The 57,172-nt window shown below is 61.8% G+C and carries 52 protein-coding genes and 1 pseudogene (1 of these 53 cut by a window edge); 20 read left to right on the plus strand and 33 right to left on the minus strand.

Annotation, left to right across the window (positions count from 1 at the left end; translation table 11 throughout):
* The 3 genes from P3T22_RS26310 to P3T22_RS26320 all read right to left on the minus strand — a co-directional run.
* Window positions 1-369 (minus strand): efflux RND transporter permease subunit (locus tag P3T22_RS26310; RefSeq protein ID WP_429326554.1); only part of this gene is annotated, 369 nt, incomplete at its 3' end.
* 45 nt (window positions 370-414) lie between these two features.
* Window positions 415-1,590 carry an efflux RND transporter periplasmic adaptor subunit gene (locus P3T22_RS26315; RefSeq protein ID WP_429326555.1) on the minus strand — a complete coding sequence of 392 codons (1,176 nt, stop codon included), beginning with the start codon at window positions 1,588-1,590 and terminating at the stop codon, window positions 415-417.
* Between the two features lie 35 nt (window positions 1,591-1,625).
* Window positions 1,626-2,441, minus strand: coding sequence for an alpha/beta hydrolase (locus P3T22_RS26320; protein WP_063499309.1), 816 nt, complete (start codon window positions 2,439-2,441; stop codon window positions 1,626-1,628).
* A 200-nt stretch (window positions 2,442-2,641) separates the two neighbouring features.
* Between P3T22_RS26320 and P3T22_RS26325 the strand changes: the two genes are divergently transcribed.
* Window positions 2,642-3,694, plus strand: coding sequence for a LysR family transcriptional regulator (locus P3T22_RS26325; protein ID WP_236721104.1), 1,053 nt, complete (start codon window positions 2,642-2,644; stop codon window positions 3,692-3,694).
* A 129-nt stretch (window positions 3,695-3,823) separates the two neighbouring features.
* Window positions 3,824-4,040 (plus strand): annotated as a pseudogene (locus P3T22_RS26330) (porin); the annotation flags it as partial.
* A 5-nt stretch (window positions 4,041-4,045) separates the two neighbouring features.
* On the opposite strand, the gene P3T22_RS26335 reads toward P3T22_RS26330, so the two are convergent.
* From P3T22_RS26335 to P3T22_RS26370, 8 genes are all read right to left on the minus strand, one after another.
* The gene (locus tag P3T22_RS26335; protein ID WP_429326556.1) at window positions 4,046-4,948 is read right to left on the minus strand and encodes an SDR family NAD(P)-dependent oxidoreductase; all 903 of its coding nucleotides are present in this window, start codon (window positions 4,946-4,948) and stop codon (window positions 4,046-4,048) included.
* 56 nt (window positions 4,949-5,004) lie between these two features.
* Complete coding sequence (locus P3T22_RS26340) at window positions 5,005-6,681, minus strand: long-chain fatty acid--CoA ligase (RefSeq protein ID WP_063499310.1); 1,677 nt, start codon at window positions 6,679-6,681, stop codon at window positions 5,005-5,007.
* Between the two features lie 486 nt (window positions 6,682-7,167).
* Window positions 7,168-8,184 (minus strand): XdhC family protein, encoded by a 1,017-nt coding sequence (locus P3T22_RS26345; RefSeq protein ID WP_429326557.1) that lies wholly within the window; start codon window positions 8,182-8,184, stop codon window positions 7,168-7,170.
* Between the two features lie 74 nt (window positions 8,185-8,258).
* The gene (locus P3T22_RS26350; protein ID WP_429326593.1) at window positions 8,259-8,864 is read right to left on the minus strand and encodes a DUF302 domain-containing protein; all 606 of its coding nucleotides are present in this window, start codon (window positions 8,862-8,864) and stop codon (window positions 8,259-8,261) included.
* Window positions 8,865-8,876: 12 nt separating this feature from the next.
* The gene (locus tag P3T22_RS26355) at window positions 8,877-9,734 is read right to left on the minus strand and encodes an FAD binding domain-containing protein (protein ID WP_429326558.1); all 858 of its coding nucleotides are present in this window, start codon (window positions 9,732-9,734) and stop codon (window positions 8,877-8,879) included.
* Window positions 9,731-12,103 carry a xanthine dehydrogenase family protein molybdopterin-binding subunit gene (locus P3T22_RS26360; protein WP_429326559.1) on the minus strand — a complete coding sequence of 791 codons (2,373 nt, stop codon included), beginning with the start codon at window positions 12,101-12,103 and terminating at the stop codon, window positions 9,731-9,733. Before P3T22_RS26360 ends, P3T22_RS26355 begins: the two co-directional genes overlap by 4 nt.
* Window positions 12,096-12,602 (minus strand): (2Fe-2S)-binding protein, encoded by a 507-nt coding sequence (locus P3T22_RS26365; protein ID WP_429326594.1) that lies wholly within the window; start codon window positions 12,600-12,602, stop codon window positions 12,096-12,098. The genes P3T22_RS26360 and P3T22_RS26365 overlap by 8 nt, the downstream gene beginning before the upstream one ends.
* 86 nt (window positions 12,603-12,688) lie before the next feature.
* Window positions 12,689-13,150 carry an SRPBCC family protein gene (locus P3T22_RS26370; protein ID WP_429326560.1) on the minus strand — a complete coding sequence of 154 codons (462 nt, stop codon included), beginning with the start codon at window positions 13,148-13,150 and terminating at the stop codon, window positions 12,689-12,691.
* Between the two features lie 213 nt (window positions 13,151-13,363).
* On the opposite strand from P3T22_RS26370, the gene P3T22_RS26375 reads away from it, so the two are divergent.
* A complete protein-coding gene (locus tag P3T22_RS26375; protein ID WP_429326561.1) occupies window positions 13,364-13,918 on the plus strand; it encodes a TetR/AcrR family transcriptional regulator in 555 nt (184 codons plus the stop codon).
* Between the two features lie 154 nt (window positions 13,919-14,072).
* On the opposite strand, the gene P3T22_RS26380 is transcribed toward P3T22_RS26375, so the two are convergent.
* The 4 genes from P3T22_RS26380 to P3T22_RS26395 all read right to left on the minus strand — a co-directional run bounded on the left by P3T22_RS26380 (window position 14,073) and on the right by P3T22_RS26395 (window position 18,855).
* On the minus strand, window positions 14,073-15,437 hold the full coding sequence (locus P3T22_RS26380) for an MFS transporter (protein ID WP_063499317.1): 1,365 nt from the start codon (window positions 15,435-15,437) through the stop codon (window positions 14,073-14,075).
* A 91-nt stretch (window positions 15,438-15,528) separates the two neighbouring features.
* The gene (gene fahA, locus P3T22_RS26385; RefSeq protein WP_063499318.1) at window positions 15,529-16,863 is read right to left on the minus strand and encodes a fumarylacetoacetase; all 1,335 of its coding nucleotides are present in this window, start codon (window positions 16,861-16,863) and stop codon (window positions 15,529-15,531) included.
* Window positions 16,853-18,088 carry a CaiB/BaiF CoA transferase family protein gene (locus P3T22_RS26390; RefSeq protein ID WP_063499319.1) on the minus strand — a complete coding sequence of 412 codons (1,236 nt, stop codon included), beginning with the start codon at window positions 18,086-18,088 and terminating at the stop codon, window positions 16,853-16,855. Before P3T22_RS26390 ends, fahA begins: the two co-directional genes overlap by 11 nt.
* Before the next feature lie 2 nt (window positions 18,089-18,090).
* Window positions 18,091-18,855, minus strand: coding sequence for an enoyl-CoA hydratase/isomerase family protein (locus tag P3T22_RS26395; RefSeq protein WP_063499320.1), 765 nt, complete (start codon window positions 18,853-18,855; stop codon window positions 18,091-18,093).
* Window positions 18,856-19,104: 249 nt separating this feature from the next.
* Here P3T22_RS26395 and P3T22_RS26400 point away from each other — a divergent pair, with 249 nt between their 5' ends.
* Entirely contained in the window at window positions 19,105-19,872 is a 768-nt protein-coding gene (locus P3T22_RS26400; RefSeq protein WP_429326562.1) for a TetR/AcrR family transcriptional regulator, read from the plus strand.
* A gap of 102 nt (window positions 19,873-19,974) precedes the next feature.
* On the opposite strand, the gene P3T22_RS26405 is transcribed toward P3T22_RS26400, so the two are convergent.
* Together P3T22_RS26405 and gltA are read right to left on the minus strand one after the other, a co-directional pair.
* On the minus strand, window positions 19,975-22,254 hold the full coding sequence (locus P3T22_RS26405; protein WP_063499322.1) for an amylo-alpha-1,6-glucosidase: 2,280 nt from the start codon (window positions 22,252-22,254) through the stop codon (window positions 19,975-19,977).
* Between the two features lie 294 nt (window positions 22,255-22,548).
* Window positions 22,549-23,847 (minus strand): citrate synthase, encoded by a 1,299-nt coding sequence (gene gltA / locus P3T22_RS26410; protein ID WP_063499323.1) that lies wholly within the window; start codon window positions 23,845-23,847, stop codon window positions 22,549-22,551.
* A gap of 424 nt (window positions 23,848-24,271) precedes the next feature.
* Here gltA and P3T22_RS26415 point away from each other — a divergent pair, with 424 nt between their 5' ends.
* The gene (locus P3T22_RS26415) at window positions 24,272-24,673 is read left to right on the plus strand and encodes a hypothetical protein (RefSeq protein ID WP_063499324.1); all 402 of its coding nucleotides are present in this window, start codon (window positions 24,272-24,274) and stop codon (window positions 24,671-24,673) included.
* A 169-nt stretch (window positions 24,674-24,842) separates the two neighbouring features.
* On the opposite strand, the gene P3T22_RS26420 is transcribed toward P3T22_RS26415, so the two are convergent.
* A complete protein-coding gene (locus P3T22_RS26420; protein WP_429326563.1) occupies window positions 24,843-25,895 on the minus strand; it encodes a rod shape-determining protein in 1,053 nt (350 codons plus the stop codon).
* 191 nt (window positions 25,896-26,086) lie between these two features.
* Complete coding sequence (locus tag P3T22_RS26425; RefSeq protein ID WP_063499326.1) at window positions 26,087-26,746, minus strand: alpha/beta hydrolase; 660 nt, start codon at window positions 26,744-26,746, stop codon at window positions 26,087-26,089.
* Window positions 26,747-27,109: 363 nt separating this feature from the next.
* Between P3T22_RS26425 and P3T22_RS26430 the strand changes: the two genes are divergently transcribed.
* Together P3T22_RS26430 and P3T22_RS26435 are read left to right on the plus strand one after the other, a co-directional pair.
* Window positions 27,110-28,687 (plus strand): DHA2 family efflux MFS transporter permease subunit, encoded by a 1,578-nt coding sequence (locus P3T22_RS26430; RefSeq protein ID WP_063499327.1) that lies wholly within the window; start codon window positions 27,110-27,112, stop codon window positions 28,685-28,687.
* A 113-nt stretch (window positions 28,688-28,800) separates the two neighbouring features.
* Window positions 28,801-29,715: a glutaminase gene (locus tag P3T22_RS26435; protein ID WP_063499328.1), complete on the plus strand. Its 915-nt coding sequence runs from the start codon at window positions 28,801-28,803 to the stop codon at window positions 29,713-29,715.
* 161 nt (window positions 29,716-29,876) lie between these two features.
* On the opposite strand, the gene P3T22_RS26440 is transcribed toward P3T22_RS26435, so the two are convergent.
* Both P3T22_RS26440 and P3T22_RS26445 read right to left on the minus strand, forming a co-directional pair.
* On the minus strand, window positions 29,877-30,860 hold the full coding sequence (locus P3T22_RS26440) for an aldo/keto reductase (RefSeq protein WP_429326564.1): 984 nt from the start codon (window positions 30,858-30,860) through the stop codon (window positions 29,877-29,879).
* An 11-nt stretch (window positions 30,861-30,871) separates the two neighbouring features.
* Window positions 30,872-31,285: a (R)-mandelonitrile lyase gene (locus P3T22_RS26445; RefSeq protein WP_429326565.1), complete on the minus strand. Its 414-nt coding sequence runs from the start codon at window positions 31,283-31,285 to the stop codon at window positions 30,872-30,874.
* A 100-nt stretch (window positions 31,286-31,385) separates the two neighbouring features.
* Here P3T22_RS26445 and P3T22_RS26450 point away from each other — a divergent pair, with 100 nt between their 5' ends.
* Window positions 31,386-32,279 (plus strand): LysR family transcriptional regulator, encoded by an 894-nt coding sequence (locus tag P3T22_RS26450; RefSeq protein ID WP_429326566.1) that lies wholly within the window; start codon window positions 31,386-31,388, stop codon window positions 32,277-32,279.
* 358 nt (window positions 32,280-32,637) lie between these two features.
* Complete coding sequence (locus P3T22_RS26455) at window positions 32,638-33,969, plus strand: hypothetical protein (RefSeq protein WP_429326567.1); 1,332 nt, start codon at window positions 32,638-32,640, stop codon at window positions 33,967-33,969.
* Between the two features lie 82 nt (window positions 33,970-34,051).
* Here P3T22_RS26455 and P3T22_RS26460 read toward each other — a convergent pair whose 3' ends face one another.
* A complete protein-coding gene (locus P3T22_RS26460; protein ID WP_429326599.1) occupies window positions 34,052-34,177 on the minus strand; it encodes a hypothetical protein in 126 nt (41 codons plus the stop codon).
* Window positions 34,174-34,464 carry a XapX domain-containing protein gene (locus P3T22_RS26465; RefSeq protein WP_063499340.1) on the minus strand — a complete coding sequence of 97 codons (291 nt, stop codon included), beginning with the start codon at window positions 34,462-34,464 and terminating at the stop codon, window positions 34,174-34,176. The genes P3T22_RS26460 and P3T22_RS26465 overlap by 4 nt, the downstream gene beginning before the upstream one ends.
* Window positions 34,465-34,765: 301 nt before the next feature.
* Here P3T22_RS26465 and P3T22_RS26470 point away from each other — a divergent pair, with 301 nt between their 5' ends.
* From P3T22_RS26470 to P3T22_RS26485, 4 genes are all read left to right on the plus strand, one after another.
* Window positions 34,766-35,548, plus strand: coding sequence for a DeoR/GlpR family DNA-binding transcription regulator (locus P3T22_RS26470; RefSeq protein ID WP_429326568.1), 783 nt, complete (start codon window positions 34,766-34,768; stop codon window positions 35,546-35,548).
* Between the two features lie 33 nt (window positions 35,549-35,581).
* Entirely contained in the window at window positions 35,582-36,718 is a 1,137-nt protein-coding gene (locus P3T22_RS26475) for an MFS transporter (protein ID WP_429326569.1), read from the plus strand.
* Between the two features lie 353 nt (window positions 36,719-37,071).
* Window positions 37,072-37,803 carry a PadR family transcriptional regulator gene (locus P3T22_RS26480; RefSeq protein WP_429326570.1) on the plus strand — a complete coding sequence of 244 codons (732 nt, stop codon included), beginning with the start codon at window positions 37,072-37,074 and terminating at the stop codon, window positions 37,801-37,803.
* 82 nt (window positions 37,804-37,885) lie between these two features.
* Window positions 37,886-38,713: a siderophore-interacting protein gene (locus P3T22_RS26485; RefSeq protein WP_429326571.1), complete on the plus strand. Its 828-nt coding sequence runs from the start codon at window positions 37,886-37,888 to the stop codon at window positions 38,711-38,713.
* 92 nt (window positions 38,714-38,805) lie between these two features.
* Here P3T22_RS26485 and mmsB read toward each other — a convergent pair whose 3' ends face one another.
* From mmsB to P3T22_RS26505, 4 genes are all read right to left on the minus strand, one after another.
* On the minus strand, window positions 38,806-39,738 hold the full coding sequence (gene mmsB, locus P3T22_RS26490; RefSeq protein WP_429326572.1) for a 3-hydroxyisobutyrate dehydrogenase: 933 nt from the start codon (window positions 39,736-39,738) through the stop codon (window positions 38,806-38,808).
* 42 nt (window positions 39,739-39,780) lie between these two features.
* Window positions 39,781-41,298 (minus strand): CoA-acylating methylmalonate-semialdehyde dehydrogenase, encoded by a 1,518-nt coding sequence (locus P3T22_RS26495; protein ID WP_429326573.1) that lies wholly within the window; start codon window positions 41,296-41,298, stop codon window positions 39,781-39,783.
* 59 nt (window positions 41,299-41,357) lie between these two features.
* Window positions 41,358-43,049 (minus strand): AMP-binding protein, encoded by a 1,692-nt coding sequence (locus P3T22_RS26500; RefSeq protein ID WP_429326574.1) that lies wholly within the window; start codon window positions 43,047-43,049, stop codon window positions 41,358-41,360.
* 131 nt (window positions 43,050-43,180) lie between these two features.
* Window positions 43,181-44,314, minus strand: a complete 1,134-nt coding sequence (locus P3T22_RS26505; protein WP_429326575.1) for an acyl-CoA dehydrogenase — start codon at window positions 44,312-44,314, stop codon at window positions 43,181-43,183.
* 297 nt (window positions 44,315-44,611) lie between these two features.
* Between P3T22_RS26505 and P3T22_RS26510 the strand changes: the two genes are divergently transcribed.
* From P3T22_RS26510 to P3T22_RS26530, 5 genes are all read left to right on the plus strand, one after another.
* The gene (locus P3T22_RS26510; RefSeq protein ID WP_063500748.1) at window positions 44,612-45,667 is read left to right on the plus strand and encodes an AraC family transcriptional regulator; all 1,056 of its coding nucleotides are present in this window, start codon (window positions 44,612-44,614) and stop codon (window positions 45,665-45,667) included.
* Between the two features lie 82 nt (window positions 45,668-45,749).
* On the plus strand, window positions 45,750-47,402 hold the full coding sequence (locus P3T22_RS26515) for an NfeD family protein (protein WP_429326576.1): 1,653 nt from the start codon (window positions 45,750-45,752) through the stop codon (window positions 47,400-47,402).
* Window positions 47,399-48,172 carry a slipin family protein gene (locus P3T22_RS26520; protein ID WP_063499348.1) on the plus strand — a complete coding sequence of 258 codons (774 nt, stop codon included), beginning with the start codon at window positions 47,399-47,401 and terminating at the stop codon, window positions 48,170-48,172. The genes P3T22_RS26515 and P3T22_RS26520 overlap by 4 nt, the downstream gene beginning before the upstream one ends.
* Before the next feature lie 142 nt (window positions 48,173-48,314).
* Window positions 48,315-48,572: a DUF4148 domain-containing protein gene (locus tag P3T22_RS26525; protein ID WP_063499349.1), complete on the plus strand. Its 258-nt coding sequence runs from the start codon at window positions 48,315-48,317 to the stop codon at window positions 48,570-48,572.
* A gap of 238 nt (window positions 48,573-48,810) precedes the next feature.
* A complete protein-coding gene (locus P3T22_RS26530; protein WP_063499350.1) occupies window positions 48,811-50,112 on the plus strand; it encodes an NCS2 family permease in 1,302 nt (433 codons plus the stop codon).
* A gap of 20 nt (window positions 50,113-50,132) precedes the next feature.
* Here P3T22_RS26530 and P3T22_RS26535 read toward each other — a convergent pair whose 3' ends face one another.
* Window positions 50,133-50,423 carry a DUF1488 domain-containing protein gene (locus P3T22_RS26535; protein ID WP_028194698.1) on the minus strand — a complete coding sequence of 97 codons (291 nt, stop codon included), beginning with the start codon at window positions 50,421-50,423 and terminating at the stop codon, window positions 50,133-50,135.
* A 428-nt stretch (window positions 50,424-50,851) separates the two neighbouring features.
* Here P3T22_RS26535 and P3T22_RS26540 point away from each other — a divergent pair, with 428 nt between their 5' ends.
* Window positions 50,852-52,855 carry a sigma-54-dependent Fis family transcriptional regulator gene (locus tag P3T22_RS26540; RefSeq protein ID WP_429326577.1) on the plus strand — a complete coding sequence of 668 codons (2,004 nt, stop codon included), beginning with the start codon at window positions 50,852-50,854 and terminating at the stop codon, window positions 52,853-52,855.
* Between the two features lie 149 nt (window positions 52,856-53,004).
* Window positions 53,005-53,337, plus strand: a complete 333-nt coding sequence (locus tag P3T22_RS26545) for a 2Fe-2S iron-sulfur cluster-binding protein (protein ID WP_063499352.1) — start codon at window positions 53,005-53,007, stop codon at window positions 53,335-53,337.
* On the opposite strand, the gene P3T22_RS26550 is transcribed toward P3T22_RS26545, so the two are convergent.
* The 5 genes from P3T22_RS26550 to P3T22_RS26570 form a co-directional block, all read right to left on the minus strand.
* Window positions 53,334-53,528 carry a YqaE/Pmp3 family membrane protein gene (locus P3T22_RS26550; protein WP_063499353.1) on the minus strand — a complete coding sequence of 65 codons (195 nt, stop codon included), beginning with the start codon at window positions 53,526-53,528 and terminating at the stop codon, window positions 53,334-53,336. The genes P3T22_RS26545 and P3T22_RS26550 overlap by 4 nt on opposite strands.
* An 80-nt stretch (window positions 53,529-53,608) precedes the next feature.
* Window positions 53,609-53,803 carry a DUF1653 domain-containing protein gene (locus P3T22_RS26555; RefSeq protein ID WP_063499354.1) on the minus strand — a complete coding sequence of 65 codons (195 nt, stop codon included), beginning with the start codon at window positions 53,801-53,803 and terminating at the stop codon, window positions 53,609-53,611.
* A 191-nt stretch (window positions 53,804-53,994) separates the two neighbouring features.
* Window positions 53,995-55,341: a glutamine synthetase family protein gene (locus P3T22_RS26560; protein WP_429326595.1), complete on the minus strand. Its 1,347-nt coding sequence runs from the start codon at window positions 55,339-55,341 to the stop codon at window positions 53,995-53,997.
* A 175-nt stretch (window positions 55,342-55,516) separates the two neighbouring features.
* Window positions 55,517-56,074 carry a helix-turn-helix domain-containing protein gene (locus P3T22_RS26565; RefSeq protein WP_063499355.1) on the minus strand — a complete coding sequence of 186 codons (558 nt, stop codon included), beginning with the start codon at window positions 56,072-56,074 and terminating at the stop codon, window positions 55,517-55,519.
* A 15-nt stretch (window positions 56,075-56,089) separates the two neighbouring features.
* On the minus strand, window positions 56,090-57,172 hold the 3' portion of the coding sequence (locus P3T22_RS26570) for an NAD(P)/FAD-dependent oxidoreductase (RefSeq protein WP_429326578.1). Its footprint extends 207 nt past the window's final position; only the last 1,083 of its 1,290 coding nucleotides appear in the window; the start codon falls outside the window, past its right edge; its stop codon occupies window positions 56,090-56,092.

A 57,172-nucleotide genomic window follows, 5' to 3' on the forward strand; every position in this document is an offset into this window, starting at 1 on the left:
GTCTTCGGGCAGGCGGGGCAGCGCCTGGTTCACCCGGTTCTCGACCTGCTGCTGGGCAAGGTCGGGGTTCGTCCCGAGCTTGAACGTGATGGTCAACGTGAGCGTGCCGTCGCTATTGGCCTGCGACTGCATGTACAGCATGTTCTCGACGCCGTTGATCTGTTCTTCAAGCGGCGAAGCAACCGTGTCGGCGATAACCTTGGGGTTGGCGCCCGGGTATTGCGCCGTCACCACGACGGATGGCGGTACGACGCCCGGATATTCCGATATGGGCAGATTGACCATCGAGATCAGACCCGCCAGCAGAATCACGGCTGACAGGACAGCCGCAAATATCGGACGTTCGATAAAAAATTTGGAGAGGTTCATGGCAGTCTCTGACTAGGTACGAGGCGCAAGGTGAAACGTGCGCACTCAGGACGCGCCCGTCGCGGCAGCGGCGTCGCCCGACATCTGCACGAGGTTCGGCTTGACGGGGTCGCCCGGACGGACTCGCTGCATGCCGTTCACAACAATGCGCTCACCCGGCTGCAGCCCGCCGGTGATCACGCGCAGGCCCCGCTGCTGGTCACCCAGCTTCACTTCGCGGTACTGGACCTTGTCTTCCTTGTCCACCAGCAGCACGAACTTCTTTTCCTGATCGGTCTGGATCGCCGCGTCGCTGACCAGCACGGCCGGATGCGGCGCGCCGCCCCCCACGCGAGCCCGAACGTAGAGCCCCGGCACCAGCACGCCGTCCGCGTTGTCAAAGCGCGCGCGCACCCGGATCGTCCCGGAACCGGTGTCAAGCCGGTTGTCCACGGAATCGATCACGCCCTGCCGGGAATAGCCCGTCTCGTTGGCCAGACCAATCCAGGTCGGAACCGTCACCTTCGAGTCGTGACTGAGAAAACGCAGGTACGTCCGCTCGTCGACGTCAAACGACGCATAGATGGGGGACATCGACACCAGGGTCGTCAGCACGGGCGCGTTGGCCCCTGTGGACACCACGTTGCCGACTGTCAGCAACGCACGGGAGACACGCCCGGACACGGGCGCCGCAATCGCCGTGTAGCCCAGATTGATCTGGGCCGCCTCTACGGCTGCTTTCGCCGCCTTCACCGCTGCAATGGCTTCGCGGTTCGCGTTCTGCGCCTCGTCATAGTCGCGCTTGGCGATCGCATTGTCGCTCAGCAGCCGCTGGGCACGCTCCCAGTCACTCGCGGCGTATCCGCTGCGGGACTCCGCCGAAGCGAGTTGCGCCGCGGCCCGATCGACCTCCGCCTGATACGGGCGCGGGTCGATGGTAAAAAGCGGGTCGCCCTTCCTGACCATCGCGCCGTCCTGGAAGTGGACCGCGACGATCGTTCCCGAAACGAGGGGCCGGATCTGTACATCGTTGATGGCCTCGATCCGGCCTGAGTACTCCTGATAGTCGGTGATGGACCGCGAAACCACAGTCGCCACATCCACGTCCGCGGCGGGCGGCGCTGCCGCGGCGGCAGCCTCGGTGACCGGCGCGCCACCGTACGTGTGATACATCGCGCCAATGCCGGCGATGACCGCCAGGGAAATTGCGCTGGAGATAACCAGCTTACGCTTGAAGACCATTTCAAACTCCCGTTTTCTGGTGATATGAATCAGGATCAGGATCGCTCTGAAGTCGCGCCAAATACCCTGTTGAAGAAGGTGGCAACGTCAGCGAGCACCTCCTGTCGCGACGCCAGTTCGTTGTGCGCGACCTTCCCGTAGCGCGTAACCGTCGTGGGTACGCCCGCGGCAATCAGTTCTGCCGCGTACTTCTCGGCTTCCACGTGCATCAGGTCGTTCTCCGCGCTGGCAATGAAGGCAGCCGGCAGCCCCTTCAGGCGGCGGGACTCGATGGGCGCGGCGTACGGATGCAGCCGGTTCGACACGAACGGCAGATAGGCCCGGTAGCCCGACGCACACTCTTCTGCATGCATATCTGGATTTATATCGCTACCCAGATCGGCGATGCGCGTCATGCTCGGATCAAGCAGCGGTGCAAGCAGCGCCTGGGCGGAAAACCGGAACACGGCCTGGTCCCGAACCATGGCCGCCAGGCCCGCCGCCAGATTGCCGCCCGCGTCGTGTCCGGCCACAGCCATGCGTTTTACGTCTGCGCAAAGCGGGCGCGCGTTGGTCACCACCCACTGCACGGCACGGTATCCGTCGCATAGCGCGGTCGGGAATGGGAACTCCGGCGCCAGCGAGTAGCCCACGGATACCACCAGCGCCTCGACTTTCGCAGCCAGCTGCGAGCAGATCGCGTCGGCCTGCTCGGGTGCGCCCTTCACAAAGCCACCGCCGTGAAAGAAGAAGATGACGGGTAAAGCGCCGCGCTTGAGCGGTGGACGATAGGTGCGCAAGCGAATCGCCTGGGCGTGGCCGTCCAGCTCCACGCTCCCAATTTCAATCACCTGTTCGACATTTGTTTTCATACCTTTCAGGCCGGGGGCCTTCACGGATGTTTCGACAGGACGGATTGTGGTCGAAGATGTGAAACAGATAAATGGTTATAATCTAGAACACAATTCGCGGCAGCTGAAGAATCAGATGCGTCCCCAAATTTTTTGCCGCGTTTGGCCGGGGAATGCATCTGGTTTGTTAGAGATAAGCGGATATGGACAGGCTTGTGGCTATGCAGTTGTTTACCAAGGTCGTGGAGATGAACGGCTTTGCTCGCGCGGCGGATGCTCTAGGCATCCCGCCCGCATCGGCTACCACCCTTATCAAGAAGCTCGAAGCTCATCTTCAGGTGCGCCTGATGCAACGGACCACGCGTCGCATCAACCTGACTCCCGAAGGCGCTGAATATTACGAGCGCTGCGTACGCATTCTTGCCGACATCGCTGAGACTGAGGACAACCTGAACAATACGGCCAAAGGGCCGCGGGGCAAACTTAGAGTCGACATGCCGAGTTCGCTGGGAAGGGTGGTCGTGATGCCACGCATTGAGGAGTTCCGCCAACGGTATCCGCAGGTCGAACTCATGCTCGGTTTCGGGGACCGCCCGGTGGACCTGATCCAGGAGGGGGTTGATTGCGCGCTCCGGATAGGCCAGTTGGACGACTCCAGCCTGGTCGCGCGACAACTCGGCTCTCTTGCCACGATAACAGCCGCAAGCCCAGCCTACCTTGAGCGCTACGGTGAACCCTGCTCACTCGAAGAGCTTGAACAACACGTCGCGGTGCACTACTTCTCGAGCCGCACAGGACGCGTAGCAGGACTGAATTTCGACGTGAATGGTAAAAACACGGACTTGAAGATGAACGGCGCTCTGACCGTCAATGACGGGGACGCTTATGTAACATGCGGCGTCAATGGAGCTGGCATTATCCAGCCTCCCCTGTTCATGGTTGAGTCACATGTTGCGACAGGTGAACTCAAACAAATACTGACGCCGTGGAAGGTTCGCTCCATGCCTCTGGCAGCGGTCTATCCTCACAACCGTCATCTCGCCGCGAAGGTGCGGGTTTTTGTCGAATGGGTAGCGGAAATCTGCGAACAATCTCCACTTGCGTTCACGCGCAATGCACCGCTGACCGAGAACGCCGGTGACGCTGGCCCGGCCGCGCCGCTCGCACGCTCCGCCGTGGATTTCAACGCCGCCGGCAAAATGAAATGGAAGGTGGACTCCCGCGGCCGGTCGACAGACTCGATGAGGCACCCCACGTCAAGCCTGATTCGTTGAAACCCGTGGCGCCGGGGGACGCCGACTCATCCAAACTACCCCAATGAGGCAACGCGTGAACGATCTCCTCGCGCGTCAACCGGGGATACACGAATCATCCGAGCCCATTGGCATCCCGCCATATTCACCAGTGAGCGCAGTGGGGGCTCTACAGGCTCACCGTTCGGAATCAAGGGAAACGAAGACCTGGGTGATGGACTGAAGGCACAGTTTGACGTCGAAACCGGATTCAATCTCAACAATGGCTCGCTCTTCGCCGACACCACAACCCTCTTCCACCGGCAGGCCCCTCTTCCACCGGCAGACATGGGTTGGGCTCAGCGACGAAAAGTATGGTTCTCTGACGCCACGTTACGCCGTACCGCCGCCGTCCACACTGATATTCTGACCATTGATATAGTGCCCGGCCCCGGAAACGAGCAAGAGAGCAAGACCGGCCACATCCTCGGGCTCGGCGATGCGCCCCATTGGGATTGTCGAGACCGTCATCTTCTCGCGCTCGGGGTTCTCCCAAAGCATGCGGGAGAAGTCCGTGCGCACTGCCCCTGGGTTGATCGAGTTGACGTTGATATTCGAGGGCCCGAGTTCGAGCGCCAGGTTGCGCACCAACTGGTCAATCGCGGCCTTCGCCATGCCGTACAAACCGAGCACGCCCGTGCCGCGCTTCGCGGCGCGGCTCGACATGAAGACGATCGAACCGTACTTGCGCTCGACCATCTGCGGAGCGAGTGCGAGGACAAGCGCCAGGCTGCCGCGCACCCCTTCGGTCATAGTCTTGTCGAATTGCTCGGGCTTCTGACCGAGCAACGATCCGGCAGGCGGATCACCAGCAGCATTGAGCACAAGCGCGTCAATGTGGCCGAAGGCGGCAAGCGCATCGGCCGCAAAGCGTTTCACGCTCTCGGGATCCGTAATATCGCACGCGAACGCCGCGACTTCGAATCCGCCTTCGTCGCGCAGACGGGCGGCCGCGGCGTCGGCGCTTTCCTGGCTGCGCCCCGAAATGACGAGCTTCGCTCCGGACGCGCCGAGCGCGCGCGCAATCGCCAAGCCCATACCCCTGGTGGATGCCGTTACGACGGCGACTTTGCCTGTGAGATCAAAGAGTTTGTTCACGATCAATGCTCCGTGCCTCCCGAGTTCCCGCGGGAGATTGATGGTTGCCAGAGAATGCAATATGGAAAAGTACGCTTGCTTAAATATGCGTATATACGCGATTTTACAGCCATACAGCTGACGCTGCTCAGGTCCCAACCGCAATGCACCTTCACGTCGACAGCGTTTGCGCGAGCGAATGGTCTCTCGACCTTCTACACTTGCGCGGCGGCGCAGGTCTCCTCCTGGAGTTGGCGCCAAAGAATCTTGCCGCTCGCCGATTTGGGAAGCTCACTCACAAACTCGACGATGCGCGGCACTTTGTATGACGCCATGTGCTCACGCGCCCACGCGAAAATGTCGTCGGCTGTCACGTTGCCAACGTGGTTCGAATGCAGAACGACAAGCGCCTTGACCGTCTCGCCGCGGCGCGCATCGCGCGCGGCGATCACGCATACTTCCTTGATTGCCTCATGCTGATACATCAACGCTTCCACCTCGGCCGGCCAAACCTTGTAGCCTGACGCGTTGATCATCCGCTTCAGGCGATCCGTCATGAAGTAGTAGCCGTCTTCGTCGATGCGAGCCAGATCGCCGGTTCGCAGGAAGCGCTTGCCATCGATTTCGATAAACGCCTCGCGGGTTGCTTCCGGGTTACGCCAATAGCCCTGCATGACCTGCCGGCCATGCACGATAATTTCACCCGTCAGTCCCGGTTCAACTTCAAGCAGCGTTTCAGGGTCCACAATCCGCGCCTCGAGGTCGAACATTGGAATACCCAGGCACTGAGCTTTGGGACGCTGCTGCGGATTGAAGTGGGTCGCGGCGATGGTCTCCGACATGCCGTATCCTTCTACGTAGTCGATGCCGACCAGGTCCTTGAGTTTCTTCACTAGCGCGGCCGGCATTGCGGCACCGCCGCCACGCAGCGATTGAAGGCTCGATAGATCGTAGTCTCCCAGCTTCGGGTTGGCCAGGAAGTCGACCATCATCGTCGAAATTGCCGACCATACGGTAACTTGATATTGTTCAATCGCGCGTGCCGCGACGTCGCGATCCCACCGGGACATCAAAATAATCGTCGCACCGCAGTACAGCGGCCCGTTCATACCTCCCTGCATCCCGGTCACGTGGAAGAACGGCAAGATCGTCATCACCGTCATATCCTGGTCCGCATCTATCCATTGAACACTGGCAACCGCAGTATGCATGACGCTACGGTGCGTATGCATACACCCCTTCGGCTTGCCGGTCGTGCCGGACGTATACGGCATCACGCAAAGATCGTCGGGACCGGCAGTCAGCGGCCCGGGTTTGCAACGTGCCGCAAGTGCATCTACCCAGGCCACTGCACCGCGACCGCTAATCTCGCGCGCAGCGGTAACGAATTCCGGCGGTGAGAGGCTTGGCGGAATTCTCAGGTAATCGCTGTAGGTTGCAACGATTGCATGCCGCAACCCTTCACCTTCTTCATTCGAAAGTAGCGGTTCGATGTTCCGGTACAAATCCTGTGCGACGAATATCGTTCGTGCGCCACTGTCTTCGACGTAGTGGCGCAACTCCTCCGTGGTATTCATTGCATTGACCGGCACCACGACTGCATTCGCGCGCAGGATTCCATAATAGGCGAGAACCCACTGCGGACTGTTCTGCATGTACAGAAGAACGCGGTCGCCGGCCTGAACGCCGCACTCATGCTGCAGATAGCCTGCAATGCATTCGGCTTCGTCTTTAAACTCGGCAAACGTTATTGGCGTGTCGTAGAAAACGAGGAACGGCTTGTCGGGGAACCGCGCCGCCGATACTTCGGCGTTGTGGAACAGGTTCGTCGCAGGAATCGTCAACGGCCCTTGCAGATGTGCGGGCCAGCCACGCGACGTTGTATTGGACATACGAACACTCCATAGTTGACCGCCTGATTTACGGGCCGCGAGCTTCAGATCGGGGACCACATCCTGCGCGACAGATCGGCTACTCGGGGCGACAAGTGGCCTCCGTGAACGGTAATTCGACCTGCGCACGAGTGACCGGAAGAATGAAGGCGTTAGAATTCACTGCAAATGTACACACTGATAACACTAAATGGCATCCGCAGTAATCCCGATTGAACGCTAATAACGGCTTCTACAGTGCTCCGCGACAGTGATGTAACGAATGATCAAGACCCCGAACGCCACCGTGAGCAAGACACTATTAGTATGCATGGCGATGATCATGTTAAATGGGTTACCTTCGCCGGGCGCTCTGGTGGTCAACGTCTACGCTTGTCTCGAATCCTGACCAATGGTGCAGGGAATTCTCCGGAAAAGAACAATTGAACGTTCGAATCGTCCCGATAACGGTTTACGGCGTATAACCCGTGCCCAAAAAGCGCGCGATCATTGTATTGCGCAACTGCTGATCGATCCGTCCCGCCCTGCTTTCGCATATCGCACTTGCATTTGCGAGGGAACACCAACACCGTTTTTTGCGGCAGTCAATTCGGCAAGAATGGAAATGGCGATTTCGGGCGGCGTACGGCTCCCGATGTGGAGGCCAGCAGGGCCTTTCATTCGGGAGATCTGCTCGTCGTCCAGATCGAATTCGCGCAGACGCACCCGCCGCGCATCGTTGTTCCGCCGCGAACCCAATGCACCGATATAGAATGCCGGCGTTCTCAGTGCCTCCATCAAGGCGAGGTCATCCAACTTCGGATCATGCGTGAGCGCCACGACGGCGCTCCGTTCGTCGAGCCGCATCGCCATGACGATGTCATCGGGCATGTCGCGCACGAGTACTGCATCCGGTACATCCCATACGTCGGCGTACTCTTCTCGTGGATCGCAAACCGTGACCTGATAGTCGAGGCCGATCGCCATTCGAGTGAGATACTGCGAGAGCTGTCCACCACCAATCACGAGCAAACGATAGCGTGGGCCTAGCACGGTTTGCAGGGTAGTGCCGTCGAAGCGCAGGGCATCGGTCGCGAAAGCGGCCGCAAGCTGCACCTCGCCCGTTGCCATGTCCAGCGTACGCTTGACGAGGCGCCCCGCCTGCAGTGCGTCCAGCAGCTGCGCCATTCCGCTTGCACCGCTGAGCGGTTCGAGTACGAGTTCGATGGTCCCACCGCACGGCAGTCCGAAACGATGGGCTTCGTCCGCACTGATGCCATAACGCAGCGTGCGCGGCAAGTGCTCAACGATGCCTGCGCGGCGAACCTGCGCAATCAAATCGTCTTCGATACAGCCCCCCGAAACGGAGCCCACTGCCACGCCGTCTTCACGGACCGCGAGCAGGGAGCCCGGCATGCGCGGCGAGGAGCCCCAGGTCTTGACGACGGCAACGAGCAAGGCGCGGTGGCCTTCCCTCAACCAGCGGGTCGCGGTCCTCACGACTTCCATGTCCACGCTGTCCACGTCAGCCCCTCATCGCGCTGTGATGTCCCGGATGCGTTCCGAGGGGGCGACCTTCAGTCGAGACAATCTTCATGTCAAGGCCGTGCGGCCAGTTGCGCCGCATGCTCGACGACCTTGGCGAGTTTGATGTCCAACTCGCGTCCCACTGCGGTGACATCCGCATCACCGAACTGGCCGAACAGCGTAGAGGGTTGGTCATATTCCACTCGCACCACCCCAGGCGCTTCTTCGTAGACCAGTACGGACAGCGGCGCATAAAGACCTGCCCGGATATCATGGCGCGTCATCCGCAAGGCAACGCGAGGGTTTCCGATGTTGTAGCGCATGGCGTACCGCCTGGTTCCGGCCAGGTTGAGCAGCACCCCGTGATTCTGCATCGAGAAGATCATCAATCCTTGATCCCCTTCCATCTGCGCGAGGCGAGCATCCGCCGAGGCCGGGTCTGTTTGTAGCAGCGCCTTCAGGGAAGTGGGATCGAAGCGACCGAGCGAAGCCTCCAGGTGCCGTGTGAACGACTCAAAATCGACCTTGGCCTCCAGGCTCACGTGGGTCACTGTTATTTGCGTGGCGGACGCTTGAATCAGGGTATCGGCGTTCATTGTGGTTGGCAGCGGCTCGCTATGTCCGGTTGTAGAAAGTATTCCTAACCCAATCATGATGGCAACGCGCAGGGGGCTCATCACGCTGTTTTCCTAAGCGTGTCTGACTGCGTCAGCGAGGGCTCGGCTGAGCATGACCCTGGCCAATTGCAGGCGGTAGACACCATCAGCAAAACCATCCTCGAGCGGCGTCACGTCGGCGAACGCCGTCTCGACGAGACGGCCGATCTCCTCTGCCGACCCAGTGAACCCGCTGGCGAGCCCGGCTTCAGCCGTATGTGCGCGGAATGCCGTCTCAGCCACCCCAGTCACGCCAATCATGCCGCCTGTACACCGATTACCCGCGTAACGCAGGGCGACGGCGGCTGCGGCCACGGCGTAGCCCGAGGCGGGGTGGCGAAATTTCCGGTAGGCCACGCGATCCGGCCCTGGCAATGGGATGAAAATACGCGTCAGCATCTCGTCCTGCTGTACCGCCGACGACATGAAGCCAACAAAGAATTCATCTGCCGGGATGACTCGCGGACCAGCAACGCCGGTGATCTCCATGCGCGCATCCAGCGCCAACATGACCGCCGGCCAGTCAGCCGACGGGTCAGCGTGGACCAGCGAACCGCCAATGGTTCCGCGATTGCGCACGGTCGGATCCGCAATGACGCCGGCTGCTTGCGGAATCAACGGCAAGAACTCCGCCAGCCGCGAATGACTGCCTAGTTCGGCATGCGTGGTCGCGGCGCCGATCGCAATGTGATCGGGATGAACTGCAATGCCGTGCAATTCCGGCAATCCGCCAATGTCGATCAACCGCGAGACACTGGCCAGACGCAGCTTCATGAGCGGGATCAGCGAATGACCTCCGGCCAGCAACCTGGCTTCGCTGTCACTGGCGAGCATGGCAAGCGCGTGTGCCACATTTGTCGCTCTAAGATACTCAACAGCATAGGGGATCATGCGGGGCTCCTGTTGGCGGTCTGAATGGCGCGCCAGACTTTTGGCGGGGTAAGCGGCATATCGAGATGGGTAATGCCGAACGGCTTCAGGGCGTCGCAGACGGCGGAGACGACCGCAGGCGGTGCTCCGACGCAGCCGGCCTCACCAATGCCCTTCACGCCAAGAGGATTGCTCGGTGACGGGGATACATGGAAAGATGTGCGCATACGCGGCACCTGCTCGATCCGCGGGAACCCGTAATCGAGCAGGGACCCTGAAAGCAGCTGCCCGCTTGCGTCATATCTCGCTTCTTCGTGGAGCGCCTGACCAATGCCTTGGGCAATGCCGCCGTGCATCTGACCGTGGCACAACAGCGGATTGATCATCACGCCGACATCGTCAACCGCAACATAGTCAAGAATGCTCACTACTCCCGTCTCGGGATCCACCTCCACAACGACCGCGTGACATCCGTTGGGCGCCCCCATCGAAGTGGGCTCATAGAACACCCGTTCGTCGAGTCCGGCTTCCATGTCGCGCGGAAGCTTGCTCGCTACATAAGCCATCCTGGCAACTTCGGCAAAGGACGCCGTGATGCCTGCCTCCGTCGAAAACACCCCGTTGGCATATTGCACATTCTCTTCCTGGGCCTCCAGCATGATCGCAGCAATCTTGCGGGCCTTGGCCAGAATCTTGCCCGCCGCAACATAGGCCGCGGAGCCTCCCACCGGCATGGAGCGCGAGTTGAACGTGCCATGGCCGGCCAGAACGCGATCGGTGTCGCCTTGCACGACGTCGATGTCGTCCATCGGCAATTGCAGTGCGTCGCCCACGATCTGAGCGTAGCTGGTGGCATGACCATGACCTTGCGGCATCGACCCGCTGAACAAGGTCACCTTGCCATCGGAATGGACGCGGAGGTGGGCGCTTTCCCAGCCGCCGCGGTCGAAACCCACCCGGCGGAGCAATTGGGAACTGCCCATGCCTACGAGTTCGAGATAACAGATCACGCCAATGCCGATATACCTGCCTTTATGCCGTTCGGCTGCCTGCCGTTCGCGCCAGCCGTCGTAATCGATCATCTCCATGGCCTGGGACAGGCAGGCTTCATAGTCGCCGCTGTCCCATTTGCCGCGCGCATTGTTATGCGGCTGGTAGGGAAACTGGTGCGCCTGTACGAGGTTCAGGCGGCGCAGCAAGACTGGATCGATGTCGAGCGCATTGGCCACCGCATCCATTGTCCGCTCGATGATATACGCGGCCTCGGGCCGGCCGGCGCCGCGGTAGGCATCGACCGGCGTGGTGTTGGTCGTCACCAGGTCGACCTGCACGTCCACATTCGCAATCTGGTAGTTGCCGGTGACATAGCTCGCCGTGTTGATGGTCGGGATACCCGTTCCCATGTTGGAAAGATATGCGCCCAGATTGGCATACGACCGGACCTTGATTCCCAGCACCTTGCCTGCATTCGTGACGGCGGCGTCCACGTATTCCACGTGGTCGCGCCCGTGCGTCGTGGCTAAGTGGTTCTCGCTGCGGGTTTCGGTCCAGCTCACAGGGCGGCCGAAATTCCGGGCGGCGAAGGCCACCAGCACCTCTTCAACGTAGAAGTGCATCTTGCAACCGAAGCCGCCGCCGATATCGGGCGCAACGACGCGGATCCGGTGCTCGGCCCAGCCCAGCGTCTCGGCGAGCCATCGCCGGGACATGTGCGGCACCTGGCTTGGCAAAATGAAGGTAAGCCGCTCGTCCAACGCATCGTAGCTGGCACAGAGCGCCCGGGGTTCCAGCGGACTCGGAATCAGGCGCTGGTTGACGAGGCGAATGGACACGACCCGGTCGGCCGCCTTCACCACTTCCTCGTAGTCGCCGCCCTTCAACCTGAATATGCCGATCAGGTTGCCGGGAACATTGTCATGAAGGAGCGGAGCCCCCTCCTGAAGCGCAGCTTCTGCGTCCACGACCACGGGTAGTTCGTCATACTCAACGTTCACGAGCTCGGCGGCGTCGGCCGCCAGTTCCCGTGTCTCGGCCACCACCATGGCTACGGCCTCTCCTGCGTAGCGCACGCGCTCGGCCGGCAGCACCGGGTGCGGCGGCACTTTGGAATCACCCACGACCCAGTTTGGGCGGATATGCCCGACCTTGCCTGCGATGTCGGCATGGGTGAGCACACCCACCACACCCGGCATTGCCAAAGCAGCCGCCGTGTCGATATTCCGGATCCGCGCATGGGCGAAAGGCGACCTGATGAAAGCAGCAAAGGTCATCCCGGGAAATTGGTGGTCGTCGGTAAACCGGCCCTGTCCGCTCATCAGGCGCTGATCTTCCCTGCGCCTGACGGGCTTGCCAATATAACGGGTGCTGGCGTTGTCATGCCCTTCACTCATGGCTCGCCTCCTCAACCGGTTGAGCCGCTTGTTCCTTCAAGCGGGCTGCCGCAAGCAGAACTGCGTCCACGATGTTCTGATATCCGGTGCAGCGGCACAGATTGCCGTGCAGCGCTTCGCGAACCGCTTCCTCCGAAGGACTTGACGTATTGACCAGCAGCGCCCGCGCGGCTATCAACATGCCGGGCGTGCAGAATCCGCACTGCAGCCCATGACACTCATTGAAGGCGCTCTTCAGCGCGGTGGTGATGGGGTCGTGCGCCATGCCTTCGATGGTCTGCACGCTACAACCCTCGGTTTGTACTGCCAGCACGGTGCATGACTTGACGGTCTTCTGATCGATCAGAACCGTACAAGCACCACATTGTGAGGTGTCGCACCCGATATGCACGCCCGTCAACCCCAGCGTATCTCGCAAAAGATGAACGAGAAGTCGTCTCGGTTCAGTATCGATGGTGCGCGGCGCACCATTGACGCAATTCTGTATCTGCATGGGTATCACCCTATCCCGTTGTCCGCACGTCTCGCCGGACGGATCGAAGTTCTTCGACCCGCCTGCATTTATAAAATGACGATCGTCATACTTCACGGCGCGGCGGCATCCTCGCACTCGCTCACCAGTTTTTCAAACCGCGAGAAGAAGTCCGCGAGGAACTTATTGGCCACGGCGCCCACCAGGCGGGAGCCGATTTGTGCGAGCTTGCCGCCAAGTTGAGCCGTGGCGGTGTAATGCAAAGCGGTTCCGCCGTTGATGTCTTCCAGGTGAACATCGGCGATCAGTTTGCCGAACCCTGCGATCCCGCCACTGCCGTTGCCTTCGATTCGATAACCGGTGTCTTCCCTGAGATCCAGGAAACGCGCGCTGCCTTTGAACCGGGCCTTGATTGGCCCGACGGACGCCGCGATAACGGCGTCGTAACTTCCGTCCTCCGCCTGCTCATAGCGCTCGCAACCCGGCAGGCACTCCTGCAAGGTCCGCGGGTCGTTAAGACGTTGCCATACGGTGGCGCGGGACGCGCTGATGTTTTGTGATCCGTTGAATTCCAAACTAACCTCCTCCAGTCCAGCAATGTATGCTCCGATAACATCCTAGGGAGCCATATCGCCATGGTCAAGATCGGATGGCACAAATCTCGGCTGGTGTTTACCCCCAGTCCCCCGGCTTCATGACCCTCAGCGCAGGGGAAACACTATGCAATGACGGTCGTCATCTTATATATTGATCGTAGTCTTCAGCGTTTGCATGAGAGGAGTTCGACGATGCGTTACCCACCCGAGCACAAGGAAGAAACCCGAGTCAAGATCATCAAAGCGGCTGCCAGGGCGTTCCGCAAGCATGGGGTCGACGGCATCGGCGTCGCGCAACTCATGAAGGGTGCAAAGCTCACGCACGGCGGCTTCTACGCGCACTTCGAATCGAAGGATGACCTCATCGTAGAGGCAATCGATGCAGCGTTTGCCCAGATGAGGAAGCGGCTCGAAACCGTGGTGTCGGAAACAACGCCCGATCAGCGTCAGCGTGCCGTGCTCGATGCCTATTTATCGCAGTGGCACTACGATCGCCCGGAAATCGGCTGCGCCATTCCCGCACTCGGCGCAGATGTTTCGCGTCTGGACGCCACCGCGAGGCACGCGTTCGCACGGGGCATCAATGCGCTGGTCGAATTGGTCGCCGGACAGGAAAAAGACAGCGAGTCGCGCGCAGCCGCCATCACAATGCTGGCAACAATGGCCGGCGCGATGTTGCTGGCGCGCTCCGTTCGCTCGGACGCACTCTCCCAGGAAATTCTCGACACCGTACGAACCAACGGATAGCCGTCTTATCCGGCTTAAGGTTCAATGGCTCCCCGGCCGGGAAAGTCCGCCCGCGAGACATCCTTTTGCAAAGCCCTATCCCTTATGTATATGCGACGTTTGACGGTCGAATGCGGAATGCGCTTTATCGACTTCTACACGCGATTTCGAATTCTCATTCGGTCGCATTGGCACAGCTTCCGCATACAGACTGCTGTCTGCGAGCTACAAGCGGAATTCCGATAACGAGTGCGACGACAGCAATCACCTCAACCCCTGCGGCGGCAATGAAGCCGCTGGCGTAGCTGCCCGTTGCATCGCGCAAATACCCGGTCATCCAGGGAGTCAAAAATCCTGCAATGTTGGCCACAGAACTGATGAGCGGCACGCCAAATGAAAGTGTATTTTCGCGCATGAACCGCGCTGGGAGTTGCCAGAAAAGCGAGACCCCAGCACCTGTCCCGGCTACCCCGAACACCAGCGCGGCAAAGGTGGCCGGCCGGCTGCTGTGCCAGACAAAAACCAGCATCACGACACTTGTGAGCGTGACCAGCGCAGCGATTGCGCAATGCCACCGAACGTCTCGATAACGGCTCGCGAATGCAGAGAACGCAATGTTGCCGATTGCACCAAGCACACATATCGCAGCCAGCGCGTTGCCTATCGCGCTATACCCTCCGAAGCCAGCTTCGCGCAGGATCGTCGGCGTGAAGAAGCCTAAGGCGGTGTTAGCAGCCAGAATGCAGAAATAGATTCCTGCGAGCAGCCAGAGCATGGGGTTGGCCATCAGGGGGGACGAGCCCTCTACGGGCGGTAAAGCATGATTCCGGTCCTGTGCGAAGTCGTCCAGAATAAGACGTCGCTCGGCGTCCGAGAGCCAACGCGCGGTAGCGGGCCCATCTGGCAGGACAAAGAGCGCCACCCCGCCGAGTAGAACTGTCGGAATGGCTTGCAAGAGAAACATCCATCGCCATCCAGCCAACCCCCACATGCCGCTCATGTGCTCGAGCACGAAGCCGCCGCTCAAGCTCACAGCGACTGTCGAGCAAAGTGCCGCAGAATGGAAAATGCTGAAATTTCGCGTGCGCCGCTTCGCTGGAAACCACTGGTTGAAATATAGAATGACGCCTGGGTAGAACCCTGCCTCGAAGACGCCAAGCAGAAAGCGGAGGGCATAAAACATTCCGGCAGACTTGACGAACATCATGGCGATACTGGCTGCGCCCCAGCCGATGGCAATCATCGATATGAGTCGTCTCGCACCAATGCGTTGCTGAACGATCGCACTCGGAACAGATAAAAAGACATATCCGAGGAAAAACAGCCCTGCTCCAAGACCATATGCCGTCTCGCTAAAATGCAGGTCCGAAAGCATTTGCAGCTTTGCAAACGCCACGTTCGCCCTGTCTACCCACGCGAGCATCCATAAGCCAAACAGAAGGGGGATGATTCGCCATTCAGAATTCAAATAGGCCTTGCGCAACAACCGGCGCGAGTCGGCGTCTACCTCTAATGCTTCTGTTTCGAATAACGCGCTCATCAGATTGTCTCCAATTACAGGTTCCCAGTTCTTGTGCCGGTTCCCCTAAAGTTTCAGTAGCTCCGATCTTTCGATCGGAGCCTTGACTCTGTCATGCCCACTTCGCGGGCACGACTTCTCCGCGATTTTCTCCAAAGCCAATCCGCGCGTAACCTGGACGCTCGCACCAGCCAGTCATCACAACTACGTCGCCGTCTTCGAGGAATGAGCGGGTTTCGCCATTCGGCAACCCGATTGGCGACCTGCCGCCTTCGGTGAGCTCGATCAACGCACCGGCCTCGGCTCGGGTCGGACCCGAGATCGTTCCGCTGCCTAGCAGATCACCGCTGCGAAGATTGCATCCGCCAACAGTGTGATGGGCCACCATCTGCGCGACGGTCCAATATTGATGACGAAAGCTCGTGTGCGTAAGGCGCGTCGGTGCCCTACCGTTGCGCCGGGTGTCCCCTGTCTCAAGCGCCACCTCGAGCTGAATATCGATCGCACCGGACGCATGCGTTTCGGGCGAGGACAGGTAGGGAAGCGGCTGCGGATCGCTCTCGGGGCGCGTCCATTGCGCACGAAATGGAGCGAGCGCTTCCATCGTGACAATCCATGGCGAAAGCGTAGTCGCGAAGTTCTTTGCCAGAAAGGGACCAAGCGGAGCCGCTTCCCACGACTGGATGTCGCGGGCGGACCAGTCGTTTAGCAGACAAAGTCCGAACACATGCTCTTCCGCCGACTCCACTGATATCCGTGTGCCCTGCTCGTTCCCGGTCCCGATGAAAATGCCTAGCTCCAGCTCGTAGTCAAGCTTGGCGCACGCTCCGACCTCGGGCTCCTGCCTGCCGGCCGTCAGGCGCTGACCAAACGGCCTCCGAACCCGTTGACCCGATAGACCGATGCTCGACACTCGACCGTGGTAGGCGCTTGGCATCCAATGGAAATTGGGCGACACCACACCGTCCGGGCGGATCAGCTTGACGATGTTCCGTGCGTGATCAATCGACGTATAGAAATCGGTGTAGTCGCCGATCTGCGCGGGCAAGCAATATTCGACATCGCACTGGGCAATCAGACACTTCTCGAGTATGTCGACCTCGAGCCCGACACGCCGACTTTCGTCCCGCGTCTTGAACAAGGCGAAAAGCGCATGTCTCAACGCCCGCCATGCTACTGGCCCCATGCCGAAAAACGCATTCAGGCTTGCTTGCGCACATGCTCGCGCCGCCTCAGCGGCGAGCCCGTCAAACGCACCTGCATCGGTCAATGCACCGAGATCGATCACCTGATCGCCAAGCGCAACGCCGCCGCGAAACCCCTCCACCGTCCCCGCACGGCGGAACACACCAAATGGAAGGTTCTGCAGCGGAAACGGGGTGTCATTCACGTTCGCGGCCTCGAGCCAGCTCTTCGCCGAGGCGTCGTGAGTGTGATCAAGGCGCATCGAAATCCTCGCGGATACTGCGGCGGCTCAGCAGAACCTTACGTTCCCGAAGTTCCTGAATGAACGCAGGGTCAACGTTCCTCTCCGCGAGCAGTTCAACATTGTGCTCCCCCTGAAAAGCCGGGATACCCGGAGGCGGCAAGGTGGCCGTGCTAAAGCGCCACGGCGCCCCAGGCAGTCGCATCGTCCCGCCGGAGCGATCGTCGACTTCCACGATGGCCCCCCAATCCGCAGCCCATTCGGACTCCGCAATTTCCCTGGTCGTGCGAACCACACCGATCGCAAGACCCTGCTCGCTCACTTGGGCCTGCAGTTCATCGAGATCGGTGAACGTCATGATCCACGTCCGGACTTCAGTCAGCAGCGCATCGAGATTCTGTCGACGTAGCAGTGCGGTGCCAAAACGCGGGTCGAGCAGAAGATCCGTGCGTCGCATCATCGCGCAATAGCGGAGAAACATCGGCGAGTAGATCGGGCTGGCGGCAATCGTCACCTGACGGCCGTCGGGCAGCCGGAAGATATGAGACTCCGGCGCGCTCAATGCGGGCGGCTCGCCGTTCGTGTCGATATTCGAAAGCTGCGCGCCCGCCCGCTCGTTGACCGCCAGCATGGTCGCGGCCATTGAAACGTCGACATGTTGCCCCTCGCCCGTGCGGTTTCGATGCTGAAGCGCGGCGAGGACGGCGATGGCGCCATGCAGTCCGGTGTAAACGTCCGCGTGACTACACGCATCGTTCTTGAAATCATCCGGGCCGTACCCGTAGTGTTCGCGCAGAATGTCGGTGAGCCCAGTCTCAGCCTGGACTGTCGGGGCGAACGCGGGCCGGTTGCGCCACGGACCCGTTTGACCGTAGCCGCTCATCGATACATAGACGACCCTGGGATTGAACTCGCGAACCTGCTCGTATCCCAGGCCAAACCGCGCGAGGGTACCAGGACGGAAGTTTTCGACAATGATATCGGCCTCGCGGCACAGATCGGTCACGATCGCACGCGCCTCGGGCCAGTTCAGATCGAGGCTCAGGTTGCGCTTTCCTGCATTCTGCTGCGCATAGTAGACCGACATGGTGCCGATGAACGGGACACCACCCCGTCCGGAATCGCCGCCGGGCGGCTCAATCTTGGTCACGTCGGCGCCCAGGTCACGCAACGTCTTCGTACAAAGCGGGCCTGCGAGCACTCGTGTGAAATCTACGACCTTCAGTCCTTCAAGCGGAGCACCCATGATCAATTCCCCTCAAATACTGCCGAGCCGGGTCCGCTCTTCATGAAGGCGGTAAGACCGCGCTTCTGATCAGTGCTCGCCCACATCATGTCGTTCATGTCCGACTGCCTGGCGTCTGCGCCGGCAATTCCGTGACGTGCCGACAGGTTGGCCAGGGTCTTGATGGCGCGCAGCGCGACCGTGGGGCCCGCCGCGAGTTGTCTTGCCCACGACATCGCCACCGCAAGCAGCTCAGACTCCTCGACAACAAGATTGATCGCCCCCCAACGTTCCAGTGCTGCCGGACCGTGGCGGCGGCCGAACATCGCCATTTCCTTCGCACGTGCGGGGCCGACGCGCTGCACGACACGCTGCACACCACCGAGCAGCGGGATCAGGCCCAACGACGCTTCCGCCATGCCGAAGAAGGCCGTGTCCGCTGCCACAATCATGTCGCAGGTCAATGCCAATTCGAAACCGCCGCCCAGCGCCGCACCGTGGACAGCCGCAACAGTGGGAATCCGAACGTTTTCGAGTGCATCAAGCAAAGCGTCCAGCCCTGCCTGATCCCGTCGGCGCTGCCCCCCAGTAAAGCCCGCCACATCCGCCCCTGCGCAGAAGTGCCGCATTGCACTGCGCAGCAGAATCGAGCGGCAACCCTCGTCGACGGCCTTGGTGTAGGCGCCGAGCAGGTCCTCCAGGAATACGTTCTCGATAAGGTTATGGGGCGGCTTCGACATGGTGACGACGCCGACCGCGCCGTCCTTTTCAAACACGACAGTGCTCATTTCTCGTCCGGGATGAGTGCCCGGCACAAGGCCAGGCATATTGGTTGACGCAGAAAGCGAAACAGATCAGGGATGCCGACGAAGCTCGCTCTGCCCGTCAGAAGGGCTAGATGTTGTCGTCAGAGCACTCCAGAACGATTCGACCTGAGAGAATGATAACGATGTTAACTTGAAGCGAAATCGGGGAATTCCCGAGCAACCTCATACCACGCACATTCAGGTCACGATACGGTCCGCTTTCTCGTTGGCGTGGCCGAACGGCCGACGATGCGTTGCGCGCGTGGAATTCGCACGCCTATAATTGGCTGCCTTCGACGACCTTTGACCAATACCGTGAGTCCGAAACCCTCAAGCGAGACACCTGCGCCGTACCACCATGGGAATCTTCGCAATGCCCTGATTGCCGAGGGTCGTACGGCATTGGAAGAAATTGGCGTCCACGAGTTGAGTTTGAGGTATCTCGCCCGTGCGGTAGGCGTATCAGAAGCCGCCCCCTCCCGGCATTTTGCCGGCAAGGAAGGTCTGCTGGCCGCGATCGCAGCCGATGGATTCATGGAACTTGCCGCCTTGAGAACTACGATCCAGGCACGCGACGAGCCTGCGATGACGAAGGCATACCGGATGATGCGGACCTATGTCGAATTCGCGCAGCAGCACAAAGGACTGTTCGACTTGATGGTCGGGCCGCGCATCATCGTTCGCGAGTGTTATCCGGAACTCGTCGAAGCAGGCCTGAAATCGTTCAACTTATTCGCATCATCGGTTCAGGATGCGGCGCTGGAAAGCGGCTGGCAAAAGCGCTCCGTGCCGCTAGTGACCCACGCGGCCTGGAGCATGGAGCACGGGCTTGCCACTTTAATTCTCTCCGGCCGGGCACCTCAATTCGGTTATTCCGTGCGTATCGATCAGATGATTCATTTTTCGATCTGCATGTTTCTGAGTGCCATTGCTGCCGGTCCGTCGCATCTTGAAGCGTGGATTCGTCTTCCAGACATACCCACCGAAACCGAGGCGTAGTCAGGTAAAAGGCGACCTGGTTGATTACACACTTCAAGTTGCTGCAACTGGAGTCCACCAGGGTCATCGAGTAAGCCGACACTTGCGCATCGGCCAATTAGTCTACAGAAGCGCGACCACCCGCACGTCGCCCTGCTCGGCCGACGCCACCACCTTGTCGCCGATCCGCCGGAACGTGATCGACACCGACGAATCGCCCACCTTCAGGTCGCCTACTTCGAGCCAGTCGATGCCCTCGGGCAGCATGGGGTGTGCGATGACGACTTCGCGCCGCTCCGCGTCGATCGTGATGCCCAGACAGGCTTCGAGCATCATGAACGGCGAGCCTGCCGCCCAGGCTTGCGGCAGACAGGCGACTGGATAGGCGGTGGGCGGCTCGCCGCGTCGCCGCGGGAAACCGCAGAACAGCTCGGGCAGACGCATGTCGAAATTGACCGCCGCCTGGAATAGTGCCTGCAACAGCCGCACGGCCGCCACCTTGCCGCCGTAGCGTGACAGGCCCCGTGCACAAAGGGCGTTGTCATGCGGCCAGACCGAGCCGTTGTGGTACGCCATAGGATTGAAGCGCGCCTGGCTTGCAGCCAGCGTCCGCACACCCCAGCCGGTGTGGAACAGCGTGGAGTCGAGCGCGCGCACCACCGCTTCGCCACGCTCGCGCGAGGGCAGACCGAAGGCCAGCAAGTGGCCCGCATTCGACGCCATCACGCGGCACAGTTCGCCGTGACCGTCGAGCGCGATGCCGTAGAAGCCGGACTCTTCCATCCAGTACTTTTCTTCGACGCACTGACGGATTTTCTTCGCGCGCTCGCTGTAGTGCTTTGCCTGATCGTGCAGTCCGCGCAGCTTGGCAAAGTGAGCCATCGTGTCGAAGGCGGCACTCGCATATGCCTGCACTTCGACGAGTGCAATAGGGCCGTCGGGAAACCGGCCGTCGGCGTGGAACACCGAATCGTGGCTGTCCTTCCAGCCTTGATTGGCAAGACCGCCATCGGACTCGCGCTGATAGTCCAGCAGACCGTAACGGTTCTTGTCGCAGACACCCGCGACCCACTGCGCCGCGCGCTCCAACGCCGGCCACAACTCGTCGACCAGTGCGAGATCACCCGTGCGTGCCGCATAGGCGCCAGCCAGCACGATGAAGAGCGGCGTGCTGTCGACGCCGCCGTAGTACAGCGCGAATGGCACTTCGCCGGTGGCGGCCATTTCGCCCTTGCGCATTTCGTGCATGATCTTGCCGGGCGCGGCGTCACGAAACGGTGAATTCTCGCGCGCCTGATGTTCGGCGAGAAAGCGCAGCACGCCCGCGGCCAGATTCGGTTGTAGCCACAGCGTCTGCAACGACGTGATGATCGCATCGCGGCCGAACGGCGTTGAAAACCATGGGATGCCGGCGTAGGGATACGGACCCGTGGCGAGATCGGTAGTCAGCAGACCCAGGTCGGCCAGCGAACGGTCGATCCACGCATTAAAGAGCGGATTGCTCGAACGCACGCGCGCGGTGACGCGGCGCCGTTCACGCATCACCAGGTGGGCGTCAACCAGTGCGGCGCGCACGGCAGCGCGGCCGACGCGCGGGCGCTCCGCGTCGATTTGCGACAGATGGGCTTCGCTCACCGCATGCGTGGGTTGTGCGACGCCCGCGGCCGGCTTGTTGGCTTGCGCGACCACTTGCACCGAGACAGACAGATAGATCGACACGCACGCTTGCGCCGGCAGCTTGACGGTGTAGTCCGCGCGATCGGCGAAGAGCTTGTCCGGCTCCGGCGAGAAGGCGATCTGCACATTGCGCGCCACGTCATCGAGACCGATATAGCCGAGCAGCACCTCGCGGTTCTCGACGCGCGCCGGCTCGACTCGACCCTGTTTGTCGCGCCTGAGGCCGCGCACTTCGAACATGTCGCGGAAGTCGCTGGCAAAGGAGATGGATAGCGGCACGACCGCGTCGCTCGTGCCGTAGTTGGTGAGTTCAATGGCTTCGTTGAGCACGGTGCCCGAGAGCACGCGCACACGTTCGACGTGGATCACGCCCTCCGGTGTACTGTCTCCGCCGAGCGGCGGCAGCGGGCGGTTGGTCAGATGCGCGGTGAACGAGGTGTTGTCGCTGCTGACGCTGCCCGACAACAACGAGGGCGCGCGGCCGCCGAAGGTGAGGCGCAGGCTCGAGAGGACACGGGTGTCGTTGACGAACAGGCCGTCGTCGTGGCCGGTGATATCGCCGAGGGGGTCGTTGACGATGAAGGTGTCGCCAGACTTCAGCACGTGCTGGGTGACGCTTGCGACGTTGAGGTTTTCCGTCGGGATGAATGCGCCGTCCGGCTCGGGTTCGCGGTGGTCGATTCCGCCCGAGTGGGACAGGCCGCCAAGGGCTTCTGGCTGCTGCATCAGGGTCGCTCCTATGGGGTTCGTGTTCGTGTTCGCTTTCGCGATGGCGTTTGCTTTCGCGTTGACTTTCGCTTTCGGTTGCCGCTGGGTGCCGGCTGATCGTTTCCGATTGTAGAGGGTCTGTTCGCGTCAGACGAACTTATCACATGCGAGTTTCGATTTTTTGTTTTGGCATGGGACATGCAGGCGCGTTTTTTTGTTTCCCTGTGCGGGGCAGGCAACCAACCCAAGAAAAGGCCTGCCTGCAAGGCACAAAACCACCTCTAGCGCCGAGCAGGCAAACAACCAAAACCTTTACCGCTTGGCAAGCGGCCGAGCCTCGCGCTGAGTCTCCCCGACAAACAACTGCCGCGGCCGCCCAATCTTCTGCTCCGGATCGGCGATCATTTCGTTCCACTGCGCAATCCAGCCGACCGTACGCGCCATTGCGAAGATACACGTGAACATCGCCGTCGGAATGCCCAGCGCCCGCTGCACGATCCCCGAATAGAAATCGACATTCGGATACAGCTTGCGCGAAACGAAGTATTCATCCTCAAGCGCGATCTTCTCGAGCGCCATCGCGAGCTTGAACAGCGGGTCATCATGCAGCCCCAGCTCTTCCAGCACTTCATGGCAGGTCTCACGCATCAGCTTGGCACGCGGATCGTAGTTCTTGTACACGCGGTGACCGAAACCCATCAGCTTCACGCCGGAGTCCTTATCCTTCACCTTCGCAATGAACTCAGGAATATTGTCCACCGAGCCAATCTCTTCCAGCATGTTCAGTGCGGCTTCATTCGCGCCGCCGTGAGCCGGACCCCACAAGCAAGCAATACCCGCTGCGATACACGCGAACGGATTGGCCCCCGACGAACCCGCCAGACGCACCGTCGACGTCGACGCATTCTGCTCGTGATCTGCATGCAAAATCAGAATGCGGTCCAGCGCGCGCACCAGCACGTCATTGACCTCGTACTCTTCCGCCGGATTGGCGAACATCATCCGCATGAAATTCGCGCTGTACGACAGGTCGTTCTGCGGATAAACAAACGGCTGGCCAACGGTGTACTTGTACGCCATCGCGACCAGGGTCGGCAGCTTCGCAATCATGCGAATCGCGGATACGTCGCGGTGCTGTTGATTGTTGATGTCGAGCGAGTCGTGATAGAACGCCGACAGCGCGCCGACGGCCGCGACCAGAATCGCCATCGGATGAGCGTCACGGCGGAAACCGCGGAAAAAGAAATGCATCTGCTCGTGCACCATCGTGTGCTGCGTAACCGTGGTGACAAACTCTTCCTTCTGCTGCGCATTCGGCAGCTCGCCCTTCAGCAGCAGGTAACACGTTTCGAGGAAGTCGGCGTTTTGCGCCAGATTGTCGATCGGATAACCGCGGTACAGCAGCTCGCCTTTGTCGCCGTCGATATACGTGATTTCGGAATTGCATGCCGCAGTGGACATGAAACCCGGGTCGTACGTGAACTTGCCGGTCTGGCCGTACAGCTTGCGAATGTCGATGACATCCGGCCCGAGCGTGCCCTGATAAATGGGCAAATCAATCGTCTGATCGCTGTCGGAAAAGCTCAGCGTTGCGTGTGTCTTCGAGTTCATTTACACGTTCCTATTACTTTCACATCGCACACATGCCGGCATGCTCGATCGTCGGATTACCGCGTGGCATGCTCAGGCTCCGCTTCGCATTCTACGGTCGGAAGGGGCTTTGATTGCGGCGATTGACAGCAACAATCCATCTCGAGTGACGCAACATTCGTTGCCTGAAAGATCGGCCAAATCTCCCGAAACACGAGGAAGTACGCCGCATGGAAGGGCACCATGCTCGCGAAGCGGCATTGCCAGACAAATGGAAGTTGGTACGCTTGGTGCAACAATGTTTTGCGGCACTCAAGCTGCACAAGCGGCGCCGCTCTGCGATACTGAATGCGTGTTTTGCTTCCCCTGCGAACACATCGCTGTCTTTGGCCCGCCGTCCTGCGGCGGGCCTTTTTTTATCAGCCAGAAGAACAGGAAGGACCAGATGAACGCCTCTCTCGAAACGCTGTTTCCGGATCACGTCCACGACGAAGATAAAATCGTCACCGCGCTGAATCATCAGGACATCGTCGTAGCATTGTCGGCGGCGCTGAAGACTCAAGACGTCGCGGTGCTGCATATGCTCTACCCGCGTACCGACGCGCGCACCCATCGCAGTCTCGATTCGCTCGTGGATATCCTGCACGGCCATGGCCTGCATGAAGTCGCAGATCTGATCGCGCAGGAAGCGCACTATCTGCTGTTCAAAGACCCCGTGAAGGCATGGAAAACCTTCCACGAAATTCGCAACGACTCGCTCGCGATCGGCGTGCATCTGTATTACCACGGCCTCGTCGGCGAAGCCGCGGAACGCGCGCTCGATAAAGCCGCGCATCGCAAGGCTTGAACCACGCGGGTGACTCAAACACGCGGGTGACTCAAACGTCCAGTGAGCGAATGAACTCGTCGACCTGGCGATTGAACGCTGCCGGATGCGCGAGATTCATGCCGTGCGCACGTACCGCGGATAGCGCCGCGCGATAAAGGACGGGGATGCGAAAACGTCCCGCATCAGATCATTCGTAGACGCCGTCGTCGAACAAACCGGCGGCAGCCGCCGCGCCCGCGCCACGCACGGCGCATGTGAGCGGTTCGTCCGCGACGTGGACCTCGAGGCCGAATTCATTGGTCAGGCGGCGGCCCAGATTGCCGAGCAGCGCGCCGCCGCCGGTCAGCACGATGCCGCTGTGCGCGATATCGGTCACCAGTTCGGCCGGCGCCGTTTCAAGCGCGCGCTTCACGGCGCCGATCACCTGACGCAGCGGGCCCTCGATCGCATCGGCAATATCGTGGTTGCTCAACTGAACCGTGCGCGGCAAGCCGTCGTCGACGCTGCGCCCGGTCGCGTTCATATGCTCGACCGGCACGTCGCGCAGGGCCGAACCGATGCCCTTCTTGACATGTTCGGCGGTTTGCTCGCCGAGCAGCACGCCATACAGGTTGCGCACGTAACTGACGATCGCCATGTCGAAACTGTCGCCGCCCACGCGAATCGAGCCGCTATAGGCGAGGCCGCCGAGCGAGATCACGCCGACTTCGGTCGTGCCGCCGCCGATGTCGACCACCATTGAGCCGATCGCCTCAGATACCGGCAGGCCCGCACCGACCGCCGACGCCAGCGATTCGCCGATCAGACTGACCTTCCACGCGCCGGCCGCCACCGCGGCTTCCTTGATCGCGCGACGCTCGACCTGGGTGGCGCCCGCCGACACGCACACGGTGAACGAGGCGCGCCGGCTGAACAGCGGCCGCGGGCGGGCCATGTCGACGAATTGCCGGATCATCTGCTCGGCAGCTGGAAAATTGGCGATCACGCCGTGCCGCATCGGCCGCACGGCTTCGACGTTGACCGGCGCGCGGCCGAGCAGCTGGCGCGCTTCGGTGCCCACTGCCGCCACGCGTTTTTGCCCGGCGGCGGATTCTTTCTGGAAAGCCACGACGGACGGCTCGTTCAGCACGATGCCGCCGTTGTCGGTATAGATGAGGGTATTGGCCGTGCCGAGGTCCACCGCCACGGAATGGCGGAACAGTCGATCGAAAAGCGGGTAATGCGGCGTCGGTCTGGCCATAGGAAGGCTCTGATGTATCGTTATCCGCCCTTGCCGGGCAGTCTGGAAAATGCGCCCCCGGTCACCCGAGCCGCTTGGCACGCCCGGATGGGCGTTGCGCGGTCCGCGCGGCGAGGGTGATTTTCATGCTTATGAGCGATTAACGGCAAGCAGATCAGGATCTTTAGAGCCACTTTTCAATCAGGGCCGTGTCAGCCGCGCGACAAAGCCCCAAGCGCGCGCTCCAGGGCTTGCTTGCCGAGCTCGACACCGTCCGCGTTAATCGTGTGACCGATGCCGGGCAAAGCGTAGGCATCGACCGTATAGCCGGCGTTGCTGAATGCATCCGCGGCGTATTCCAGTTCCTGCACCGGGATCACTCCGTCTTCTTCGCCGTGCACTAGCGTGAGCGGTGTACCGTTCCGCGCGACGATCACCGACGCGAGCCGCCCCGAATACGCGACGACGGCAGCAGCGCCTTCCGCGCTCGTCGCCACGTGATGCATCGCCATGATCGAGCCTTGCGAGAAGCCGACCAATGCAAGGCAATCGAAAGAAAGCTGCCGGTACGCCAGTTCCGCCTCGAGCATGCGTCGCAACGCCGGATAGGCGGCAACAACACGCGCCTCGCGATTGCCCTCGTTGACATCACGCAGGCTGAACCACTGGCGCCCGCCGAAGCCGCCGTCGAAGGCCTCAGTGCCGTCGAGCGAGGCGAACGCCACGTCCGGCAAGCTCTCGCTCCAGATGTCCGCGAGCGGCATCAGATCGCGCGCATTGCTGCCTACGCCATGCATCAGCACCACCAATGCTTTGGCTGGCGTTGTTGCCGGCGCGCGCCGCCAGCCGTGTTCGAATTGCTCCCAAGCCATATTCCACTCCTCTCTTTACTCTCGGTTCGTGTTTCCGCACGCGCGGCCAACCACGCGGCAGCGCCCTGCCCTCCGTGGCGCCTGACTTAGCTTCGCTCGCGCAGCCGTCGCGATGCCTCGCGATACCCCGCGTGGCCTTGCGTAGCCTTGCGTGGCGTCACGTCGCTTCGCGAAGCTCCATGCAGCCTCAGCCGGGAGCATACGCTGCCGGACTGGTTTCCGCCGCCCGACCTGCATGGCTCGACGGCGCCAAAACGTGAATACAGGTATGCTTTTGCGAGCACTCGACCGCCCGGCTCATTGCCCGGGCAGTGCATAAAACACCGTAGGGAACGTCCGTAGCATCGCAATCCGGAGAATCGTTTGAGCCAGCCCTCTTCCGCTCCCGGTGCCACGCCGCCCGCACCACCGCCGCCGTTACAAGGCGGGAAACTGGTTCTGGCGACGATCGCCGTCGCGCTCGCCACTTTCATGAACGTGCTCGACACGTCAATCGCGAACGTTGCAATTCCAACCATTTCGGGCAACCTCGGGGTCTCGGTCGATGAAGGCACGTGGGTCATCACGGTGTTCGCCGCGGCCAACGCCGTCTCGATTCCGCTGACCGGCTGGCTCACGCAGCGCATCGGCCAGGTCAAGCTGTTCGTCGGCGCGATTCTGATGTTCGTGCTGGCTTCGTGGTTATGCGGGGTTGCGCCCACGCTGCCGATCCTGCTGGTCGCGCGGGTGTTCCAGGGTGCGGTGGCCGGCCCGCTGATTCCGCTCTCGCAAGCGATTCTGCTCGGCTCGTATCCCAAGGAGAAATCGTCGACCGCGCTCTCGCTATGGGCCATGACGGCCACCGTCGGCCCGATTGCGGGCCCTGCGCTCGGCGGCTGGATCACGGATAGCTACAGTTGGTCGTGGATCTTCTACATCAACATCCCCGTCGGCATTTTCGCGGCCGGCGTCACGTGGATGATCTATCGCACCCGCGAGTCGGCAACCCGCAAGCCCCCCATCGACGTGGTCGGGCTAGGCCTGCTGGTTACCTGGGTCGCTTCGCTGCAGATCATGCTCGACAAGGGTAAGGACCTCGACTGGTTCTCGTCGCCGGTCATCGTGATTCTCGGCGTTACCGCGTTGATCGGTTTCGCGTTCTTCCTCGTGTGGGAGCTGACCGAGGAGAATCCGATCGTCGATTTGCGGCTCTTCCAGCAGCGCAATTTTCTCGGCGGCACGATCGCGATTTCGGTGGCGTACGGCGTGTTCTTCGGCAACCTGGTGCTGCTGCCGCAATGGATGCAGGAATATCTGAACTACCGCTCCGTGGACGCCGGTCTCGTTACTGCGCCGCTCGGCGTCTTTGCGGTGCTGCTCGCGCCGGTGATGGGCCGCGTGCTGCCGCGTTCGGACGCACGCATCATTGCGACCCTCGCGTTTATCGGCTTTGCGATCGTGTTTTATATGCGCTCGAACTACGTGATCGAAATCGACACGTGGCATCTCGTGCTACCCACGCTGCTGCAAGGCATTCCGATGGCGCTGTTCTTCGTGCCGCTGACGGCGATCATTCTGTCCGGACAGCCGCCCAACAGAATTCCGGCGGCGGCCGGTCTGTCGAATTTCGTGCGGGTGTTTTGCGGCGCGGTGGGCACGTCGATCGCCGGCAACGAATGGAATAACCGCACGGTGCTGCACCATGAACGGCTCACCGAGCAGGCTAGCCTGAACAACCCAGTGTTCAACCAGCAGATCGATTCGACCCAGTCGCTGCTGCAGCTGAATCCGCAATCGGCGCACGCACTGTTCGATTTTACGGTGAACACCCAAGCCGCGATGATGGGCCTGAACGACATCTTCTATGTGTCGGCGATCATTTTCGTTCTGATCATTCCGCTGATCTGGATTACGAAGCCGGCCAAGGGCGGCGGCGGAGCGGATGCGGCGGGCGCGCACTGATTGCGGTGTTGCCCGGCGCTGCGTCAGCGGCAATAGCGTGCGGGCGTGTCGGCGAAGTGCTGTCCGGTCTGTTGGCTTGCCAGTAGAATCGCGGCTTCAACGGTCCGAGCCCAATGAACTACGCATCCATCCTCGAACAGATTCATCGCGACATCGAACCGTGGCGCACCGCGGGCCGCGTCGCCGATTACATTCCCGAACTCGCGAAGGTGCCCGCCGAGCGCTTCGGCATGGCGGTCGTCATGCTCGACGGCCGCGTATTCTCGGTCGGCGACGCGCAAATGCGCTTCTCGATCCAGAGCATCTCGAAGCTATTCGCGTGCACGCTCGCATTCCAATTGCTCGGTGACGCATTGTGGGAGCGCGTCGGCCGAGAGCCGTCGGGCACCGCGTTCAATTCGCTCGTCCAACTCGAAAGCGAGCATGGCAAGCCGCGCAACCCGTTTATCAATGCTGGGGCGCTGGTCGTCACCGACGTGCTGTGCCGCCGCTTCGTGCGGGCCGAGACCGCGCTGGTGGAGTTTATGCGGCGGCTGACCGGCGAGGTCACGATCGACTACGATTCGCGGGTCGCGCAGTCAGAACTGCAACACGCGGATCGCAACCAGGCGATGGCGCACTTCATGGCGAGCTTCGGCAACATGGAAATGCCCGTCCACGCGGTGGTCGATGCGTATTGCCGGCAATGCGCGATCTCGATGAGTTGCGTCGAGCTGGCGAAAGCGGCGCTATTTCTGAGTAATGGCGGCGTGGTGCCGTCAACCGGGGAGCGCATCCTCGACAGCAGTTCGACCAAGCGTCTATCGGCCTTGATGCTGACCTGCGGCACCTACGACGCCGCGGGCGACTTCGTCTTTCGCGTCGGCTTGCCAGCCAAGAGCGGTGTCGGCGGCGGCATCGTCGCGGTGTTGCCTGGGGAAATGGCGGTCTGCGTGTGGTCGCCTGGGCTCGACGCAAACGGAAACTCCCTTGCCGGCGCCCGGGCATTGGAACAGTTGACCACGCTTACCGGGCAGTCGATTTTTTAAGCGTGAATAAGACCCTGAACCGTTCCCAATGAAGTCGCTTTGGCAGCGAGGGCTTCGACCGACGCGCTATGGCCTGCCCGATTGATCCGGGTCCGATAACAACGATAACTTTTTGCATACTCTCTTTGCCTCCGCCAACTTGCGCGTTCAGTAGATACTCATTACTTGCCGACGCGCGCCTGCAAGTGGGCAGGATACCGTTCACCCTGCACGGTGATGTTCGCGAGCCGCGCATCGATATCGCGCAGATTTTCGGCCGTCAGTTTGATGCCAGCACCGCCGACGTTTTCCTTCAGTCGATGCAGCTTTGTCGTGCCGGGAATTGGCGCGATCCACGACTTTTGCGTAAGCAGCCACGCGAGCGCGACTTGCGCCGGCGTTGCGTTCAGACCCGTGGCAATCTCCTTGAGCACGTCGACCAGCGCTTGATTGGCCTTGCGGTTTTCTTCGGAGAAGCGCGGCACGACATTGCGAAAGTCTGATTTGTCAAAGCCGGTGTTCGAGTCGATTGTGCCAGTCAGGAAGCCCTTGCCGAGCGGGCTAAACGGCACGAAGCCGATTCCGAGTTCTTCGAGCAGCGGCAGAATCTCTTTCTCGGGTTCGCGCCACCACAGCGAATATTCGCTTTGCAGCGCCGCGACCGGTTGCACGGCATGCGCACGGCGGATCGACTCGACGCCCGCCTCTGACATGCCGAAATGCCTCACCTTACCCTGTTGAATCAGGTCTTTGACCGCGCCGGCGACATCCTCCATCGGCACGTCGGGATCGACCCGGTGCTGATAGAGCAGGTCAATGCGATCCGTGCGCAGCCGCTTGAGTGCCGCGTCCGTCACCGTGCGGATATTGTCCGGCTTGCTATTGACGCCCTTCTGAACGTCGCCGCCCTCGAAACCGAACTTGGTCGCGATCACAACCTGATCACGGAACGGCGCAAGTGCCTCGCCCAGCAGTGTTTCGTTTGCGCCCTGTGCATACGCTTCCGCGGTATCGAAGAAGGTCACGCCCTGATCGAAGGCGGAGCGGATGAGTTCGATCGCATCGGCTTTCTCCGTTGCGGGTCCGTAGGCGAAGCTCAGCCCCATGCAGCCGAGGCCGAGCGCGGACACTTCGAGACCGCTCTTTCCGAGAATGCGTTTTTTCATGATCTGACTCCTTAGTCCTTTAGGGCCGCGCCGCCCTGATACTGCTCGTCCGTAACCTTCTCCATCCAGTCGACCGGACTGCCGTCGAGATTTTCAGCAATGGCGATATGCGTCATCGCCGTGGTGGCGGTCCCGCCGTGCCAGTGCTTCTCTCCGGGGGCAATCCAGACGATGTCACCGGTTCTGATTTCCTCTACGGGTCCACCGTCACGTTGCACCCATCCGCGGCCTGCTGTCACGATCAATATCTGCCCCAGCGGGTGCGTGTGCCATGCGGTCCGTGCGCCCGGTTCGAACGTCACGGTGGCGCCGCCGTTCCGGGAGGGCACTTCGCCTGCGAATGGCGCGTCGATCCTTACCGTCCCGGTGAAGTATTCATTCGGGCCCGTCGCAGATGGCTGCGAGCCGCATTCGATGATCTGCATGAACGTTCCTTGTCGCAGTTGTCGTGATCTTCAATGTACCAACGCGCTTTCCTGCAATAAATAGCTAAAATCAGCATGAAGTTAGAAGCTGGGCTTATAAATGGCACGTTCCGATCTATCTGATATCACAGCGTTTCTCTGCGTGGCTCGCGAGGGCAGCTTCACCAAAGCCGCCGCGAAGCTTGGCGTTTCACAGTCTGCGCTGAGTCAGACGGTGCGCAATCTCGAAGCGCGGCTCGGACTGAGGCTTTTGACGAGAACAACACGCAATATCTCCCCGACCGAAGCGGGCGAACGGCTGATCCAGTCAGTCGGCCCGCGCCTGGATGAGATCGAGGCCGAACTGAACGCGCTCACCGCGTTACGGGACACGCCGGCGGGCACTGTGCGCATCGCCGCCGGAGAGCATGCGGCAGAATTGCTCCTGTGGCCGGTGATCGAACAGCTTCTGCCCGATTACCCGGACATCACGATCGAAGTCGTCATCGACAACGGACTCACGGACATCGTTGAACAGCGACTCGATGCGGGCGTGCGGCTTGGAGAGCAGGTTGCGAAGGACATGGTTGCCGTTCGCATCGGCCCGGACGTACGCATGGCCGTTGTTGGCACTCCCGGATATTTCGCCACGCATCCAAAGCCGAAGACGCCGAAAGACCTTACGGCGCATAACTGCATCAACATTCGGCTGCCAACGGCCGGGGGCATTTACGCGTGGGAGTTCAAGAAAGGAGGACGCGAGCTGAACGTGCGCGTAGAAGGACAACTTGTCTTCAATACCGCGACGATGGCCGTGAAAGCCGCGCTCGCTGGCGTTGGCCTTGCCTTCGTTCCCGAACAACGGGTCTTATCGGAGATCGAAAGAGGGGAGCTTTTGCGAGTGCTGACTGACTGGTGCCCGTCGTTTTCCGGTTTTCATCTTTACTATCCCAGCCGACGTCAGCCGACTCCTGCGTTCGTCGTCGTTGCTGATGCGCTGCGCCGAGGGTCTTAGCTCCTTCAGGCACAAAAGGAATTACGCATCGGCCACGGTTTGCTTTGGGCGACTGTTTTCAGGGGTCATCTGGGCCGCACGCCTTCAGGTCACCGGGACGTCCCGGATTCACCGGCTTGTTCAGCACTTCCCTAGGCGATAGAAGACGGGGAGCAGCGATGTTGCGATACGTTTTCTATCATGAGCCAGTGGGCTATGAAAACGTTGCCACCCACGCAGCCGACAAATCGGACCACCGGACGGGCGGCCGGACACGGTGTCGGCATGCATTTCATGCCTAACTCCATGCTGGCGACGAGCCGATGCGGATGATCGTAGTGACCGGAGCCCGCCCGCCATGCATGGCAAGGGAGTCGAGATGTCTCACGAACTCTACATCAGGGCACTTAGCGCGATGTTCCTGTTCTGGAATGGGGTGCGCATCCTGACGTACCTTCCGACCATCGGCAAACTCCTCGCGAGGGAAGCAGACGTGCGCAGCCACAGTCTGCTCAGTTGGGGAAGCTGGGCTCTCAGCAATGGCACCTTCGCACTCATGCTCCTCGAAATGAGCCGGGGAATTCCGAATGGGATGTTCTGGATGAATCTGGCCAACACGCTGATGTGCGCGATCGTTTCGCTCATCATTCTCTTCAGGCGGTTCCCTTGGCTGCACACAAGCGTGAGCAAAGTCTATCGAAAGATCAGACGAAATGAGTCGAGGGCTGGCGCCGTGTCCGGACAGCCGGGGTTGCTGCATCTGGGCGCGGGTAGCCTGGCTGTGGGCGCCGATCTTGCGGTTGATCCAGTAGCGGGTGCACCGCCTACGCGGTTCGGACGCCCCGAGCTTTGGGTTGCGTCGGCAAGCGCATTGGCCTTCGGAGTCGTGGGTGCCGTCACGTATGATGCCTGGCCCAACCATGAGCAGAGCGCCTACCTCGAATCGAAGGCGAGCACACAGCCGGTGCCCGGGATAACCGGACCGGCATCGCCGACGCAACAAGTGTCTTCGTCCGGTCCGGTCGCGCCATCAACCGCACCTCCTGCTCGCGCAACCGCAATCGCCCGTACCGAACTCGCCCCGCCTACGGTTTCCACTTCGTTCGAACGCCGCGCGGCACCTTCCCGGGCTTCTGCCGCACCGCGGCCAGCTACAGGGCGGCCGGACAAAGCGGGCAACGGCGCGCCCCAGAATCGCGGGAATTGGGCGTCGCACTTTATGACGAACGTGCGGCAGGCACTCGGCATCACCCGATCGGCACCGCCAAAGCGATGGACGTCTTCGCCCGGTCGTGGCGCGCCATCATCGTCGGCTTCTTCGCGCGGAACTGCGGTTTCCCATGCCGAGATCGCCCGGCACGCACCTTCTGCTTCGTTCGCTCACGGCGCTGCGCCTTCCCGGGATTTCGCTGCACCGCAGTTTGCTACGGGGCGGCCTGGTCGTGCGGGCGATTTCGCCACGCGGGATCGCCTGCGTTCGGCGCGGCACGTTCCCGTGTATGAAGCGCCGCCAACCGTCGTCTTTGAAGCGGCTCCCGTCGTATACGAGGGACCCCCAGTCGTATATCAGGAGCCTCCCGTCGTGTACGCGCAAGCGCCCGTCGCCTACAGCCACGGATATGAGGGCGACTACAGGGACCGCCGTCAATGGCACGACAATAGCTGGCACAAAGGCTGGAAACATCGTCAGCATGAGGAGGACGACGATTAATGCCTGCCTCGCCAGAAACGCCCACCGCCAGATGCAGACAGGCGACGATACCTGACGAAACACATTGACCGCCGGACGGCGGCTAGACCGCGGCGAAGACACCGTCCCGGATCGCAACCGCGCTCGCTTGCGGCTTGCCTCTGTCGAGCGTCGTGAAGCGGCCATGATGAAGAATCGGATCGGGAGCGGTCGTCGTGGAGCTGTTCATGAGCGCTTCTCCGGTAAGTTCGCCGCGGTGACACGCGCCGTATCGCCTGCATTGCGACCTGGCAGCGAGCCAAACATATGCTGAGTGCACTTCGACTGTTGCCATGCCGCGTGAAAGCCGCTTCCGGAGAGCATCTGTTTGCCTACTGGAATGATCTGTTCACCCGCGAGAATGCCGAGCAGCCCTACGAGCGCGACGAGCGGCGGTGCTGGCGAGCGCACATGAATCAGGCTGTAGATCACACCGACCAGCACGCCGGCGAGCAGGGAGAAGATATAGGCTTTCATTGGCTTAACCCCTTGAGGTTGCACCCGGAATGGCGAGCGGGCGCAGGTGATTGAACGGGACGGCGAATCGACACGCCAGCACGACTGCAAGTTAAACCGGTCACGAAAATCGGCGTCCACTGGGCAGACAGCCAGGGTTGGAGTCGGCCTTTTCAGCCTGCCGCCGGTACCCGAACCAGGCATGAATCAAGATTAGAAAATTTCCACGTCCGTAACACAGAGATCGCGCGTAGCTTATCGCCGCCCACTTTGCACGTTTATGCACGTTTACATTCTTGTTTGTGCATGATAAGGTGCGAACATGAATGACGAAATCCCCCTCGCTCGACGCGACGAGATCGCGAACCGGCTCGCGCAAGGCCAGCCGGTAGTGGCGGCTACGCTCGCTGTCGAATTCAAGGTTTCCGAAGACGCGATACGTCGCGACCTCCGGGCGCTGGCGGCCGAAGGCCGCTGCCGCCGGGTCTACGGGGGCGCGCTGCCCATTACGCCCGAGTCGGCACCAATGGCGGCCCGAATGGACGAAGCGCGCGAGCGAAAGGCGGCATTGGCTCGCGCAGCCGTGGCCTTGATTCAGCGCGGCGAACTCCTGTTCCTCGATAGCGGCAGCACCAATCTTGCACTCGTCGGGCTGTTGCCCGAAGACTACGAACTCACCGTGGCGACCAATTCCATTGATATCGCTGCTGCCGTGCTTCGGCGATCCGATCTGCACCTCATCATGATCGGCGGGGCGGTCGACCCCGCAGTGGGCGGATGTGTCGATGCGAACGCTGTTCAGAACGTCGCGCAATTGAATGTCGACCGATGCTTCATCGGTACCTGCGCAATATCGCCAAAGGGCGGCATCAGCGCATTCGGTATCGCCGACGCGGCATTCAAACGCGCCGTCCTCGATGCAAGCGCGCAAAGTGTCGTGCTTGCAACGACAGACAAGCTCACCGCCCGCGCGCCTCACCGGGTGGCAATGATCAAGGTGATCGACTACCTCATCGTCGAACACGACATGCCACGCGCAGAGCATGCGGCCTTGTCAAAAGCCGGCCGTTCGGTTTTGAAGGCCGAGCCTCCCGCGAGCCAGTGAGCGCGCGCCCGATTCATCCTGGAGTAAAGCGAGATGTCTTCTGACCAGCCGGCAACCCGGCTCGCAACCCGCCTTGCCTTTCTCGTGGCGGGATTGGGTGTCGCATGCTGGGCGCCGCTCGTGCCGTTTGCCAAGCAACGACTTGGCGTTGATGACGGCGCGCTCGGCATGCTGCTACTTTGCATTGGCCTGGGTTCGGTCGTCGCGATGGCGGTGACAGGCGCACTCAGCGCGCGATACGGCAGCAAGCCGATCATTGTCGCCGGAGGACTCGGGCTAGCCGCGATCCTGCCGCTGCTGACAATTGTCAGCACACCGTTCGCACTGGGACTCGCCTTGTTCGCTTTTGGCGCCTCGCTCGGTTCGCTCGATGTCGCGATGAATGTCCACGCGGTCGAAGTTGAATGCGCGGCGGGCCGACCTTTGATGTCGGGGTTTCATGCGCTATTCAGTGTCGGTGGATTCGCAGGATCCACTTTGATGACCTTTTTGCTTTCGATGCGCATCGGGACGCTCGCGAGCACATCGATATGTGCCGCACTGATGCTCACCGCAATCGCCATTGCACAGCCGCGGCTGCTCAAGACGCTCCAGACGAATGACGGCCCCTTGTTCGTCACACCACGAGGCATTGTGCTGCTGCTCGCCGGTCTCGCCGCGATCACATTTCTTACCGAAGGTGCGCTACTTGACTGGAGCGCGCTGCTCATCACGGACAAGGGACTGGTCGTCGCCACCCAGGGTGGACTGGGCTATATGCTTTTCTCCATTGCAATGACTGCCGGACGATTAGGAGGGGACGCGATTACGGCACGCGTCGGAGATCGGCCCACGATGTTCTGGGGAGGGCTGCTCGCGACCGCCGGCTTTGTGATTCTGCTGACTGCGCCGATGAGCGCGATTGCGATGGCCGGCTTCCTGCTGATTGGCCTCGGCGCATCGAATATCGTGCCCATACTGTTTCGCCGCGCGGGTTCACAAAAAGCCATGCCATCCGCACTCGCTGTGGCTGCCATCACGACCACCGGTTATGCGGGGAATCTTGTCGGCCCGGCGGGCGTGGGTTTCGTCGCCAAGGGTGTCGGTCTGCAAGGTGCGTTCTGGTTATTGGCTGTCTTGCTCTGTCTCGTCCCGTGTTGCGCTCGCCTCATCACGGCAACCCGATCCTGAGGGGATGAACAATGAAACTCGCTAACGCACACTGATCCTTGATGTCCTGCGGCGTTTTCCAGTTCGCCCGGGGAGCTTCCGCGTGCCATGTCCTCGTCTCCACCGCGCTGCGTCTCAGCCCGCACGCTCGCCCCACTCCGCCAACACCGTCCGATAAGCGGTGCCGCCGACCACCCGCTCGTTCACGCCGTCTTTGAAATCGATCCACCCTGAATTCAAGCCATCGATCATCTCGATGCGCGGCGCAGGCCATGCGGTCCCTTGTGACTGGAACAGTGCAAAAATAAGTTTGACAAACTATCTTTAGATATATATCTTACGATACATCTTAAGACACAATACGAGCACCCAAGATGCGACATCAACATCGTTTCTCCCGTTCGCGGGGCGCGGACGAAGGTTTCTTCGCAGGACATGGCCGCCCGTCTTTGCATGCACTTTGGCACGCGATCGGCCGCCATCAGGAGCATCGCGGCGGCGGCCGTGGCGGGCACTTCGGTGGCGGCGGCCCCGGCGGCTTCGGGGGCGACGGCGACGGTTTTCCGCGCGGCCGCAAATTCAGCTCCGACGATCTGCAATTGCTGCTGCTCTCGATGATCGACGCGCAGCCGAGCCACGGCTACGAGCTGATCAAGGCGCTCGAAACGCGCTCAAACGGTTTCTATAGCCCGAGCCCCGGCATGGTCTATCCGGCGCTCACGTATCTGGAAGAACTCGGCTACGTGACCGTGCAGATCGAAGGCAACCGTAAGCGTTACGAACTATCGGAAGCGGGCCGTGAGTACCTGGCCGCCAACCGCGACCGCGTCGAATTGATGCTCGCCAAACTGGCGCATATCGCCCGCAAGATGGATTCCGTGCGCCGCGCGTTTGCCGGCGAGGAGCCGGCCGACATCAGCGAAGGCGGCTGGCTGCCGGAACTGAACGAAGCGCGCCGCACGCTGAAACATGCGCTCCTGCGCCGCGACAACGCGCCGGCCGCCGAACAGCGCCGCATCGCCGCGATCCTGATGCGCGCGGCACATGAAATCGAAGGCGAAGGCAATCCCGGCAGCGACGAAGGCAGCAGCGAACCAACCGCTTGAGATCGCGCCATTCGACACTTGCGTTCGAAGGTGCCCATGTGCGCCTTCGCGCGCCGATCAAACCAACAGGAGTGGCACCCTTATGCAGACAAAAGACAACCGGGCCGATCTGGCGGTCCATCGCGTGCGGCATCCGCTGAAGTTCCGTCTGTTGCAGGTCAAAGCGGTGCACGCGCTGACCCCGCATCTGATTCGCGTCACCTTCACGGGTGACGATCTGCAGGACTTCGTCTCCGCTTCGTTCGACGATCACATCAAAGTGTTCTTCCCCGAACCCGGCGCCGACCAACCCGTGCTGCCGGAAGCCGGCTCTGACGGTCCCGTGTTTCCCGCCGGCCTGCCGCGGCCGACCGCCCGAGACTTCACCCCGCGCCGCTTCGACGCTGACGCGCGCGAACTGGACATCGAGTTCGCCATGCACGAGGCCGGCCCGGCTGCAACGTGGGCGGCGCAAGCCAAAGTGGGCCAGTATCTCGGCATTGGCGGCCCGCGCGGCTCGCTGGTGATACCGACCGGCTTCGACTGGCATCTGCTGATCGGCGACGATACCGCGTTGCCGGCCATTGCCCGCCGCCTTGAAGAGTTGCCTGCCGGCACACGCGTCGCGGCGGTGATCGAAGTGGCCGATCCGTCCGCACAGATCGAGTTCGCGACGCGGGCCGAACTGCATATCATCTGGCGTCATCGCAGCGAATCGGGCTACCGCGGCGAGGCCTTGCTGCAAGCGGTACGCGAAATCTACTTGCCGGAAAACGGTGAAGGCTACGTGTGGGCTGCCGGCGAATCCGCGACGATGCGTGCGGTGCGCTACCACCTGTGCACGGAACGTGGCGTCGACAAGTCGCGCATTCGCGCGGCCAGCTACTGGAGACAGGGTGCCGAGGCGGTACACGAAACGCTCGACGACTGACTGTCCACAGCATGCGCGTAATGAACAGCGTACGTTGGACGAGTTAAATGTGCGAGAACACAGATTCCGGATGCACCACTACCTCCGTTCGATCATGACGCGTCTCCGTCCTTGCCGTCCTTGCCGTCCTTGCCGTCCTTGCCGTCCTTGCGATAGAGCTTGATCACCGCCGAGAAGTCCAGACGTCCCGCGCCCTTCGTGCTCATCGTTTGATAGAGCTGCTGCGCCAGCGCGCCGAGATACACCGGTTGACGCGCGAATTTCGCGGCGTCGGTGGCGAGGCCCAGGTCCTTTAACATCAGATCGGTGCCAAAGCCACCGGTATAGCCGCGCGTCGACGGCGCGGTCTCGATCACGCCAGGCATCGGGTTATACGTGTCCGAACTCCAGCAGCGGCCCGTCGAGGTATTGATGATCCCGCCCAGCACTTTCGAGTCGATGCCAAGCGCCTCGCCCAATGACATTGCCTCGGCCACGCCTGCCATCGTGATGCCGAGCACCAGGTTATTGCAGATCTTGGCGACCTGACCGGTGCCGGTGTCGCCGCAATGCACGATGTTCTTGCCCATCGCCGACAACACCGGCTTGACCTGCTCATACGCATCCGCGCTGCCGCCGACCATGAAGGTCAGCGTGCCCGCCGCCGCGCCGCCGGTGCCGCCCGAGACGGGTGCGTCGACGAAGGTGTTGCCGTGTTGCACGGCCAGTTCAGCAAACGCCTTCACGCTTGCCGGATCGATGGTGCTCGAATCGATGATCGTCACGCCTTTCGCGATGCCGGCGAATACGCCGTCATCCGCGCTCAGCACGCTGCGCACGTGTGCGGCTGCCGGCAGCATCGTGATCACACATTCGACCTCGGTCACCGCCGCTTTCGGGGAACCTGCCGCCTTGGCGCCTGCATCGACCAGCGCTTGCACAGCTTGCGCGCTGAGGTCGAATACGTTGACCGCGTGGCCCGCCTTGAGCAGGTTGAGCGCCATCGGCGCGCCCATGTTGCCGAGTCCGATAAAGCCTATTTTCATGATGTCGTCTCTCATCCCATGCAAAGCAATAGACTCGAGGGCTCAGCGCAGGCTGATGGTCGTGTTGACGCCGTCGTTGACGGTGTCGTCGTCGAACCAGCGGGCGGTGACGGTTTTGGTCTGCGTGTAGAACTGCACGACCTGTTTGCCGTACGGCCCGAGGTCGCCGAGTTTCGAGCCGCGCGAGCCGGTAAAGCTGAAAAACGGCACCGGCACGGGAATCGGAATGTTGATGCCGACCTGGCCGATATCGATCTCGCTCTGGAATTTGCGCGCCGCCGCGCCGCTTTGCGTGAAGAGGCCCACGCCGTTGCCGAACGGATTGCGGTTGACGAGCGCGATCGCGTCATCGAGCGTCGCGGCATTCAGCACCACCAGCACCGGGCCGAAGATTTCCTGACGGTAGATCTCCATTTCGGTGGTGACATCGGTGAACACCGTCGGGCCGATGAAATTGCCTTGCTCGTAACCCGGCACCGTCACGTCGCGGCCGTCGAGCGCCAGCGTGGCGCCCTCTTTCACGCCCGTTTCGATCAGGCCGAGAATGCGCTGCTTCGCGGCACGTGAGACTACCGGGCCAATGTCCGTATTCGGCTCATTGCCCGCGTTGACCTTCAGCGTCTTCGCCTTCGCGACCAGATCGGGCAGCCATTGCTGCGCCGCGCCGACCAGCACGACCACCGAAGTCGCCATGCAACGCTGTCCCGCCGCGCCGAAACCTGCGCCAGCCAGCGCATTCAAGGTCTGCTCGCGATTCGCATCGGGCAGCACCACGGCATGATTCTTTGCACCCATCATCGATTGCACGCGCTTGCCGTGTTCGCTGCCAAGGCGATAAACATGCGTGCCGACCGCCGTCGAACCGACGAAGGAAATCGCTTTCACCAGATCGTGCGTGCAGAGCGCATCGACCACGTCCTTGCCGCCGTGCACGACATTCAGCACACCCTTCGGCACACCGGCTTCGAGCGCCAGTTCGACCAGTTGCATGGTCGACAACGGATCCTGCTCGGAAGGCTTCAGCACGAACGTATTGCCGCAGACGATCGCCATCGGGAACATCCACAACGGAATCATCGCGGGAAAATTGAATGGCGTGATGCCGGCGCATACGCCGATCGGCTGACGCAGCGTGTAGGTATCGACGCCACCCGCCACGTTCTCGGCGAATTCACCCTGCTGCAAGGTACCGATCGAGCAGGCGTGTTCGACCACTTCGAGTCCGCGGAAAATATCGCCTTCCGCGTCGGGAATCGTCTTGCCCTGCTCGGCGCTCAAGGTCTTGGCGATGCGCGGCGAATGCTCGCGAATCAGTGCCTGGAACTTCAGCATGATGCGCATGCGCGCGCCGACCGGTGTGTCCTTCCACGTCTTGAATGCGGCGTGCGCCGAGCGGATCGCTTCGCTCACTTCATCGGCGGTGGCGAACGGTACGCGTGCGAGCACCTCTTGCGTCGCCGGGTTGACGATGTCGCGCCATTCGGTGGTTTTGGATTCGACGAACTCGCCGTTGATCAGCAGCTTGACGGTGGCGGGATGGTTCGAAGCAATTGCGCTCATGCTGGAACTCCTGTGCAGTGGCCGTGTATCGGCCGGGCAGTGACCGGGAATAAAAATAATCAACGCAGATCCGGGAAATCCTCTTCCCAATACTCGTCCGGCAGGCGCGCCGGCTCGGCCTCGCGCTCCATTTCGCGGCGCCGCAATTCGACGCGGCGGATCTTGCCGGAGATGGTTTTCGGCAATTCACTGAATTGCAGGCGGCGAATCCGCTTGTACGGTGCGAGTTTTTCGCGCGAGAACGCGAAGACCGCGCGTGCAAGTTCGGGACCGGCTTCATAGCCCTGACGCACGGTGACGAACGCTTTGGGCACCGACAGGCGCAGCGCGTCGGCACTCGGCACCACGGCTGCTTCGCCGATCGCTTCGTGTTCGATCAGCACGCTTTCGAGTTCGAACGGGCTTAGCCGGTAATCGGACGATTTGAACACGTCGTCGGCGCGGCCGACGTAGACGTAGTAGCCATCGTCGCGGCGTAGCGCGACGTCGGAGGTATGGTAGAAACCGTTGCGCATGGCTTGCGCGGTGGCATTGGCATTGTTCGCGTAGCCCGTCATCAAACCGAGCGGACGTTCGGCCAACGGCAGCGAGATTTCGCCTTCGGTGACGGCTTGATCGTCGGCATCGAGGAGCTCGACTTTGTAGCCCGGCAACGGACGGCCCATCGACCCCGGCACCACCGGTTGCCCCGGCGAGTTGCCGATCTGGCAGGTCGTTTCGGTCTGGCCGAAACCGTCGCGAATCGTGATACCCCAGGCATGCTTGACGCGTTCGATGATCTCCGGATTCAACGGCTCGCCCGCGCCGACGATCTCGCGCAGCTTCACCGGATAGTCGGCGAGATGCTCCTGCACCAGCATGCGCCAGACGGTCGGTGGGGCGCACAGCGTGGTGACGTTGAAACGCACCAGCACGTCGAGCGTTTCTTTCGGCACGAAGCGCGCAAAGTTGAAAACAAACACACAGGCCTGCGCATTCCACGGCGCGTAGAAACAGCTCCATGCGTGCTTGGCCCAGCCCGGCGAGCTGATATTCCAATGGATGTCGTTCGGTTGCAAGCCGATCCAGTACATGGTCGACAGATGGCCGATCGGGTAACTCAGGTGCGTGTGCTCGACCAGCTTCGGCTTCGAGGTCGTGCCTGACGTGAAGTACAGCAGCAGCGGATCGGTGGCATGCGTGACGCCTTCCGGCGTGAATTGCGGCGATGCGTCATAGGCTGCAGCAAGATCGATCCAGCCTTCGCGCGGCGTGCCGACCGAGATGCGCGTGAGCGGCACCTCTAGCGCGTCGAACTTGGCCAGTTCCGCGCTATCGACCACCACGAACTGCGCGCCGCCGATCTGCACCCGATCGCGCACGTCGTCGGCGGAAAGCTGGGTGGTGGCGGGCAGAACGATCGCGCCGAGCTTCATGGCTGCGAGCATCACGTCCCAGAGTTCGACGCGGTTCGGCAGCATTAGCAGCAAGCGGTCGCCGCGCCCCACGCCGAGGCCGCGCAGGAAGTTCGCCATGCGCGACGAGCGCTCCGACATTTGCGCGTAGGAGAGGCGCAGGCCGTCGCTTGCCGGATCGTCGACGATCCACAGCGCCGGCTTATCGTTATCTCGGGCGATCACATCGAAGTAATCGAGCGCCCAGTTGAACTTGCCTGGCGTCGGCCACACGAATTCGCCGTAGGCGCGCTCGTAGTCGGTTCGGTGGCGCAATAACAGGTCGCGCGCTTCGAGAAAGCCCTTCGCTGCAGTCATCGTCGTCTCCTATGTCGATCAGAGTTAGCGCTTTAGCGCTTACTCTGATCCCATGCTGGTGGCGCGGTATGCGCTCTGGTTTTTGCCCTGCTGACAGACTATTTTGCACTCAAACGCCACCTATCTTTCGTCTAAACATGGCGCGCGATAACCATCCGCTGCACTTCACTGGTTCCTTCGTAAATCTGCGTGATGCGGGCGTCGCGATAATGGCGTTCCACCGCGTAGTCCTCAAGATAGCCATAGCCACCGTGAATCTGGATCGCATTCGAGCAGATTTCCTCTGCGAGTTCCGACGCAAACAGCTTGGCCTGCGATGCCTCGGACAAACACGGCTTGCCCGCCGTGCGCAACCGCGCCGCGTGATGCACGAGCAGACGCGCGGCGTTCAGGCGGGTCGCCATGTCAGCGAGCATATTGGCGATGGTCTGGTGGTCCTTCAACGCCTTGCCGAACTGGATGCGTTCGTTCGCGTAGAGACGGGCGGCATCGAATGCGGCTCGCGCGATGCCGACCGCCTGCGCCGCAATACCAATGCGGCCACCCTCGAGATTCGACAACGCGATGCGCAGGCCTTCGCCCGGTTCGCCGAGCAGGTTGCCTTCGGGCACCGCGCAATCGTCGAGCGAGATGGGACAGGTATCCGATGCGCGAATACCGAGCTTATGCTCGGGTTTGCCGACGTTGAAGCCCGGCGTATCGGTCGGCACGATGAAGGCTGACAGGCCACGCTTGCCCCGGTCCGGATCGGTGACGGCAAACACGATTGCAATGTTGGCGCGCGCCCCGTTGGTCACGAACTGCTTGTTGCCGTTCAGAATCCATTTGCCGTCGCGCAGCACGGCGCGGGTGCGCAGATTGTTCGCCTCGGAGCCGGCTTGCGGCTCGGTCAGGCAAAACGCGCCGATGCGGCGGCCCGTGGCGAGGTCTTGCAGATAGCGGTCCTTTTGCGCGTCCGTGCCGAAGTTCAGGATCGGCCCGCAGCCGACCGAATTGTGCACGCTCATCAGCGTGGCGCAGGCGGCGCAGCCCGCAGCGATCTCTTCGATGGCGAGCGCATACGCCACATAGTCGGTATAGGCGCCACCCCACTCGGACGGCACGATCATGCCGAGAAAACCCAGCTCGCCCATTTGCGTCACGACTTCCGCCGGCAGCTTCGCGTCGCGATCCCATTCCCCGGCATGCGGTGCGAGGCGCTCAGTGGCGAAGTCGCGGGCGGCGTCGCGGATCATCCGCTGTTCGTCGGTGTAGAAGCTGTCCATGGCTCGATCCTGTCAGGTGCATCGAGTCGCGGCGGCGAGGCGCGGCCTCGTCATCTGCGGCTCGTCGCGGGGGGTGGCCGGTCTCGCCGTGGTGTCTACGGGCGATGCGTCCCGCGATCGGTTGAGGCCAAGTGTAGGGAAGCTGCTGGACAGGTTCGATGCTCGACCCGATCATTCTGACTGAGCGCATTTGCCATACCGGTATCATGCAAAGCCGATTCAGGCTACGTTTTCAAAGGCTTAGCGGATCTCCACAAGGGAAATCCTGAGCGCGTTTGCCAGACAGCCATGAAAAACATGAAGAACTTCAAGAACCTCAGGAACGACAGAGGCACGATTTCCGTCACGCTGGTCGAAGAGGCCCTGGCGTTGGCGCGGGCACGCGGTTTCGAGGCGCTGCCGCTCGCCGAAGCCGCCGGCATCGCAGCCACGATGCTGGCGTCGCCGAAAAGCCGGGTCTCGTCGGCGCAGTACGGCGCGCTGTGGGCCGGCATCGCCCGCGCGCTCGACGACGAGTTCTTCGGCCAGGATTCGCACCGCATGAAAAGCGGCAGCTTCATTGCGATGACCCAGATGGCGCTGAGCGCGGGTAACGGCGCACAAGCGCTCGCCCGGGCGGTCGGCTTCATGCGGCTCGTGCTGGACGATCTTGGCGCACAGATCGAGACGGATGCGCAGCGCGTGCGCTTGCGGTATATCGAACGCGAAGGCGCGAAGCCGCCCGCCATGTTTGCTTACGCGACCTACTTTATCGTCGTCTACGGTCTGCTGTGCTGGCTGGTCGGGCGGCGCATTCCGCTCATCGAGGCGCGCTTTCGCTGCGCCGCGCCGCCTGCCGCGCATGAATACCGCCTGATGTTCTGCGACGACATGGCGTTCGATCAGGCCGAGTCGTACGTCGACCTGTCGCCGGCGTTTCTCGAGCTGCCGGTGATCCAGACCACCAAGTCGGTGAAGCCGTTCCTGCGCGATGCGCCCGGCAGTTTCATCGTCAAATACCGCAATCCCGGCTCGCTCGCCGCGCGAGTGCGCAAGATGCTGCGCGCGCTGCCGATGGCTGGCTGGCCCGCCGCCGACCAGATGGCGCTGCGCCTCAACGTCGCTGAAGCGACGATGCGGCGGCGTCTGAAACAGGAAGGCTATACGTATCAGTCGATCAAGGACGACTTGCGGCGCGACGTCGCAATCGGCGAACTGCAGGACACCGATCGCACGATCGCCGACATCGCCACCGCCGTGGGTTTTGCCGAGCCGAGCGCGTTTCATCGCGCGTTTCGCAAGTGGACCGGCATGCGGCCGAGCGATTACCGGCCGGCACATGCGGATTTCACGCACCGCATTGAATCGGACTAAGCTGTAAGGAGCAGGCCAGCCTTTTTGGGGTATCGGCCCGCGCCGGCCGATACCTGTCGGCATAGCGCGGCAGCCATCAGCGATGAGCACGTCTCCGCGTCTCCCGTTCCGGCAGTCTGGTCCGCACCCTGCGCCTATTCGTGGCGGAGTCGTGGGCCGGTTGATGCGCGGCATGACCGCGTTCGGCATGCTTTTGGCCGTGGGATTCGCATTGTGCGAAAACGCGCCGCGGGCTTGGGTCGCCGAGGCCGCCGTCGCGCCGAATAGCGTTGTCGTGATCCCGGTGAGCGGCGCGATCGATCCGGCCAGCGCTGACTTCATCGTGCGCAGCCTGCAGCGCGCCGCCGACGACCGCGCGCAACTCGCCGTCCTGCAACTCGATACGCCCGGTGGACTGGATACGTCGATGCGGCAGATCATCAAGGCGATTCTCGGCTCGCCGGTGCCGGTCGCCACCTTTATCGCCCCGAGCGGCGCGCGCGCGGCAAGCGCCGGCACCTATATCGTCTATGCCAGCCATATTGCGGCGATGGCCCCGGGCACCAATCTCGGCGCGGCGACGCCGATCCAGATGGGCATCGGCGGTGCGGAGCCGCCCGCGGGCGGCGGCGGTATGCCGGGTCTGCCAGGCGGTGGCGGTGGCGGTGGCGGTGGCGGTGGCGGTGGCGGTGGTGCCGGTGCCGGTGCCGGTGCTGGCGCGCAAAAGAACGGCCCCGGAGCACCTGCCTCAGCCGATTCGGCAAGCGCTGCCAACTCTGCCAGCGCCGCCCTTCCGCTCGACAGCCAATCCACCGAACTGCGCAAGCAGGTCCACGACGCCGCCGCCTACATCCGCGGCCTCGCGCAAATGCGCGGACGCAACGCCGACTGGGCCGAGCGCGCCGTGCGCGAGGCTGTCAGCCTGTCGGCCAGCGAAGCGCTCGCGCAGCACGTGGTCGATCTGAATGCGCGCGACATTCCCGACCTGCTGCGCCAGGTGGACGGGCGCACGATCGGTACAAGCCGCGGCGACGTCAAGCTCAGCACGGCCAACGCGCCGGTCGTCACGCTCGAAGCCGACTGGCGCAGCCAGTTCCTCGCGGTCATCACCGATCCGAACGTCGCGCTGGTCCTGCTGATGATCGGCATGTACGGCCTCTTCTTCGAGTTCGCCAATCCGGGCTTCGTGCTGCCGGGCGTGGTCGGCGCCATCAGTCTGCTGATGGGGCTCTTCGCGATGCAGATGCTGCCGGTCAATTACGTCGGGCTCGGCCTGATCTTTCTCGGCATCGCATTCCTGATCGGCGAGGCGTTTCTGCCGACCTTCGGCTCGCTCGGCTTCGGCGGTGTGGTCGCGTTCGTGATCGGCTCGTTGATGCTGATCGATACCGACGTGCCCGGCTACGGCATTCCGCTGCCCCTGATTGCCGCCGTGGCCGTGTTCAGCGTCGCTTTTGTGTTCGGCGTGTCGAGGCTCGCCTTGCGCGCGCGGCGCCGGCCCGTGGTGACGGGTTCGGAAGGGTTGATCGGCAGTCTCGGCGTCGTGCTCGACGGCGGCCTGCTGCCGGGGGACGCAACGGCAGACGCAGCAGCGGGCGGCACGCTGGCCGGCTGGGCTCAGGTGCACGGTGAACGCTGGCGGGTGTCCAGCACGGCCCCGGTCGCAGCCGGTCACGCGGTGCGCGTCACCGCGCGGCGCGGACTGACGCTGACCGTGGTGCCCGCGGAAACACAACAACAAGGAGAACGCTCATGATCGGTTTCACATTCGGCTTCAGCAGCATTCTGATTCTGCTGGCGGCCGTACTGATTGCTTCATCGATACGGATTTTTCGCGAATACGAACGCGGCGTGGTGTTCATGCTCGGGCGCTTCTGGAAGGTCAAGGGGCCGGGGCTGGTCCTGATCATTCCGATCGTGCAGCAGGCGGTGCGGATGGATTTGCGCACCGTCGTGTTCGACGTGCCGCCGCAAGATGTGATTACGCGCGACAACGTTTCGGTGAAGGTCAACGCCGTGGTGTATTTCCGCGTCGTCGATCCGGAAAAAGCGGTGATACAGGTGGCACGCTATTTCGAGGCGACCAGCCAGCTATCGCAAACCACGCTGCGCGCGGTGCTCGGCAAGCACGAGCTCGATGAACTGCTGGCGGATCGCGAGCAGCTGAACGCCGATATCCAGAAAGTGCTCGATGCGCAGACCGACGCGTGGGGCATCAAGGTGTCGATCGTCGAGATCAAGCATGTGGACATCAACGAAACGATGATCCGCGCGATCGCCCGTCAGGCCGAAGCCGAGCGCGAACGGCGCGCCAAGGTCATTCATGCGGAAGGTGAATTGCAGGCCTCCCAGCATCTGCTGGAAGCGGCGCAGACGCTCGCACGGCAGCCGCAAGCCATGCAGCTGCGCTATCTGCAAACCCTCACGACGATCGCCGCCGACAAGAATTCGACGATCGTATTTCCGCTGCCGATCGATTTGCTGAGCGCGGTGCTGGACCGCTTCAGCAAGCCGTCGGCCTCCTGAACCGGGGGGAGGCGCGCCAGTCCACTGTGGCCCGTTCTGGATCACAGGGTGAAATGGCGCATTGTCTTCAATCGACTTACTCGGAATGCCTATGAAAATTGAAATCTAGGGGTCGTTTTTAACCTCTCCATAGGAGCTAATCATGAAAATCGCTTCTCTAGCTGGACTCGGCGCACTGTTAGCCGCCGTGAGTATGAGCACCGCGGTTGCGCAGCCCGCGCGGCCTTACGATCCATCGGCGCCGCTAACGCGTGCCCAGGTGAAGGCCGATCTGGCCGAATGGCGCGCCGCCGGCTACGATCCGCTCGACTGGATCGACTATCCGGACAACGCGCTAAGCGCTGGCCGCATCGTCGCCGCACGGCGGGCGCAGCAGATGGGTGGGAGCATGCCGCAGTAAGCAGTCTCATCCAGGCCTTGAAGCGGCATGCCGGGCCGCCCGCGACTGCAAGGGTCGCAGGCGACGTTGGTCTTGCATGCCGTACACTCCCCCCGCAAGCCCCCCGCCGCACCATCGTGAATTCGCTTGCCGCTCCGCCCCGCGCGCTGGCAAGGTATCATCTCGCCCCTTCGGCAAGGCCCGCAGTCACGCGATTCGGGTTACCGCCGTCAATTTTGAACAACGAGAGACCCGCCTCATGGACTCCATAAAACGATACTTCGGCTTCGACGCCGCAGGCACCAACCTGCGCACCGAAGTGCTCGCTGGGCTGACCACGTTCCTGACGATGGCCTACATCATCTTCGTCAACCCGGCGATTCTCGGCGACGCCGGCATGCCGAAGGACGCGGTGTTCGTCGCGACCTGCATCGTGGCCGCACTCGCCTCGCTGATCATGGGCCTCTACGCGAACTATCCGATCGCGCTCGCGCCCGGCATGGGCCTGAACGCGTACTTCGCGTACACCGTCGTGAAGGGCATGGGTTTCACGTGGCAAGCCGCGCTCGGCGCGGTGTTCATCTCCGGCTGCCTGTTCCTGATCGTCACGCTGTTTCGCGTGCGCGAGGTGATCGTCAACGGCATTCCGCATTCGATACGTATCGCCATCACCGGCGGCATCGGCCTGTTTCTCGCAATCATTTCGCTGAAGTCGGCCGGCGTGGTGGTCGGCAATCCGGCCACGCTCGTCACGCTCGGCGACCTGCACAACGCGCATGTGGTCCTCGCGGTGATCGGCTTCTTCGCGATCGTCACGCTCGACTATCTGCGGGTGCGCGGTGCGATCCTGATCGGTATTGTCGGCGTGACGGTGCTGAGCTTTTTCTTCGGCGGCAATCAGTTCCACGGCATCGTTTCCGCGCCGCCGTCGATTACCCCGACGCTGTTCCAGCTCGACATTCGCGGCGCGCTCTCCAGCGGCGTACTGAACGTGATCCTGGTGTTCTTCCTCGTCGAATTGTTCGATGCGACCGGCACGCTGATGGGCGTGGCCAATCGCGCAGGGCTGCTGGTCGAAGGCAAGATGTTTCGGCTGAACCGCGCGCTGCTCGCCGACAGCACGGCGATTCTGGCCGGCTCGATGCTGGGCACCTCGTCGACCACGGCGTATATCGAAAGCGCGTCGGGCGTGCAGGCCGGCGGCCGCACGGGCGTGACGGCGATCACCGTCGCCGTGCTGTTCCTCGCGGCGCTGTTTTTCGCGCCGCTGGCGGGCGTAGTGCCCGGCTACGCGACGGCGCCAGCCCTGCTGTACGTGTCGTGCCTGATGCTGCGCGAAATGCTCGACCTGCCGTGGGACGACGCCACCGAAGTCGTGCCGGCCGCGCTCACCGCCCTGCTGATGCCGTTCACCTACTCGATCGCCAATGGCGTCGCGTTCGGTTTCATTTCGTATGCCGGCCTGAAACTGCTGACCGGGCAGGCGCGCAAAGTGAACCTGGTGGTGTGGATCATCGCGGCGATTTTTCTGTTCCGGTATTTCTACCTCGGCAGCGAATAAGCGCCGCGGTACGGATCCGTTCAGTTGCGCCAGTTCGCTTCATAGAAGCGCACGTAGCCGCTCCTCAGCACCAGACATTGCGCCCGCGTTTCCGATAGCAGACGCCTCGTGGCGGCTTCGATCCGGGCCCGGTGCGCGTCGAATGCGCCGACCATGTCTTCCAGACGCGGCGATGCGGCGCCGAAGTGATCTTCCAGCGCCTCAGCCGTGATCATGCACTCCACCCTTTGCCCATCAACCATCGCCGGGAACGCCAAGGTAAGTTCGCGACCTGAATATTCAGGAGTTTCGTTCGGGAATAGTATCTGCATGGGAGTTCACCTAAAGGGGTGGTGCTGCGCATGGGTCGATTGGTACTGCGCACGCTGGTTGAGTCTGGTCGCACCTGCAGCGCTTTTCCTCCTTGTCGAATGCTGATGGCGCGGGTCCGTCACCCCACGTTTTCGAGGGCGCCGTACTTCGCGCCCCGCGGAGGTGATTTGATTCACTGTAGACGAGTTCAGGCGCTGCGCAAGTTTTCCTTTTTATTTACTCAATTCTGGTGCCTGACAGGGTGATTTGAGGCACCGCTTCTCCACCGCGCGACTCGGTTTTTCCCTGCCGCGCGGCTTTCGCCTGGGTCCTGATTCGTCCTGTAATATCGGTGTTCGGCAGCAGACGCGTATGTTGCACTGCGCAACGCAACGGTGGGCAATGCGTGGGCAATGCACCCGCCGGGGCCGATAACCGGAGACATGCTTTGATCCAACGTCCTGCCACGCCGCCCACCCTCGGTCGGCCAGATGTCATCGCGCAAGCTCATGCCCGCTCGCTCGAAGTCGGTCTGCGTGCGTCGGAAACGCCGGACTTTCATCCACTGTGCCGCCCCGCGCTGCGTGAGCTTGTCGATCGCAATCAGTCGCTCTATACCCACGCACTCCCGGTGATGGAGACCTTGCACGCGCAGATCGTCGACACGCAAAGCATGGTGCTGCTCACCGACAATCACGGCGTGATTCTCCACAGCCTCGGTGACAGCGACTTCGTAGAAAAAGCCAACCGCGTCGCGTTGTGTCCGGGCGTGTCATGGGCCGAAGCGGATCGCGGCACGAACGCGATCGGCACCGCGCTGGTCGACGGGCAGCCAACCGTCGTGCACGCCGGCGAGCATTTCCTGCACGCGAACCGGATCCTCACCTGTTCGTGCGCGCCGATCGCGGATCCATTCGGGCGCACCATCGGCGCGCTCGATGTCAGCGGCGACACGCGCGGCTTCCACAAACACACGCTCGCGCTCGTGCGGATGTCGGCACAGATGATCGAAAATCATCTGTTCTCCAATCAATTCGTCGACGCCATTCGTGTCCACTTTCACGCGCGCGCGGAATTCATCGGCACGCTATACGAAGGGCTTGCCGCGTTCGCGCCGGACGGCACGTTCCTGTCCGCGAATCGCAGCGCGCTGTTTCAATTCGGGCAGCCGCTCGCCGACCTGCAAAGACAAACCTTCGACGCATTATTCGGGATCGCATTCGCCCGGCTGCTGCAACAGATCGCCCGAGCACCAGGCGAAAGCATCGAGCTGACGTTGCCGAGCGGCGTGCGTGTGATCGCACGCGGCGAATTTGCGGTGCCACGCTATGTGGCTTCGGCAAAAACGCTGCCTGACGCGGCGCGTGCGGCCACTTCCAGCGGCACGCGTGCTGCGGCTCGCTTCGGCGAAGGGGCGCCACCCGCGCCGCTCGCCACACTCGAAACGCTCGATACAGGCGACGCGCAAGTGTCTGCAATCCTGCGCAGAGTCGCCAAGCTGCGCGGACGCGATATTCCCATTCTCGTACTCGGCAAAACCGGCACCGGCAAGGAATGGCTCGCTCGCGCGATCCATCACGATTCGCCGCGGCGGGCCGCGCCCTTCATCGCGCTGAATTGCGCATCGTTGCCCGATACGCTGATCGAGGCAGAATTGTTCGGCTACGAGGACGGCGCGTTCACCGGCGCAAAAAAACGCGGCAGCGTCGGCAAGATCGTGCAGGCCGACGGCGGTACGCTTTTTCTCGACGAAATCGGCGACATGCCGCTCGCCCAGCAAGTGCGCCTGATGCGCGTGCTGCAGGAGCGTACCGTCGTGCCGCTCGGCGGCACGCGGGCGATTCCGGTCGATCTGCGCATCGTCTGTGCGACCCACCGCAATCTGCGCGCGATGATCGAAGAAGGCAGCTTCCGCGAAGACCTGTATTACCGAATCAACGGCCTCGCGGTCACCTTGCCGGCGCTGCGCGAGCGTAGCGATCTGACTGCGCTGGTCGAGCGCATGCTGGCATTGCAGCCGGATGGCGAGCGTTTGCCGCGCTGCGTCTCCACTGAGGTGCTGGAGCGGTTTGCGCAATGCCGCTGGCCCGGTAATCTGCGGCAACTGGCCAACGTGCTGCGTACCGCAAGCATCATGGCCGAAGGCGCGGAGCAGATCGAACTCGAGGATTTGCCAGAGGATTTTCTGCAGGATTGCGTGAGTGATGACAAGACTAGCGGCGAGTTGCAAGTCAGCGCCAGCGCACCCTCCCTCGAGGCGACCCGCGCCTATGGCCATATCCCCTTCACAGCCGATGCGTCGAGCTCGCCCGCCCGTATGGACGAGTGGCAAATCACGCTGATCACTCAGGCGCTCGCCAGGCACAACGGCAATGTGTCCGCGGCAGCACGCGAGTTGGGACTGGCACGTAACACGGTATACCGGTACTTGCGCCAGAGCAGCGCGACTTGACTCCATGGAAGGAGATCGAACGCTATCATCGCCAACAAAAAATTACACAAGCCTTACCTTCACAGGGCTCCGGTTACCATCCTGCTAACCGGTTGCCGTGTACAGTCGGTGTTTGACCTCTCGCTCAGCCTTGTCGCATCCATTCATCCATGCCTGACACCCAAAGCCTTTTTCTCGTTCGCGTCGAACCCCTTGGCCAAAGTTTCGAAGCGCCCGATTCGCTCACGATCCTCGAAGCCGCCGCCTTCGCGAATCTGCGTCTGCCGCGCTCGTGCCGCAACGGTACGTGCCGGACGTGCCTATGCAAAATGACGGCGGGACGCGTGCGCTACACGATCGAATGGCCGGGTTTGAGTCGCGAAGAGAAAGCGGAGGGCTACATTCTGCCGTGCGTGGCGATCGCGGAAACCGACGTGGTGATCGAAGCGCCGGATGCGGTTGAATTACAGCAGCCCAGCGGGCAGCATCGCCTTCGGCCTTAACGGCCGTTGCCCATCGCGCGGGCGATTTTTTTGTCGGTGTTGTACTGGCTCAACGCATACACCGACCAGATCGCTGCCGGAATCCAGCCTATCAGCGTGACCTGCAAGATCAGGCAGATGATCCCGGCAAACGGCCGGCCGATCGTGAAGAACTGAAACCACGGCAGAATGATGGCAAGCAATAGACGCATTCAGATTTCCTGTTTGTATTGACCTGGCAGTAAGCGTTCTTCGGGTGCGATCGCGCTGGCGATCGTTTGAACGAGCCGGCCTAATTGATCGGCGCGAAGCGCGGCACCTTGGTGCCGTCGATTTCGACCAGCTCGAAAAACACCGAAGCCGGACGCGTCCAGATCGTACCATTGCTGGCTTTGTAGACGATCATTGTGACCGTCGGATCGGACTCCAGCGTGGCCTCGCAAACCAGCTCGTAAAGGCCGCCTTTGTAGTGTCGATAACGCACCATTCAACTACTCCTGTCCGGATCAACGGAATTTTTATAAACGGGCCGACGTCCTCCGAAACAGAGCACGTGGTTGTGTTGCGACCGTCATTTTAAACCCGCGCCGCCGCGCGAACGATCACGGATGCAGGCTAATGCGGCCGCCATCGACAGCCGCGATGCGTGGCTGCCCGAACAGTGGCAGACGCCAGCGTTTAGAGGAACCAGCGGTATTCCCGCGCGCTCACCTCGTTCATGAAATCCAGATGGTCCTGGCGTTTGTTCTCGCAGTAGACCATCACGAACTCTTCACCCATTCCCTCGCGCACCACCGGATGATTCTGCATCGCGGCAACAGCCGCGAGCATGTCTTGCGGAAAGTCGATCCCGCTCCTGCGGTCTTCGTTGAGCGGCGCGATGGGTTCGCGGCCAGCATCCAGCCCGTGTTCCATGCCTGTGAGAATGGCAGCCAGTACAAGGTAAGGGTTCGCATCGGCACCCGCCAGGCGGTGTTCGATGCGCAGGTTACGGTCATCCGATTCGGGAATGCGAATGCAGGCGTCGCGGTCTTCGAAGCCCCAGTTGCCACGGCTGGCAGCATTCGCTTTCCAGCCATAGCGGCGAAAAGCGTTGTGATTGGCAGCGAAGACCGGCATGCAATGCGGCAGCAGTGCGAGGCACCCGGCCACCGCGTGGCGCAGCGGGCGCTGGCCGTCTACGGCCAGCAGGTTGTGGCCCGCCTCGTCGTAGAGACTCACATGCACATGCATGCCGCTGCCCGGCGCATGCAGATAGGGCTTGCTCATGAAGCTGGCGCGATAGCCGTGCTTCATCGCCACGCCGCGCGTGCTGCGGCAGAACAAGGCGGCCCAGTCCGCCGCGCACAGGCCATCGTCGTTGTGTCCAAAGTTGATCTCGAACTGCCCCGGTCCGAGTTCGGCGGTGATCACGGTAGCGTCCACACCCTGCTCGCGCGTAGCTTCGACCATCTCATTGAGCACGCCGGAGAACCGCGACAGCCGCTCGATATGCATGTTCGGCTGGTCGTCCCTGTCGTCGCAGAACGGGTCGCGCGGGAACTGCGGCAGACCGTCCGCGAGCCTGGCGTCGAACAGGTAAAACTCCAGCTCGAAGGCTACGACCGGGCGGATACCGCGCCGCTCAAAGCGTTTCAGCACGCGCGCCAGGACCTCGCGCGGCTCGAACTCGATGGGCGCCGCGGTGCCGTCCGAGCTGATCAGCATCTGCCCCAACGGCTGACTTTCCCATCGCACAGGCTTGAGGGTGCCGGCAATCAAGCGACGCACCGCATCCGGGTCGCCGTCGTTGAAGCAATAGTCGCCGATCGGGTACAAGCCGCCCTGCGCACCCAGCAGGATGCAGTTCTGCGGCAGCTTCAGGAGACTGCCGGCTGCGACCTTCTCGAGCATGTCCACGGGGTATCGCTTGCCGTAGAAGTGCCCGGGGATATCCAGGCAAATGAGGTCGACGTAACGCACCTCGGGATAGGCCGCGCGGAAGGCCCGCACTTCGCTAAGCAGGTCGGCGCCGGGGGAAGTCATGGTGTTGTCCTTCTCACGCAAAAGGTGATGATCCAGATTCGGTTCAAAGTTGCCGTAGACCGCGGCGCGCACGTCGACAGCATAACGGGATGTAGCATCCACAAAATTATTGATTAGTCATCCGAATTTCAAATCGGCGTAGCGTCCCCCGCTACGTCAAGGTTCGGCCTGAATTCTAGGTGAACACCCAAAGTACCCGCGTGGGTTCGTCGGAGAGATTGGCATAGCGGAACCGGGCGTGCGCCGGCACCTGGAAGCCGTCGTTCGGGCCGAGGGTCACCGGCTGCACCTCGTCTTCCAGCCAGATAGTCAACTCGCCTTCGAGAACGAAGCCACCTTGCTCGTCGCTGTCGTTCAAAGGTCTATCACCGCTGCTGGCGCCGGGGGCCAGATGGCTTTCCAGCATCGAAAAGCCCGCGGACATGTTCGGCGACACCAGCACGTCGGTCACGCCCTCCGCGTAATAGAGCGTGCGGCGTTCATCCGGCCGGGTCACCCAAGGCAGCGCGCGCGGCTTGCTCAGGCTATAAAAATAGGTGGTGGGTACGCCGAGCGCCTCACCGATGGCAGTCAGGTCGCCCACGGTCGGACGCGACAGGCCGCGCTCGATCTGGGAGAGGAAACCCACCGAGCGGCCGATCTTTTCCGCCAATGCGCCCAAGGTCACCTTCTTATGCTTGCGCAGGTCCCGGATCAGTATCGCGAGACCTTCAATTTCTTCCTGCTTGTTCATCTTCTGCCTCTTCTTTCAGACTCTATCGCGCAGACGATACCAGGTCTTGCCCATGACCTCCAACGGCGCCGCCAGCAGCGCTCCGCCGGGAAAACGCGGATTGTCGATGGACTGATACAGGCCCAGCATTTCGTCGTCACCGAGGATGGCGTCGGCGACTGCCCGGGCAGCGGCGAGCGTGGGGAGCACGCCGTGCCCCGAAAAGCCTTGCAGCCAGTAGCGCTCCCCTTGTCGGCCAATATCCGGTGTGCGTTTCATGCTGATATCGATATGCCCGCCCCAGGCAAACTCCAGGTCGACCCCGCGCAGCTGCGGGAACGCCTGCTCCAGGTAGGGCCGGGTGGCCGCTGCAATATCCTTTGGGATGCCGCCCGCATACGTGCAGCCGCCGCCGAATAGCAGGCGGTTATCAGGACTTAAGCGGAAGTAGTCGGGAACGAACTGGTTGTCGATCACGCAACTGTTGCGCGGCAGCAGCGAACGCGCCACGTCCGGCCGCAGCGGCGACGTGGCCACCTGATACGTTCCGACCGGCAGCATTCGCCTGGAGAGTTTTCGATCGAGGCGGTCGATATACGCATTGCAGGCGAGCACCAGCGCGTCCGCGCGCACCTCCCCCTTGTCGGTGCGCACGACATAACCGGCAGGCGTTTCGCGGTAGTCCAGCACGTGGCTCTGCTCGAAGATGCGTCCACCTGCCTGTTCGATCGCCGCTCCCAGGCCTTGGGCTAGCTTCAATGGATTCAGGTGGCCCGCCTCGGGATCGTAGAGTGCCGCATGGTAACGCTCGCTCGCAATCCACTCCGGCATCTCCGCGCGAGGAATGAAGCGCATCCGGCCGTAGCCCCACTTCTCCTCCGCCTCCCGCTGGGCTTCCCGCAGAAGGGCAACGCGGCGCGGCAACACCGCCGCCCATAGACTGCCGATGCGGTAGTCAGCATCAAAGCCATGCCGCTCTGGCAGCTCGCGGATCTCCCCTGCGGCCCAGCGCATGCTGTCCCACAGTTGGCGGGCACGTTCCAGCCCCAGCGCAGCCTCCAGCGGCGGCATATCGCATGACCACCCGAGCAGTGCCTGGCCCCCATTGCGCCCGGACGC

The organism is Paraburkholderia sp. GAS348, from assembly GCF_050434205.1.
Taxonomy (GTDB): Bacteria; Pseudomonadota; Gammaproteobacteria; order Burkholderiales; family Burkholderiaceae; genus Paraburkholderia.

Coding starts and splice junctions, on each gene's coding strand:
- P3T22_RS26445 (WP_429326565.1), bottom strand. CDS start 31,285: ATGCAGATCATCGAATGCGGCTCGCAGCCATCTGCGACGGGCCCGAAT.
- P3T22_RS26450 (WP_429326566.1), top strand. CDS start 31,386: ATGGCACGTTCCGATCTATCTGATATCACAGCGTTTCTCTGCGTGGCT.
- P3T22_RS26440 (WP_429326564.1), bottom strand. CDS start 30,860: ATGAAAAAACGCATTCTCGGAAAGAGCGGTCTCGAAGTGTCCGCGCTC.
- P3T22_RS26545 (WP_063499352.1), top strand. CDS start 53,005: ATGCCTGACACCCAAAGCCTTTTTCTCGTTCGCGTCGAACCCCTTGGC.
- fahA (WP_063499318.1), bottom strand. CDS start 16,863: ATGCGCCTTGATCACACTCACGACGCCTCGGCGAAGAGCTGGCTCGAG.
- P3T22_RS26525 (WP_063499349.1), top strand. CDS start 48,315: ATGAAAATCGCTTCTCTAGCTGGACTCGGCGCACTGTTAGCCGCCGTG.
- P3T22_RS26475 (WP_429326569.1), top strand. CDS start 35,582: ATGTCTTCTGACCAGCCGGCAACCCGGCTCGCAACCCGCCTTGCCTTT.
- P3T22_RS26495 (WP_429326573.1), bottom strand. CDS start 41,298: ATGAGCGCAATTGCTTCGAACCATCCCGCCACCGTCAAGCTGCTGATC.
- P3T22_RS26340 (WP_063499310.1), bottom strand. CDS start 6,681: ATGTCCAATACAACGTCGCGTGGCTGGCCCGCACATCTGCAAGGGCCG.
- P3T22_RS26465 (WP_063499340.1), bottom strand. CDS start 34,464: ATGAAAGCCTATATCTTCTCCCTGCTCGCCGGCGTGCTGGTCGGTGTG.
- P3T22_RS26435 (WP_063499328.1), top strand. CDS start 28,801: ATGAACTACGCATCCATCCTCGAACAGATTCATCGCGACATCGAACCG.
- P3T22_RS26515 (WP_429326576.1), top strand. CDS start 45,750: ATGAGCACGTCTCCGCGTCTCCCGTTCCGGCAGTCTGGTCCGCACCCT.
- P3T22_RS26520 (WP_063499348.1), top strand. CDS start 47,399: ATGATCGGTTTCACATTCGGCTTCAGCAGCATTCTGATTCTGCTGGCG.
- P3T22_RS26395 (WP_063499320.1), bottom strand. CDS start 18,855: ATGAGCACTGTCGTGTTTGAAAAGGACGGCGCGGTCGGCGTCGTCACC.
- P3T22_RS26425 (WP_063499326.1), bottom strand. CDS start 26,746: ATGGCTTGGGAGCAATTCGAACACGGCTGGCGGCGCGCGCCGGCAACA.
- P3T22_RS26500 (WP_429326574.1), bottom strand. CDS start 43,049: ATGACTGCAGCGAAGGGCTTTCTCGAAGCGCGCGACCTGTTATTGCGC.
- P3T22_RS26560 (WP_429326595.1), bottom strand. CDS start 55,341: ATGACTTCCCCCGGCGCCGACCTGCTTAGCGAAGTGCGGGCCTTCCGC.
- P3T22_RS26325 (WP_236721104.1), top strand. CDS start 2,642: ATGCAGTTGTTTACCAAGGTCGTGGAGATGAACGGCTTTGCTCGCGCG.
- P3T22_RS26535 (WP_028194698.1), bottom strand. CDS start 50,423: ATGCAGATACTATTCCCGAACGAAACTCCTGAATATTCAGGTCGCGAA.
- P3T22_RS26550 (WP_063499353.1), bottom strand. CDS start 53,528: ATGCGTCTATTGCTTGCCATCATTCTGCCGTGGTTTCAGTTCTTCACG.
- P3T22_RS26415 (WP_063499324.1), top strand. CDS start 24,272: ATGAACGCCTCTCTCGAAACGCTGTTTCCGGATCACGTCCACGACGAA.
- P3T22_RS26455 (WP_429326567.1), top strand. CDS start 32,638: ATGTCTCACGAACTCTACATCAGGGCACTTAGCGCGATGTTCCTGTTC.
- P3T22_RS26510 (WP_063500748.1), top strand. CDS start 44,612: ATGAAGAACTTCAAGAACCTCAGGAACGACAGAGGCACGATTTCCGTC.
- P3T22_RS26565 (WP_063499355.1), bottom strand. CDS start 56,074: ATGAACAAGCAGGAAGAAATTGAAGGTCTCGCGATACTGATCCGGGAC.
- P3T22_RS26315 (WP_429326555.1), bottom strand. CDS start 1,590: ATGGTCTTCAAGCGTAAGCTGGTTATCTCCAGCGCAATTTCCCTGGCG.
- P3T22_RS26390 (WP_063499319.1), bottom strand. CDS start 18,088: ATGGGTGCTCCGCTTGAAGGACTGAAGGTCGTAGATTTCACACGAGTG.
- P3T22_RS26380 (WP_063499317.1), bottom strand. CDS start 15,437: ATGAGCGCGTTATTCGAAACAGAAGCATTAGAGGTAGACGCCGACTCG.
- P3T22_RS26355 (WP_429326558.1), bottom strand. CDS start 9,734: ATGATCCCCTATGCTGTTGAGTATCTTAGAGCGACAAATGTGGCACAC.
- P3T22_RS26470 (WP_429326568.1), top strand. CDS start 34,766: ATGAATGACGAAATCCCCCTCGCTCGACGCGACGAGATCGCGAACCGG.
- P3T22_RS26555 (WP_063499354.1), bottom strand. CDS start 53,803: ATGGTGCGTTATCGACACTACAAAGGCGGCCTTTACGAGCTGGTTTGC.
- P3T22_RS26320 (WP_063499309.1), bottom strand. CDS start 2,441: ATGAAAACAAATGTCGAACAGGTGATTGAAATTGGGAGCGTGGAGCTG.
- P3T22_RS26420 (WP_429326563.1), bottom strand. CDS start 25,895: ATGGCCAGACCGACGCCGCATTACCCGCTTTTCGATCGACTGTTCCGC.
- P3T22_RS26480 (WP_429326570.1), top strand. CDS start 37,072: ATGCGACATCAACATCGTTTCTCCCGTTCGCGGGGCGCGGACGAAGGT.
- P3T22_RS26350 (WP_429326593.1), bottom strand. CDS start 8,864: ATGAGCCCCCTGCGCGTTGCCATCATGATTGGGTTAGGAATACTTTCT.
- P3T22_RS26405 (WP_063499322.1), bottom strand. CDS start 22,254: ATGCAGCAGCCAGAAGCCCTTGGCGGCCTGTCCCACTCGGGCGGAATC.
- P3T22_RS26375 (WP_429326561.1), top strand. CDS start 13,364: ATGCGTTACCCACCCGAGCACAAGGAAGAAACCCGAGTCAAGATCATC.
- gltA (WP_063499323.1), bottom strand. CDS start 23,847: ATGAACTCGAAGACACACGCAACGCTGAGCTTTTCCGACAGCGATCAG.
- mmsB (WP_429326572.1), bottom strand. CDS start 39,738: ATGAAAATAGGCTTTATCGGACTCGGCAACATGGGCGCGCCGATGGCG.
- P3T22_RS26505 (WP_429326575.1), bottom strand. CDS start 44,314: ATGGACAGCTTCTACACCGACGAACAGCGGATGATCCGCGACGCCGCC.
- P3T22_RS26485 (WP_429326571.1), top strand. CDS start 37,886: ATGCAGACAAAAGACAACCGGGCCGATCTGGCGGTCCATCGCGTGCGG.
- P3T22_RS26460 (WP_429326599.1), bottom strand. CDS start 34,177: ATGAACAGCTCCACGACGACCGCTCCCGATCCGATTCTTCATCATGGC.
- P3T22_RS26530 (WP_063499350.1), top strand. CDS start 48,811: ATGGACTCCATAAAACGATACTTCGGCTTCGACGCCGCAGGCACCAAC.
- P3T22_RS26360 (WP_429326559.1), bottom strand. CDS start 12,103: ATGAGTGAAGGGCATGACAACGCCAGCACCCGTTATATTGGCAAGCCC.